This window comes from Flavobacterium araucananum (assembly GCF_002222055.1).
In the GTDB taxonomy this organism is placed as follows: Bacteria; Bacteroidota; Bacteroidia; order Flavobacteriales; family Flavobacteriaceae; genus Flavobacterium; species Flavobacterium araucananum.
Map to the genome: position 1 here is coordinate 1 of NZ_MUGS01000064.1, position 57,671 is coordinate 57,671.

General features: G+C 32.9%; 59 protein-coding genes and 1 tRNA gene (1 of these 60 running past the window's edge). 15 read left to right on the top strand and 45 right to left on the bottom strand.

Annotated elements, in window-relative coordinates; genetic code table 11:
• Nucleotides 1-246: NAD(P)-binding domain-containing protein (locus tag B0A64_RS22310; protein WP_165769863.1), on the top strand; the 246-nt coding region annotated here is incomplete at its 5' end.
• Between the two features lie 102 nt (nucleotides 247-348).
• Here the strand turns inward: B0A64_RS22310 and B0A64_RS22315 are convergent.
• Together B0A64_RS22315 and msrA are read right to left on the bottom strand one after the other, a co-directional pair.
• Entirely contained in the window at nucleotides 349-1,917 is a 1,569-nt protein-coding gene (locus tag B0A64_RS22315; protein WP_089481682.1) for a protein adenylyltransferase SelO, read from the bottom strand.
• Between the two features lie 124 nt (nucleotides 1,918-2,041).
• A complete protein-coding gene (gene msrA / locus B0A64_RS22320; protein WP_089481683.1) occupies nucleotides 2,042-2,575 on the bottom strand; it encodes a peptide-methionine (S)-S-oxide reductase MsrA in 534 nt (177 codons plus the stop codon).
• A 181-nt stretch (nucleotides 2,576-2,756) separates the two neighbouring features.
• Between msrA and B0A64_RS22325 the strand changes: the two genes are divergently transcribed.
• On the top strand, nucleotides 2,757-4,244 hold the full coding sequence (locus B0A64_RS22325) for an aminotransferase class V-fold PLP-dependent enzyme (RefSeq protein WP_089481684.1): 1,488 nt from the start codon (nucleotides 2,757-2,759) through the stop codon (nucleotides 4,242-4,244).
• A 151-nt stretch (nucleotides 4,245-4,395) separates the two neighbouring features.
• Here the strand turns inward: B0A64_RS22325 and B0A64_RS22330 are convergent, their stop codons facing one another.
• The 5 genes from B0A64_RS22330 to B0A64_RS22350 are packed head-to-tail and all read right to left on the bottom strand — an operon-like array spanning nucleotide 4,396 to nucleotide 7,291.
• Nucleotides 4,396-4,866 carry a nuclear transport factor 2 family protein gene (locus B0A64_RS22330; protein ID WP_089481685.1) on the bottom strand — a complete coding sequence of 157 codons (471 nt, stop codon included), beginning with the start codon at nucleotides 4,864-4,866 and terminating at the stop codon, nucleotides 4,396-4,398.
• A 52-nt stretch (nucleotides 4,867-4,918) separates the two neighbouring features.
• Nucleotides 4,919-5,443, bottom strand: coding sequence for a hypothetical protein (locus B0A64_RS22335; RefSeq protein WP_089481686.1), 525 nt, complete (start codon nucleotides 5,441-5,443; stop codon nucleotides 4,919-4,921).
• A gap of 9 nt (nucleotides 5,444-5,452) precedes the next feature.
• The gene (locus tag B0A64_RS22340; RefSeq protein ID WP_089481687.1) at nucleotides 5,453-5,929 is read right to left on the bottom strand and encodes a hypothetical protein; all 477 of its coding nucleotides are present in this window, start codon (nucleotides 5,927-5,929) and stop codon (nucleotides 5,453-5,455) included.
• Between the two features lie 6 nt (nucleotides 5,930-5,935).
• The gene (locus B0A64_RS22345) at nucleotides 5,936-6,613 is read right to left on the bottom strand and encodes a peptidoglycan DD-metalloendopeptidase family protein (RefSeq protein ID WP_089481688.1); all 678 of its coding nucleotides are present in this window, start codon (nucleotides 6,611-6,613) and stop codon (nucleotides 5,936-5,938) included.
• A 12-nt stretch (nucleotides 6,614-6,625) separates the two neighbouring features.
• The gene (locus B0A64_RS22350) at nucleotides 6,626-7,291 is read right to left on the bottom strand and encodes a spermidine synthase (RefSeq protein ID WP_089481689.1); all 666 of its coding nucleotides are present in this window, start codon (nucleotides 7,289-7,291) and stop codon (nucleotides 6,626-6,628) included.
• Between the two features lie 66 nt (nucleotides 7,292-7,357).
• Here B0A64_RS22350 and B0A64_RS22355 point away from each other — a divergent pair, with 66 nt between their 5' ends.
• Nucleotides 7,358-7,909 carry a 1-acyl-sn-glycerol-3-phosphate acyltransferase gene (locus B0A64_RS22355; protein WP_089481690.1) on the top strand — a complete coding sequence of 184 codons (552 nt, stop codon included), beginning with the start codon at nucleotides 7,358-7,360 and terminating at the stop codon, nucleotides 7,907-7,909.
• A gap of 83 nt (nucleotides 7,910-7,992) precedes the next feature.
• Here the strand turns inward: B0A64_RS22355 and B0A64_RS22360 are convergent, their stop codons facing one another.
• Entirely contained in the window at nucleotides 7,993-8,445 is a 453-nt protein-coding gene (locus B0A64_RS22360) for a helix-turn-helix domain-containing protein (protein ID WP_089481691.1), read from the bottom strand.
• Nucleotides 8,446-8,757: 312 nt separating this feature from the next.
• Here B0A64_RS22360 and B0A64_RS22365 point away from each other — a divergent pair, with 312 nt between their 5' ends.
• The 4 genes from B0A64_RS22365 (at nucleotide 8,758) to B0A64_RS22380 (ending at nucleotide 13,685) form a co-directional block, all read left to right on the top strand.
• Nucleotides 8,758-9,912: a M14 family metallopeptidase gene (locus tag B0A64_RS22365; protein WP_089481692.1), complete on the top strand. Its 1,155-nt coding sequence runs from the start codon at nucleotides 8,758-8,760 to the stop codon at nucleotides 9,910-9,912.
• A gap of 77 nt (nucleotides 9,913-9,989) precedes the next feature.
• Nucleotides 9,990-10,469 (top strand): Lrp/AsnC family transcriptional regulator, encoded by a 480-nt coding sequence (locus B0A64_RS22370; protein ID WP_007805990.1) that lies wholly within the window; start codon nucleotides 9,990-9,992, stop codon nucleotides 10,467-10,469.
• 89 nt (nucleotides 10,470-10,558) lie between these two features.
• On the top strand, nucleotides 10,559-13,144 hold the full coding sequence (locus B0A64_RS22375) for a phosphoenolpyruvate carboxylase (protein WP_089481693.1): 2,586 nt from the start codon (nucleotides 10,559-10,561) through the stop codon (nucleotides 13,142-13,144).
• Nucleotides 13,145-13,169: 25 nt separating this feature from the next.
• Nucleotides 13,170-13,685 carry a DinB family protein gene (locus B0A64_RS22380; RefSeq protein ID WP_089481694.1) on the top strand — a complete coding sequence of 172 codons (516 nt, stop codon included), beginning with the start codon at nucleotides 13,170-13,172 and terminating at the stop codon, nucleotides 13,683-13,685.
• A gap of 267 nt (nucleotides 13,686-13,952) precedes the next feature.
• Here B0A64_RS22380 and recQ read toward each other — a convergent pair whose 3' ends face one another.
• The 5 genes from recQ to aroB form a co-directional block, all read right to left on the bottom strand.
• Nucleotides 13,953-16,061 (bottom strand): DNA helicase RecQ, encoded by a 2,109-nt coding sequence (recQ, locus tag B0A64_RS22385; RefSeq protein WP_089481695.1) that lies wholly within the window; start codon nucleotides 16,059-16,061, stop codon nucleotides 13,953-13,955.
• Nucleotides 16,062-16,204: 143 nt separating this feature from the next.
• Nucleotides 16,205-16,570, bottom strand: coding sequence for a DNA primase (locus tag B0A64_RS22390; RefSeq protein ID WP_089481696.1), 366 nt, complete (start codon nucleotides 16,568-16,570; stop codon nucleotides 16,205-16,207).
• 7 nt (nucleotides 16,571-16,577) lie between these two features.
• The gene (locus B0A64_RS22395) at nucleotides 16,578-17,546 is read right to left on the bottom strand and encodes a deoxyhypusine synthase family protein (RefSeq protein ID WP_065450200.1); all 969 of its coding nucleotides are present in this window, start codon (nucleotides 17,544-17,546) and stop codon (nucleotides 16,578-16,580) included.
• A gap of 107 nt (nucleotides 17,547-17,653) precedes the next feature.
• Nucleotides 17,654-19,057, bottom strand: a complete 1,404-nt coding sequence (locus tag B0A64_RS22400) for a type III PLP-dependent enzyme domain-containing protein (protein ID WP_089481697.1) — start codon at nucleotides 19,055-19,057, stop codon at nucleotides 17,654-17,656.
• Nucleotides 19,058-19,354: 297 nt separating this feature from the next.
• Complete coding sequence (gene aroB, locus B0A64_RS22405; protein WP_089481735.1) at nucleotides 19,355-20,422, bottom strand: 3-dehydroquinate synthase; 1,068 nt, start codon at nucleotides 20,420-20,422, stop codon at nucleotides 19,355-19,357.
• Between the two features lie 270 nt (nucleotides 20,423-20,692).
• Between aroB and B0A64_RS22410 the strand changes: the two genes are divergently transcribed.
• Nucleotides 20,693-21,862: a proline dehydrogenase family protein gene (locus B0A64_RS22410; protein ID WP_089481698.1), complete on the top strand. Its 1,170-nt coding sequence runs from the start codon at nucleotides 20,693-20,695 to the stop codon at nucleotides 21,860-21,862.
• 97 nt (nucleotides 21,863-21,959) lie between these two features.
• Here B0A64_RS22410 and B0A64_RS22415 read toward each other — a convergent pair whose 3' ends face one another.
• Together B0A64_RS22415 and B0A64_RS22420 are read right to left on the bottom strand one after the other, a co-directional pair.
• The gene (locus B0A64_RS22415) at nucleotides 21,960-23,276 is read right to left on the bottom strand and encodes a porin family protein (protein ID WP_089481699.1); all 1,317 of its coding nucleotides are present in this window, start codon (nucleotides 23,274-23,276) and stop codon (nucleotides 21,960-21,962) included.
• A 37-nt stretch (nucleotides 23,277-23,313) separates the two neighbouring features.
• Nucleotides 23,314-25,101, bottom strand: a complete 1,788-nt coding sequence (locus B0A64_RS22420; RefSeq protein WP_089481700.1) for an ABC transporter ATP-binding protein — start codon at nucleotides 25,099-25,101, stop codon at nucleotides 23,314-23,316.
• A 263-nt stretch (nucleotides 25,102-25,364) separates the two neighbouring features.
• Here B0A64_RS22420 and B0A64_RS22425 point away from each other — a divergent pair.
• Nucleotides 25,365-25,439, top strand: a tRNA-Val gene (locus B0A64_RS22425).
• Here the strand turns inward: B0A64_RS22425 and B0A64_RS25795 are convergent.
• The 3 genes from B0A64_RS25795 to mobA form a co-directional block, all read right to left on the bottom strand.
• The gene (locus tag B0A64_RS25795) at nucleotides 25,399-26,952 is read right to left on the bottom strand and encodes a recombinase family protein (RefSeq protein ID WP_394338366.1); all 1,554 of its coding nucleotides are present in this window, start codon (nucleotides 26,950-26,952) and stop codon (nucleotides 25,399-25,401) included. The two genes, B0A64_RS22425 and B0A64_RS25795, sit on opposite strands and share 41 nt — an antisense overlap.
• The gene (locus B0A64_RS25305) at nucleotides 26,936-27,091 is read right to left on the bottom strand and encodes a hypothetical protein (protein ID WP_165769864.1); all 156 of its coding nucleotides are present in this window, start codon (nucleotides 27,089-27,091) and stop codon (nucleotides 26,936-26,938) included. Before B0A64_RS25305 ends, B0A64_RS25795 begins: the two co-directional genes overlap by 17 nt.
• 383 nt (nucleotides 27,092-27,474) lie before the next feature.
• Entirely contained in the window at nucleotides 27,475-27,912 is a 438-nt protein-coding gene (mobA, locus tag B0A64_RS22440) for a conjugal transfer protein MobA (protein WP_089481701.1), read from the bottom strand.
• 219 nt (nucleotides 27,913-28,131) lie between these two features.
• Between mobA and B0A64_RS22445 the strand changes: the two genes are divergently transcribed.
• Nucleotides 28,132-28,812 (top strand): nucleotidyl transferase AbiEii/AbiGii toxin family protein, encoded by a 681-nt coding sequence (locus B0A64_RS22445; protein WP_089481702.1) that lies wholly within the window; start codon nucleotides 28,132-28,134, stop codon nucleotides 28,810-28,812.
• Between the two features lie 39 nt (nucleotides 28,813-28,851).
• A complete protein-coding gene (locus B0A64_RS22450) occupies nucleotides 28,852-29,169 on the top strand; it encodes a DUF6922 domain-containing protein (protein ID WP_089481703.1) in 318 nt (105 codons plus the stop codon).
• A gap of 294 nt (nucleotides 29,170-29,463) precedes the next feature.
• Here the strand turns inward: B0A64_RS22450 and B0A64_RS22455 are convergent, their stop codons facing one another.
• The 6 genes from B0A64_RS22455 to B0A64_RS22480 all read right to left on the bottom strand — a co-directional run bounded on the left by B0A64_RS22455 (nucleotide 29,464) and on the right by B0A64_RS22480 (nucleotide 34,647).
• Nucleotides 29,464-30,621 (bottom strand): IS3 family transposase, encoded by a 1,158-nt coding sequence (locus B0A64_RS22455; RefSeq protein ID WP_089481704.1) that lies wholly within the window; start codon nucleotides 30,619-30,621, stop codon nucleotides 29,464-29,466.
• Between the two features lie 36 nt (nucleotides 30,622-30,657).
• Nucleotides 30,658-31,755 carry an IS3 family transposase gene (locus B0A64_RS22460; RefSeq protein ID WP_089481705.1) on the bottom strand — a complete coding sequence of 366 codons (1,098 nt, stop codon included), beginning with the start codon at nucleotides 31,753-31,755 and terminating at the stop codon, nucleotides 30,658-30,660.
• A 690-nt stretch (nucleotides 31,756-32,445) separates the two neighbouring features.
• Nucleotides 32,446-32,790, bottom strand: a complete 345-nt coding sequence (locus B0A64_RS22465) for a hypothetical protein (RefSeq protein ID WP_089481706.1) — start codon at nucleotides 32,788-32,790, stop codon at nucleotides 32,446-32,448.
• 50 nt (nucleotides 32,791-32,840) lie between these two features.
• Nucleotides 32,841-33,404, bottom strand: a complete 564-nt coding sequence (locus tag B0A64_RS22470) for a hypothetical protein (RefSeq protein ID WP_089481707.1) — start codon at nucleotides 33,402-33,404, stop codon at nucleotides 32,841-32,843.
• An 11-nt stretch (nucleotides 33,405-33,415) separates the two neighbouring features.
• Nucleotides 33,416-33,778, bottom strand: a complete 363-nt coding sequence (locus B0A64_RS22475; protein ID WP_089481708.1) for a hypothetical protein — start codon at nucleotides 33,776-33,778, stop codon at nucleotides 33,416-33,418.
• Between the two features lie 8 nt (nucleotides 33,779-33,786).
• Nucleotides 33,787-34,647, bottom strand: coding sequence for a hypothetical protein (locus tag B0A64_RS22480; RefSeq protein ID WP_089481709.1), 861 nt, complete (start codon nucleotides 34,645-34,647; stop codon nucleotides 33,787-33,789).
• Nucleotides 34,648-34,820: 173 nt separating this feature from the next.
• Between B0A64_RS22480 and B0A64_RS22485 the strand changes: the two genes are divergently transcribed.
• A complete protein-coding gene (locus B0A64_RS22485; RefSeq protein ID WP_089481710.1) occupies nucleotides 34,821-35,228 on the top strand; it encodes a helix-turn-helix domain-containing protein in 408 nt (135 codons plus the stop codon).
• Between the two features lie 372 nt (nucleotides 35,229-35,600).
• On the opposite strand, the gene B0A64_RS22490 is transcribed toward B0A64_RS22485, so the two are convergent.
• The 6 genes from B0A64_RS22490 to B0A64_RS22515 all read right to left on the bottom strand — a co-directional run bounded on the left by B0A64_RS22490 (nucleotide 35,601) and on the right by B0A64_RS22515 (nucleotide 39,304).
• On the bottom strand, nucleotides 35,601-36,029 hold the full coding sequence (locus B0A64_RS22490) for a hypothetical protein (protein ID WP_089481711.1): 429 nt from the start codon (nucleotides 36,027-36,029) through the stop codon (nucleotides 35,601-35,603).
• Between the two features lie 184 nt (nucleotides 36,030-36,213).
• Nucleotides 36,214-37,233, bottom strand: a complete 1,020-nt coding sequence (locus B0A64_RS22495; RefSeq protein ID WP_123875948.1) for a hypothetical protein — start codon at nucleotides 37,231-37,233, stop codon at nucleotides 36,214-36,216.
• Between the two features lie 117 nt (nucleotides 37,234-37,350).
• Nucleotides 37,351-37,773 (bottom strand): hypothetical protein, encoded by a 423-nt coding sequence (locus tag B0A64_RS22500; protein ID WP_089481713.1) that lies wholly within the window; start codon nucleotides 37,771-37,773, stop codon nucleotides 37,351-37,353.
• Between the two features lie 158 nt (nucleotides 37,774-37,931).
• Nucleotides 37,932-38,306 carry a BRCT domain-containing protein gene (locus tag B0A64_RS22505; RefSeq protein ID WP_089481714.1) on the bottom strand — a complete coding sequence of 125 codons (375 nt, stop codon included), beginning with the start codon at nucleotides 38,304-38,306 and terminating at the stop codon, nucleotides 37,932-37,934.
• 4 nt (nucleotides 38,307-38,310) lie between these two features.
• On the bottom strand, nucleotides 38,311-38,523 hold the full coding sequence (locus B0A64_RS22510) for a hypothetical protein (RefSeq protein WP_089481715.1): 213 nt from the start codon (nucleotides 38,521-38,523) through the stop codon (nucleotides 38,311-38,313).
• Nucleotides 38,524-38,698: 175 nt separating this feature from the next.
• Nucleotides 38,699-39,304, bottom strand: a complete 606-nt coding sequence (locus B0A64_RS22515; protein ID WP_089481716.1) for a uracil-DNA glycosylase family protein — start codon at nucleotides 39,302-39,304, stop codon at nucleotides 38,699-38,701.
• Nucleotides 39,305-40,121: 817 nt separating this feature from the next.
• Between B0A64_RS22515 and B0A64_RS22520 the strand changes: the two genes are divergently transcribed.
• Together B0A64_RS22520 and B0A64_RS22525 are read left to right on the top strand one after the other, a co-directional pair.
• Nucleotides 40,122-40,586, top strand: a complete 465-nt coding sequence (locus tag B0A64_RS22520; protein WP_089481717.1) for a hypothetical protein — start codon at nucleotides 40,122-40,124, stop codon at nucleotides 40,584-40,586.
• A gap of 210 nt (nucleotides 40,587-40,796) precedes the next feature.
• The gene (locus tag B0A64_RS22525) at nucleotides 40,797-41,444 is read left to right on the top strand and encodes a hypothetical protein (RefSeq protein WP_123875949.1); all 648 of its coding nucleotides are present in this window, start codon (nucleotides 40,797-40,799) and stop codon (nucleotides 41,442-41,444) included.
• A gap of 284 nt (nucleotides 41,445-41,728) precedes the next feature.
• Here the strand turns inward: B0A64_RS22525 and B0A64_RS22530 are convergent, their stop codons facing one another.
• From B0A64_RS22530 to B0A64_RS22540, 3 genes are all read right to left on the bottom strand, one after another.
• The gene (locus B0A64_RS22530) at nucleotides 41,729-42,331 is read right to left on the bottom strand and encodes an NAD(P)H-dependent oxidoreductase (RefSeq protein ID WP_089481719.1); all 603 of its coding nucleotides are present in this window, start codon (nucleotides 42,329-42,331) and stop codon (nucleotides 41,729-41,731) included.
• A 27-nt stretch (nucleotides 42,332-42,358) separates the two neighbouring features.
• On the bottom strand, nucleotides 42,359-43,489 hold the full coding sequence (locus B0A64_RS22535) for an aldo/keto reductase (RefSeq protein ID WP_244285471.1): 1,131 nt from the start codon (nucleotides 43,487-43,489) through the stop codon (nucleotides 42,359-42,361).
• A gap of 102 nt (nucleotides 43,490-43,591) precedes the next feature.
• Entirely contained in the window at nucleotides 43,592-44,473 is an 882-nt protein-coding gene (locus B0A64_RS22540; protein WP_089481720.1) for a helix-turn-helix domain-containing protein, read from the bottom strand.
• 294 nt (nucleotides 44,474-44,767) lie between these two features.
• On the opposite strand from B0A64_RS22540, the gene B0A64_RS22545 reads away from it, so the two are divergent.
• Entirely contained in the window at nucleotides 44,768-45,967 is a 1,200-nt protein-coding gene (locus B0A64_RS22545; RefSeq protein ID WP_089481721.1) for an outer membrane protein assembly factor BamB family protein, read from the top strand.
• Between the two features lie 179 nt (nucleotides 45,968-46,146).
• On the opposite strand, the gene B0A64_RS22550 is transcribed toward B0A64_RS22545, so the two are convergent.
• From B0A64_RS22550 to B0A64_RS22605, 12 genes are all read right to left on the bottom strand, one after another.
• A complete protein-coding gene (locus B0A64_RS22550; protein ID WP_089481722.1) occupies nucleotides 46,147-47,160 on the bottom strand; it encodes a T9SS type A sorting domain-containing protein in 1,014 nt (337 codons plus the stop codon).
• 352 nt (nucleotides 47,161-47,512) lie between these two features.
• Entirely contained in the window at nucleotides 47,513-49,276 is a 1,764-nt protein-coding gene (locus B0A64_RS22555; protein ID WP_089481723.1) for a flavin monoamine oxidase family protein, read from the bottom strand.
• 14 nt (nucleotides 49,277-49,290) lie between these two features.
• Nucleotides 49,291-50,478, bottom strand: coding sequence for an FAD-dependent oxidoreductase (locus tag B0A64_RS22560; RefSeq protein ID WP_089481724.1), 1,188 nt, complete (start codon nucleotides 50,476-50,478; stop codon nucleotides 49,291-49,293).
• A gap of 233 nt (nucleotides 50,479-50,711) precedes the next feature.
• Nucleotides 50,712-51,788, bottom strand: coding sequence for a calcium:proton antiporter (locus tag B0A64_RS22565; RefSeq protein ID WP_089481725.1), 1,077 nt, complete (start codon nucleotides 51,786-51,788; stop codon nucleotides 50,712-50,714).
• Between the two features lie 327 nt (nucleotides 51,789-52,115).
• Nucleotides 52,116-52,538 carry a VOC family protein gene (locus B0A64_RS22570; protein ID WP_089481726.1) on the bottom strand — a complete coding sequence of 141 codons (423 nt, stop codon included), beginning with the start codon at nucleotides 52,536-52,538 and terminating at the stop codon, nucleotides 52,116-52,118.
• A gap of 147 nt (nucleotides 52,539-52,685) precedes the next feature.
• Entirely contained in the window at nucleotides 52,686-53,252 is a 567-nt protein-coding gene (locus B0A64_RS22575; RefSeq protein WP_089481727.1) for a DUF4256 domain-containing protein, read from the bottom strand.
• A 184-nt stretch (nucleotides 53,253-53,436) separates the two neighbouring features.
• On the bottom strand, nucleotides 53,437-53,805 hold the full coding sequence (locus B0A64_RS22580; RefSeq protein ID WP_089481728.1) for a hypothetical protein: 369 nt from the start codon (nucleotides 53,803-53,805) through the stop codon (nucleotides 53,437-53,439).
• Between the two features lie 236 nt (nucleotides 53,806-54,041).
• Nucleotides 54,042-54,974 (bottom strand): transglutaminase, encoded by a 933-nt coding sequence (locus tag B0A64_RS22585; protein ID WP_089481729.1) that lies wholly within the window; start codon nucleotides 54,972-54,974, stop codon nucleotides 54,042-54,044.
• An 18-nt stretch (nucleotides 54,975-54,992) separates the two neighbouring features.
• On the bottom strand, nucleotides 54,993-55,844 hold the full coding sequence (locus B0A64_RS22590) for a substrate-binding domain-containing protein (RefSeq protein ID WP_089481730.1): 852 nt from the start codon (nucleotides 55,842-55,844) through the stop codon (nucleotides 54,993-54,995).
• A gap of 65 nt (nucleotides 55,845-55,909) precedes the next feature.
• Nucleotides 55,910-56,383, bottom strand: a complete 474-nt coding sequence (locus B0A64_RS22595; RefSeq protein ID WP_089481731.1) for a DUF4265 domain-containing protein — start codon at nucleotides 56,381-56,383, stop codon at nucleotides 55,910-55,912.
• Nucleotides 56,384-56,416: 33 nt separating this feature from the next.
• Nucleotides 56,417-57,286, bottom strand: a complete 870-nt coding sequence (locus B0A64_RS22600; RefSeq protein WP_089481732.1) for a nucleoside phosphorylase — start codon at nucleotides 57,284-57,286, stop codon at nucleotides 56,417-56,419.
• Nucleotides 57,287-57,411: 125 nt separating this feature from the next.
• Nucleotides 57,412-57,671: the 3' portion of a translation initiation factor gene (locus B0A64_RS22605; RefSeq protein ID WP_089481733.1), read on the bottom strand. The gene runs 73 nt beyond the window's last position; 260 of the gene's 333 nt are visible here — the last part of the coding sequence; its start codon lies beyond the right edge, outside the window; it ends in the stop codon at nucleotides 57,412-57,414.

Genomic DNA, 57,671 nt, shown 5'->3' on the forward strand with positions numbered 1-57,671 from the left:
TCTTTGTCCCATGTAGTAGCCCTAACGGGATATAAACCAGATTTGACTTTTTTAGAAAAAATGGGAATTGAATTGTCTGATGATGAACTAAAAACACCTACTTATAACCCGGAAACTATGGAAACCAATGTTGAAGGCTTATTTTTGGCAGGAGTCGTTTGTGGCGGGATGCACACGCATAAGTGGTTTATCGAGAATTCCCGTATTCATGCTACTATGATTGTAGATTATATTACTTCAAAGTAAAAAAGGTTGCCACTAATTTTACGAATTTACACAAATTAATTTTGAGCGTATTTAAAATTAAAAATTAGCGAAAATTCGTGAAATTAGTGGCAAAAAAAACTTTTATGAGCTACAGGAAAGCATCGAACACCCCACTTTAGATCGGGCCCAATCTGGTCGTTTTGCAAACCATTTTTGATATTCCGGTTGTTCATCATACGGTTTTTGCAACAGCGTATACAATTCGTCAATCAAGGAGTAATCTCCCTGATCTGCCGCATCAATTGCTAATTGTGACATATAATTGCGAAGCACATATTTAGGATTTATGGTATTCATCTTTTTAGAACGATCTTGATCTGAGAGTTTTTCAATACCTAATCTTTCTAAGTAAACAGTAAACCATTTTTTCCAGGAATCCAAAATAGCACCAGAAATTTCTTCAGGGATATAAAAAGAATCCTGAATTTTTGCTATTGCTTTTTCTGCCGAATCCGTTTTTTGAATTTTACTCAAATTTCTAAAAAACAGTGTCATATCAGTTTCAGACAATTGTAAAACGGTCTCTAAAGCTTCAATCAATTTATTGTCACTTTCAGTTAAAGTAAAGACCCCTAATTTACTTAAAAACATTACTTTATAGTCCGTATCAAAATCTGTAATAAACGATTCCAATATTTTTTCTAAAGGTTCAGCTTCATTAATTAAAGGATAGAGTGCATTTGCCAATTGGTACAAATTCCACTGTGCAATTTGGGGTTGATTCCCAAAACGGTATCTTCTGTTTTGGCTGTCTGTTGTATTAGGTGTCCAGTTTGGGTCATAGTTTTCTAACCACCCATAAGGACCATAGTCGATCGTGATTCCATGCACGGACATATTATCAGTGTTCATAACGCCGTGTACAAAACCAACGCGTTGCCAATGCAAAATCATTTCACGAGTTTTGTCTGCAACTGTTTGAAAGAATTGCAAGTACTGCTCCTTTGGTTCGCCTTTGATTTCCGGGAAGTAGTACTTGATAGTATACTCTACAAATTGTTTTAAGTTTTTGAGTTCATTTCGTGCCGTAAGCATTTCGAAACTTCCAAAACGAATAAACGATGGCGCTACACGACCAACAATAGCCCCTTTTTCGTAAGCAGGATTACCATTGTACAAAATATCACGTAAAACCTGGTCACCGGATAACATCAAAGAAAGCGATCGGGTAGTGGGAACGCCTAAGTGATACATCGCCTCGGCACATAAATATTCTCGTACCGAAGAACGTAAAACAGCCAAACCATCAGCAGTTCTGGAGTAAGGTGTTTTTCCGGCACCTTTTAGCTGAAGCATAAAAGATTGATTATTATGTTCCAGCTCTGTTAAATTAATGGCGCGACCATCGCCCAATTGTCCAGCCCAATTGCCAAATTGATGTCCTGCATAACACATGGCATAGGGACGGGTTTCAGGAAGAATCTCTTTTCCTGAAAAAACATTCAAAAATGATTCCGACTGAATTTCATTAACCGAAATTCCAATCAATTCAGCAACTTCTTTCGAAGCATGAATAAGTGCAGGTTTTGAGGGTACAGTAGGATTTACATAAGAGAAAACCGCATTAGAAACCTGACGGGTTTCATTTGCTTCATTCTCATCTGCGGGAAGTTCAGCCGTAAATCTGTTTTTTATTTTTATATTTTTCATTTGTGTGGTATTTATCTGCCACAGATTACACAGATCAAAATGATGATTAAAAATCTCTGTGAGATTTAAGAGTAAACCATAAAAAATCTTTTTTAATCCTTTTTGTGTGTGGCAAAACTTTTATTTAGTCAACTAGTTTATCTGCATACATTTTTTTCAATTTATGCACTTTAGGATCGATTACAATCTGGCAATAACGTGCATCCTGATTGTTGTTATAATAATTTTGATGGTCTTCTTCGGCGTTATAAAACACTTCAAAAGCAGTTAACTGCGTTACAATCGGATCATCATAAAAAGGTTTTACTTCTTCAAAAACCTGCTCTGCAATTTCTTTTTGTGCTGCATCATGATACAAAACAATAGAACGATATTGTGTTCCTGCATCTGCTCCCTGACGGTTTAAGGTCGTAGGATCATGACTTGTCATAAATATATAAATAAGGTCATGATATGAAATTATGTCAGGATCGAAGGTTACTTGTATCACTTCGGCATGACCGGTTCTGCCGGTGCAGACTTCGCGATACGGAGGATTTTTGATAAAACCTCCTGAAAATCCTGATTTTAAAGACTCTATTCCCTTTAAACGCTGAATTACAGCTTCAATACACCAAAAACATCCACCACCAAAAGTGGCTACTGATAAATTTTTCATTAAATAGTATTGTTTAAGTTTACTTGCCCTATTAATCTGATAGAATATGATGCTAAATTATTAAAAAAATGATAGTTTAACTAAAGATACACAACAGTTATGGAATGTTTGAAGTTTGCAATTGATAAATTCGCAATTATATAAAAAAGCAATATATTTGCAATCAAACTTAGGCACACCAATGAACAGCAAAAATAGTACCATCACATTAGAGACATATTTTCAGGATTTTAGGCAACATATTGTTGGTATCGAGCAGGAATTTACTTCTCCGTATGGCAAAAAAAAGATCATTTATACAGATTGGACTGCCAGCGGCAGATTATATCGCCCTATAGAGGAGAAACTTCTTAATGATTTTGGACCTTTTGTAGCCAATACTCATACAGAAACTACCGTGTCAGGTACTGCCATGACAAAAGCGTACCATCATGCCAGAAATATTATCAAACGTCATACAAATGCAAGTAATGATGATGTCCTGATCACTGATGGAACGGGAATGACTGGTGTTGTCAATAAATTTCAACGTATTTTAGGGCTTAAAATCCCTGAAAACCTAAAAGATTTTATTACTGTTCCTGCCGAAAAAAAACCAATTGTTTTTATTTCGCACATGGAGCATCATTCTAACCAAACCTCATGGTTAGAGACAATTGCCGATGTTGAAATTATTCCGTCTTGCGAAAAAGGACTTTTTTGCCTGGATAATTTAGCTTTATTATTAGAAAAATATGCAGACAGAACAATCAAAATTGCTTCTATAACATCATGTTCGAATGTTACAGGATTAAAAACTCCTTTTCATGAAGCTGCAAAATTAATGCACCAGCATCATGGAGTTTGTTTTGTAGATTTTGCCTGTTCAGGACCTTATGTAGAAATTGATATGCATCCTGAAGATCCGGAAGCTTATCTTGATGCTATTTTCTTCTCACCGCATAAATTCTTAGGCGGACCCGGAACTTCCGGAGTTTTGATCTTTAATAAAAAATTATACCATAATATGATTCCTGATTGTCCCGGCGGAGGAACCGTAAGCTGGACAAATCCTTGGGGAGAACATAAATATATAGACAATATCGAGGATCGTGAAGATGGCGGAACTCCAGGTTTTTTGCAGGTTATAAAAACGGCGTTGGCAATTGAGCTAAAAGAAGAAATGGGAATTGAAAACATTTTGCAACGCGAGCATGAAATTGTTGATTATGTTTTTGATGTATTGGGTACGGTTGAAAATATTAAAATTTTAGCAGGACAACATACAAATCGTTTGGGTGTAATATCCTTTTTTATCGAAGATCTTCATTTTAATCTTGGGGTTAAATTACTGAATGATAAATTTGGAATCCAGACTAGAGGAGGATGCAGTTGCGCGGGAACATACGGGCACTTTTTATTGCACGTAGATCAGGAAACTTCGAATAAACTGGTAAACGAAATCACGATTGGTGATTTGATAAAAAAACCGGGATGGATTAGAATGTCGATTCACCCAACTACAACAGATGCAGAAATTGCTTTTGTTTGTCAAAGTATTAAAGATATGGCTCAAAACCACCAAACCTGGGCTCTAGATTATTCTTATAATAAAAACACAAACGAATTTATCCATAAAAACGCAAATTCATTTGAAGATGAACTGGTTTCGGGCTGGTTTAAGTCTTAAGAATTGAATCAAGTTGATATTAGTAAACCCTACAAATTATAAAAATCTGTAGGGTTTGTTTTTTAGCTTGTACAGTTTCGATCGTTATTTCCTGAAAATTATAAATTTTTGATTTGCTCCCGACAGAGCTGGTATCTATTAATTTAAAAAATTATTTGGTTTCCTGAAATTTTCTAAGCGACAATAAGGCTTGCTCCTGGATTTTTTTATGAAAAAAACCAGTCCATCCTAATAAATATCCTGTAGGACCAAAAGCTTGTTTCGACCATTTCCAAACATCAAAACTATCCGTGTGTTTGATAATTAATCCGTCCTGAAAAGCAAATTCAGCCGAAATTCTATTGATTACCTTTCTATTGGTTTTACTAAAATTATAGGTAGCAACCCATTTTGCAGAACCAGAAAAGTCATCTGCTTTTATCTCCGAAAATTCAATTTTAAGATTGCCTTTGCTTTTTAAAATCAGCATTTGCCACATTTTAGAAACCTGATCTTCTTTTAGTAAGCCAAATGCAGGATCGATAAAATGAATTTTTGGATGGTAACATTCGCTCATTGTTTGAGCATCAGCATTTGCAAAAGCAGTATAGAATTTTGTAATTAAGGCTTCGTTAGCATTCATAGGAAAATAAAATTAGAGTATAAATATAAGATTTATTAGATAAATAATTTATTTATAAAGCACTAATTGCTGCTGCAGTATTAAATGTTTTTTTTGATTTATCGAAAGCTGTCGAAAAATATGAAGTTTTGCTTGAGGCGGTAAAATATCCTGTTTGATCGCCAAAAGCACTTGAGTTTCCTTTTACTATAAACCTAACGGCTTTAATATCAGTCTTTTTTAGCTTGTTCATTTCAGCTGGAGTAAAATAATAATAAGTAGATGTCTTGCCTGCAACACTCTCGTTACTGTTTTTATCTGTACAAGGAATAACATCTCCGTTTACCAGATCGACATAAAGACCACCCGAAATTCTGGTTTTGTCATTTGTTGTCTGGATTGTCAATTTTAAAACGCCTCCTTTTTCTGTCTTTGCAATTTGAACATTTGCTTCGCCGGTGTAAACATATTTTTCGCAAATAAAAGTATAGTTTTCTGTTGCGGGATAAGGCTTTGAATCCTTTATACTCATTGTTTCCTGAGCATTTGCAAATGTTGAAATTAACAGTACGATAAAAAGAGGCATTTTCAAATTCATAATTTTACTTTATTGATCAGTTAGTTTTGCGTCAAATTTTTCATCCCAATCCATTGATTTTATGGCTGAGATTAAATTATCCTCATTGACAAAAATGCGCAATTCTTTATTGGCTACTTTTTTTGTGTACAAGGCGTGATAGCGATACACAACTTCTTGTTTGGTTTTGTAAACGCCATCTAGTTTCAAGTCTATAAAACTTCCGTAATATTGTCTAAACCTCTGACACGTTTTGGTCAATCGTTCCTCGGTCGTATTTTCTCTCACTGATGGAGTGACTTCGGTTTCATTAAAAGGTTTAAATTTAGACGTATTGCAAGTTTCTAAAACTCGTTTTCCTAATTCGTAAGCTTTTTGTTGCTGATTAGCATTAATTTCTGCACTAGAAATTTTCTTGATCTTCAAATCTTCAGTATCTCTACTGATGTTTTTCGATTTACATCCAATTAACAACAACAAACATATAATCAATCCTGCTTTCTTCATAACTATTTAAGTAATTTTTAATAATAAGTTCGGGTCAGGACAATTTTCTATATAAAAGTTCAAATCATTTGTATTGCAAACTCCGGGATAATCACCAAAATACTCTTCAATATTTTTTATAATCTGAAAATGTACATGTGGTGCATAATCACCATTAACAGCTGAGTTTCCTAAAGTTCCAATTTTTTCACCTTTATTAAAAAACGTCCCAACGCTTAGGTTTTCTATACTTTCTAACGATAAATGTCCGTATAAAGTATAAAAAATTTCATTTTGAACAATATGCTCTAAAATAATTGTTGGTCCATAGTCTCCTAAACCCACATTATTTCTAAAACTGTGAACTTTTCCATCTAATGGCGCCAAAACTGCTGTATCGACTTTTGTCCATAAATCTAAACCTATATGTATGTTTCTTTCCGGAATTGATTCGTTTTTGAAAATAGTACTCCTTTGGTATAAGGTACGACCTTCTATATACCCGCCAAACGCAACCCTGGCATTATTGCGTTTTAAATAATCTGAAATGAAAGCTTCAAATTCTACCGCATTTTCAGGTTTACTATCGACCAATTCCTGATTGGTTACAGATAAATCTAAAGTAATATATTTTGAAAAATCGATATCAGAATCAATAATTTTAGTAGGTGGTAAGGCTTTTAGGATAGAGACAAGAGGTTTCATAAAATATAAAATTTAGGCGACTTTTTCAATAATTATCAATTCGTTATGTACTTCTACACGAGGCAGCATTTTTGAGGCAAACAATTCAGAATTTATTTCAGAAATATATTTTCGATTTCGAACATTATGCGCTTCATCCAAAATCATGGTATTGAACAAAACAAAACCATTACTTTTTAACAGAGAACAAATACGCCCGCTAAAAAAACTTTCGAATAAAAAATTAGGCATTTTTATATCTTCAAATATATCAATGATAATAAGATCATATTTATTCTTTGTTTTTAGAACAAATTCAAAAGCATCATCAATAACAATTTCCAGTTGTTTAATCTGATTGAGATTAAAATACTGATTTGCGATCTGAATCATATCAGGATCAATTTCGACACCGGTAATTTTTCCTTTATATTCGATTTCGTCTACCAGTGTTTTGATAACACTTCCGCCGGCAACTCCCAATACCAAAATATGATCCATATTACGGATTGTATCGTAACCTATATTTCGAAGTCCGTACCTTAATATACGTTGCAAACTTCCGTATGAATAATTGGTATTTTCAGAATCCAGCACTAATTCGCCATTTGCCCATGTTACTTCGATAATTTTACTTCTCTCTGATTTTTTCTTAAATATTTTTATTGGAATAATATAACTGAATAACTTTTGAATCATTTTTAAATGCTTTTACTCAAATTTACCACTTTAAATCTTTTATTTTGCAACAAAAAATAAATTTTAATGAAGAAACAGTTGTACAAATTCATCTTTTTTAAGCTAATGGGCTGGAAAATAGTAGGAATTGAAAATGCGGAGGTTAAAAAATGTGTGATGATGGTGATGCCTCATACAAGTAATCATGATTTTTATTTAGGAATTTTTACAAGAGGAATCTCCGGACTGGAAATGAACTGGGTTGGAAAGAAGGAATTATTTAAATTTCCGTTTGGTTATTACTTTAGAAGTGTAGGCGGTGAGCCTATTGATCGCACCGGTGGACTAAACAAAGTAGACTCTATAGCGGCTATATTCGAGCGAAAAGAAGTTTTTCGTCTGGCTGTTGCTCCGGAAGGAACCCGTACCGGGGTTACCGAAATCAAGAGTGGATTTTACTACATAGCCCTTAAAGCAAATGTGCCCATTGTTCCTGTTGCTTTTGACTGGGGCAAAAAAGAAGTAAATTTAGGTAAGCCATTTTTTCCTACAGGAGATTATGAAACTGACTTGTTGGTTTTGAAAAAGCATTATGAAGGTGTTTTAGGCAAAATTCCTCAAAATGGATTTCAGCTCTAAATTTTGGATCATTTTTAAGTTCCGCGAGAATCGCTTAAAAGAAAATAAAATTTAAAATTTTTCAAATATCCGATTTTTTCAAATTACGGGACATAAGCCTTAAAGGTTCCGTTTTTATAAAAAATAACTATTTTCTCAATTTCACTTTCTTCAGAATTTAAAATTTGACTTTTAATTTCTGGAGAAGTCTTGATTGTTGCTTTTGCTGTTTCTTTATAATAGGTTTCAGAAAATAAATCTTCTGCAACCAGATTCTCATTCACTAAAGTAGGAGTAGGAGTTTTTACTTTTTCTATAACTACGTCTTCATTTTTAGGAAAACTTCCTTTTCCGTTTAAGATCCAATATAGATCTACATCTGGAAAAACCTCCATAATTTTCATTACAAAATCTAAGCTGGGTTTGTTTCTGCCAGAAAGGAGGTGAGACATACTGGAACGCTGAACACCAATTCGATCCGCAAAAGAAGAGGCGTTTAAGGCATAATAATCCAATATAATTTCAAGACGTTTTACAAAATCATCGATGTTTACCATTGTAAATTATAGTTATTTAATCGGTTGTTTACAAATGTAATTAAAAGAAGCTAATAAACCTATTTTACACTTGTAAATTATGAATTATAAATAGTTTATAACAAACTCTTACTTTATATAATAAATCATAAATACTTAATAAGTAGCATATTAGTGTTTTCTATTTAAAGTAATAACATTTGTTAACTCAGATGGTTACTAATGTCTTAATAAACTTCAAAATACTGTTTACAATTATAAATTATAGCTTTTTTTAATTGTTTACAATTGTAAAAATAAAGATGTTTACTTTTGTAAACTAATCAAAACACAATGAATTTAGAAGAATTATTTACCCAATACAAAGAACAATCCATACAGGGACGTTACCTGACTTTAGATCATATCGAACCTTTATTAGAGAAACTAAATACGGATAATCAGGTACAAATAATTGGCAGATCTGTTTTAGATAAACCTATATATAGTTATCAAATTGGGACGGGAGCAACCCGTATTTATTTATGGTCCCAAATGCACGGAAACGAAAGCACTACTACTAAGGCACTATTTGATTATATTAATGTCTTAAACAGCGGATCTGAGTATGCTGAGAAAATGCTTAAAACATTTACTTTTTTGGCGATTCCGATTTTAAATCCCGATGGAGCTAAGTTATATACCCGAGAAAATGCCAATAAAGTAGACTTAAACAGAGACTCTCAAAATCTTACTCAGCCAGAAAGCAAGGTATTGAGATCTGTTTTTGAATCTTTTAAACCTCATTTTTGTTTTAATCTTCATGATCAGCGTACTATTTTTGGTGCAGGAACAACCGGTAAACCCGCAACTGTTTCATTTTTAGCACCTTCTTACAATGAAGAAAGAGAGGTAAATGAGAACCGATTAAAAGCTATAAATGTTATTGCGGGCATCAATGATGTCTTGCAAAAATACATTCCGGGACAAGTTGGTCGTTTTGATGATTCGTTTAATATCAATTGTATAGGAGATACATTTCAGTTTTTAGGAGTGCCTACAATTTTGTTCGAAGCAGGTCATTTTGCCAATGATTATGACCGCGAAATCACCCGAAAGCTCCTATTTTTCTCACTTTTTTCAAGTTTCGAACTGATTTGCGAAAACGATTTAGTTGATAATAGAATTAATGATTATTTGAATATTTCACAAAATAAAGTCGTTTTTTATGATTTTATGTATAAAAATATCAAAATAAATTATGATGGTATCGAAATTATTACGAATTTTGTCGCACAATACAAAGAAGAATTGATTGAAAATAAGATTCATTTTAACGCTTATATAGTTGAAGTGGGCGAATTGGAAAATTATTTTGGACATTTTGAATATGATGCAAAAGAAGCAATTTATTCTGATGACTTTAGTGGTTTTCCGAAATTGAATCAAAAAGCAGATTTTTATTTAAATAAAAATGTTAAATTTGTTAACGGATTGATAAAAAGTTAATTTTTATGTGAATTTGTTGTTTTTTATATATATTTTTATACTTTGTAATAGCAATTAGTAATATTAATTAAAGAATTATGAGTAAATTTCGTTTAGATGAAGTAGATCACCAGATTTTAGATATGTTAATAGACAATACGAGAGTTCCGTTTACTGACATTGCAAAAAAACTATTGATATCTGCTGGTACAGTGCATGTTAGGGTTAAGAAAATGGAAGACGCAGGGATAATAATGGGTTCTTCATTAGCTTTGGATTACGATAAATTAGGGTATTCATTTATTGCTTACGTAGGGGTGTTCCTTAATAATACGTCTCAAACCAAATTTGTATTAGAGCGAATCAATCAAATTCCGTTCGTAACAGTAGCTTCTGTAACGACAGGTAAATTCAATATTTTTTGCAAAATTAGAGCAAAAGATACTAAACACGCAAAAGAAGTTATCTTCATGATTGATGATATCGAAGGTGTTTACAGAACAGAAACTATGATTTCATTAGAAGAAAGTATAAACGATAAGAAGCGTTTGATGCATACTATTTTTAAAAATATGTAATACTTTCTTGAATGCTATATTAAAATATAACCTCAAGTTTATTCTTGGGGTTTTTTTATGACTAATTAACCAACCAACTACAACAGATTATGTACACGTTGCCTAAAATAGAACGTTTTAATCAAGATGTTCTCTCAAAATACCACATTTATAATAGTGTATTTATAACCCTGCCTTTTGATTCTATAGATAATACAGGTGTTTTACTACCTTTATTTACAGAGACTTGCGAAACAGGATTTAAAAAACAAGAAACACCAAAAGAAATTTTTGATTTTTTCTCGAACAGGTATTTAAACAATGCTTCTGAAACGGAGAAAATCGATTTAATGTTTCGATTTATTCAATATATCGAACGTCAGATTGTATTATTTGATGCAATAGAAGATGCGGCTTTTCCTGAAGTTAATAATATGGAAGGACGCGGATCTTTGCGAGATATTAAAGAGAAATCAGATGCTAAGGAAAAAGATGATGAATTGATCGAATTCTTAGAAAATTTTAATGTTAGAACAGTTTTAACTGCGCATCCAACTCAATTTTATCCAGGTCCTGTTTTAGGAATTATAAATGATTTGACGGATGCAATTCGTTCAAACGATTTATTACAAATAAAACAGCTTTTGGCACAATTAGGAAAAACACCTTTTATCCAGAACGAAAAACCCAATCCTTATGATGAAGCGGTTAGTTTGATCTGGTATCTGGAAAATGTGTTTTATGCTACATCCGGAGAAATTGTTCATTATTTACAAAAAAATATTCTTCAGGGAACTGCCATTCAAAATCAATTAATCAAACTTGGATTCTGGCCGGGAGGAGATCGTGATGGAAATCCTTTTGTAACTACAGAAATAACTTTGAAAGTTGCAGACCGTTTGCGTACTTCGATTTTAAAGTGTTATTATGTCGAAATGAGAAATCTAAAACGAAAGTTAACATTCTCAGGAGTAGATACTTTGGTTACAGAACTTGAACATAAACTTTATCGTTCCGTGTTTTATTCTAAAGGAGAAATTTACATTACTTTAGACGAATTACTGACACAGTTGAATTTGATTCGAGATATAATTATCGAAAAACATCAGTCTTTATATTTAGATGAATTAGAAGCTTTCCTGGTTAAAATAAACCTTTTTGGTTTTCATTTTGCTACATTAGATATTCGTCAAAACAGCAAAATTCATAATGTTGTATTCAAAGATGTTGTCAATTACTATTTGAATTCAGGTTCGAATATATTCCCAAAAAATTATTTTGAATTATCGGAGGGAGAAAAATTAGTGGTTTTATCTAAAGTCAAAGGAGATTTAAATCCGGCTCACTTTGAGGATGAAATAACAAAATCTACTTTAGAATCAGTTCAGGCTATAAAAACCATTCAGGAAGCTAATGGCGAATTTGGAGCAAATCGTTATATTATTAGTAATAACGAAAGCGCACTAAATGTAATGGAGACTTTTGCGATGATAAGATTAAACAATTGGGAGAATCCAACTGTTGATATAATTCCGCTTTTTGAGTCTGTAGATGATTTGCAAAATGCACATCAAATTATGGAGCAATTGTATACGAATCCGGAATATTCGAAACACCTGCAAGCAAGAGGAAATAAGCAAACGATCATGTTAGGTTTCTCTGACGGGACTAAAGATGGTGGTTATTTGATGGCGAACTGGAGTATTTATCAGGCAAAAATTGCTTTGACAGAAATCTCGAGAAAATACGGCATTAAAGCTATTTTCTTTGATGGTCGCGGTGGACCTCCGGCTCGTGGTGGTGGAAAAACACATAAATTTTATGCTTCTTTAGGTCCTAAAATTGAAAATAACGAAATTCAGATTACGGTTCAGGGACAAACGATTAGTTCTAATTTTGGAACTTTAGATTCTTGCCGTTATAATATCGAAAACTTATTAAGTGCCGGTGTTACGAATCAGGTATTTAGCAAAGGAAAAAATGAATTGAGTGACGAAGAAACTCAGATTTTAACGCAATTAGCCGGTTTAGGATATGATAAGTACTTAAGTTTTAAAAATCATCCGAAGTTTATTCCTTATTTAGAAAAAATGAGTACGTTAAAATACTATTCTAAAACTAATATTGGAAGTCGTCCGTCTAAACGCAGTAAATCTGAATCCTTAGATTTTGCAGATTTAAGAGCAATTCCTTTCGTGGGTTCATGGAGTCAACTGAAACAGAATGTTCCCGGATTTTTTGGTGTAGGATCTGCTTTAAAATATTTTGAAGAAAGTGGGCAATGGGACAAAGTTCAGGATTTATATCACAACTCTTTATTCTTTAAAACGCTTTTGGAAAATAGTATGATGTCATTGGCGAAATCATTTTTACCGTTGACGGCTTATATGAGAAATGATGCAGAGTTTGGCGAATTCTGGCAAATTATTTACGATGAGTTTTCAGAAACAAAACGTCTTTTGTTGAAAATAGCAGGTCATAAAACCCTGATGGAAAATTATCCTGATGGTATAGCATCAATTCAGGTAAGAGAACGTATTGTATTGCCATTGTTAACAATACAACAATATGCATTACTAAAAATAAACGAATTGAATAAAGAAAATAATGGTAATGAAGAGTTGATAAAAGTATACGAAAAAATCGTAACGAGATCACTTTTCGGAAACACGAATGCAAGTAGAAACTCAGCTTAATTAAGATTTTAACAACTACTGAAATATGAATTCAAGTCAATTATTAGAAACAGAATATTCCGGGCCTTTTGCCAATTATGTTCGCGAAGCCGGAGAAGGGAATCTGATCGAAGAATTAGAAATTTCGCTTCATGATTTTATAAGGTTTGTACAAAACATTCCGTTAGATAAATTTGATTATCGTTATGCCGAAGGGAAATGGACAATCAAAGATATCATTCAGCATTTGATAGATTGTGAGCGTATTTTTGCCTATAGGGCTTTGCGTTTCTCGAGAAATGATAAAACTCCATTGCCAGGATTTGAAGAAAATGATTATGTAGACAATACAAATGCAAATGGCAGAAGTATTCAGGATTTACTAACAGAATATTCAGCCTTAAGACATTCGACTTTATTATTTTATAAAAGCTTATCCCAGGAACAACTTAAGAGAACAGGAGTAGCTTCGACATTTGAAATTTCTGCCGGAGCTTTAGGTTTTGTAATCATTGGACATCAAAAGCATCATCAAAAAGTTTTTGAAGAAAGATATTTATAAGTTTTCCTTTTTAAAATAAAAAAATCCTAAATTCTACCAAACCTTTGGAATTAGAATTTAGGATTTTTTGTTTAGTAAACTTGACTCGTTTTTAAAACCTGTCAAGTTTGTCAGTTTTACAAGGATTCTCTTAAAGTCTGTCATTTCGAGAGACGAGACTCGAGCGGTAGCGAACAGAAGAAGTAAATCTTCGTAAAAAGCTCGACAAAGATTAGCACTTTTCTTTACGGAGTTACTTGCGAAGATTTCTCGTCTCTCGCAATGACATTACTTATTCCTTTCAACAATAGCAAGACCAAACCTTATCTTATCATAAGACATTTTTTCTTCAAAATAATCATAATAAGGTTTTAGAGCTGTTGGATATTCTAATTCTATTTGTGCCTTGTGAAGGGATTTAACATCATCATCAGAAACGAATTGGCTTAAATTAATATCATGACCATCAATATACAATTTCGCTAAATGCGAAACAATAGTGGTTTGTCCGAGCTTTCGTTTTCCGGAAATTTCTTCGACAGTATTGCCATTTTGAAACATTTCTAATGTTGTCTTATAAGTACTGCCTTCTTTTTTGGACTTCGCTTTCGTTTTTTTTGCATTTTCAAAATAAACAATTGCATCTATAAATTCCTGACCGTATTTTTCGAGTTTTGCTTTACCAACACCGTCGATAGCAAGAAATTCTTCGTCGCTCATTGGGCGCAAAGTTTCCATTTGTCTTAGTGCTGCATCACTAAAAATTACATAAGCCGGAACTTCTTCGTCCTGAGTAATTTCGTAACGCAATTTGCGCAGGATTTCAAAAAGAGTAATTTTGGTAGTTTTAGTTTTTGCTTCCTGGATTTCGTTTTTATCTGTTACTTTTTTAACAACGGTTGTCAATTGAACTTTTTCGCCATCAAACAAAACTTTTTTTGCAAAAGGAGTCAGTAATATTTTGTTGTGCTGATGAAAGGCAATTTCGCAATATCCTAAATTTATTAGCTGGATTAAGTACTGGTTCCAATCATACCATGAAATGTCAGTGCTAATTCCGTACGTTTTTAAGCTTTGATAATTTTTTTCGTAGATATACGCGTTTCTCGAGCCTCTTAAAAAATCTACAATTACTGCCAATGGCTCAGATTCCTGCAAACGACTAATAGCAGACAATGCTTTTTGCGCGAGAATCGTACCATCGAAAAATGTTGGAGGATTTTTGCAAATATCGCAATTACCGCAATTCTCTTTTACGAGTTCTCCAAAGTAGGAAAGCAGAATTTTTCGCCTGCAACTCAATGCATCGGCATATTGTTTCATTCTTTCTAATTTTGCCAGCTGGACATCTGAATTCAATCCTTCTGATGCAAATTTTTGCAGCTGTATCACATCGGCATAACTCTCAAACAAAACCGTTTCGGCAGGTAATCCGTCACGACCGGCACGGCCAATTTCCTGATAATAGCCCTCGATATTTTTAGGCAAATTATAATGAATTACCCAGCGCACGTTTGATTTGTCAATTCCCATTCCAAAAGCAATGGTTGCACAAACCACCTGACAATCATCGTTTATAAATTCGTCCTGTGTTTTTGCACGAAGTTTATTTTCTAAACCTGCGTGATATGCTTTGGCTTTTACACCATTTTTTTGCAATTTGAGTGCCAATTCTTCTGTTGTTTTTCTGCTCAGACAATAAATAATTCCTGATTCATTGGGTTTATTGTCTACAAAATCTATAATTTGCTTGACACGGTCTAATGCCGGACGAACTTCCAGACTAAGATTTTTTCGATCAAATGAAGCTACAAAAGTTTTAGGATTTCTTAACTTCAATTGTTTTGTGATGTCGGTTCGGGTTGCTTTATCGGCAGTTGCGGTCAAAGCAAGAACCGGAGTAGAAGGGAAGCGGCTTTTTAAATATCCCAAATTGGTATATGCCGGACGAAAATCATGTCCCCATGACGAAATACAATGTGCTTCGTCTATCGCAATCAAACTGATTGTCAGTTCATTAAAAACGACATCTAAATAGGATAAACTCTCGGGAGCTATATAAACAAGCTTGAATTTATTTGATTTTAAATTGTCGATATAAAATTGTTGTTCTTCGCTGGATTGACTGCTATTGATATAACAAGCATTAATTCCGTTGGTTTTCAGGCTATCGACCTGATCTTTCATCAAAGCAATTAATGGCGAAATAACAATTGTTATTCCGGGTAAAACCAAAGCAGGCAATTGAAAACATATTGATTTTCCGCCACCTGTAGGCATAATGGCTAAGGTATCCTGACCTGACAAAATCGTATTGATAATGGTTTCCTGATTGGGTCTGAATTTTTCGAATCCGAAATTTTCTTTTAGTTTGGCATGTAAAATTTCTGAAGTCATGGCATGATATTTTTAGAACCTTAAATATAGATCAAAAAGAATTAAAATATAGTATTTTTCTTATATTTAAAAATAATGTTTGTGTAGTTCATAAAAAAAGGAACCCGAATAGAGTTCCTTTAGTTTATTTTGAAAGAGATGAATTAATCTTCATCATCTTCATCGTCATCGTCACCACCATCAACATCCGGTTTGTCCAGATTATCATCGTCATCGTCATCATCAATATCATCATCAAGATCAAGACCTTTTACCGGTTCGATTGTATCAACATCTACGTCGATATCATCGTCTTCATCGTAATTTTCGATTCTGTCAGCAAGTTTAGTACTAATTTTTACTAAATAAATAGTGTCTTCAGTACGAACTTCAACAGCTTCGATCAATTCGTTTTTAGCATTTCTAAAACGGATTACATCCGAATCATCATAACCATCAGGAAATTTCTCTACCAAAAGGTTCAAAATTTCATTGGTAAGTTTAGCGTAGTCTACTATAACTCTTTTCATAAATATCCTATAAATCTAATAAGTAAGCAAAAATTAACGGAGCAACAATTGTCGCATCCGACTCAATAATAAATTTAGGGGTTTTAATATCTAATTTACCCCAAGTGATTTTCTCGTTTGGAACAGCTCCGGAATAAGATCCGTAACTAGTTGTTGAATCTGAAATCTGGCAAAAATAACTCCAAAACGGAATATCATGCATTTCCATATCCTGGTACAACATTGGCACCACACAAATAGGGAAATCTCCTGCAATACCACCACCAATTTGAAAAAATCCAATTCCGTTAGTGCTATTTTTAGGATACCAGTCTGAAAGGAAAACCATATATTCGATTCCTGACTTCATGGTAGAAGCTTTTAAATCTCCTTTGATTACGTACGAAGCAAAGATATTTCCCATTGTACTATCTTCCCATCCCGGTACAATAATAGGCAAGTTTTTCTCAGCAGCGGCATACATCCAGCTATCTTTTAAATCTATTTCATAATATTCTTCTAAAACGCCGGATAGCAACATTTTATACATAAATTCATGCGGAAAATAACGCTCACCTTTGTCATCAGCATCTTTCCAGATTTTGTAAATATGTTTTTGCAAACGACGGAATGCTTCATGCTCAGGAATACAAGTGTCTGTAACACGGTTTAATCCTCTTTCAAGCAAAGCCCATTCGTCTTCTGGTGTCAAATCACGGTAGTTAGGGACTCTTTCGTAATGAGAGTGTGCTACCAGGTTCATGATATCTTCTTCTAGATTGGCTCCAGTACATGAAATAATTTGTACTTTATCTTGTCTGATTATTTCGGCAAAAATTTTACCAATTTCTGCTGTACTCATAGCGCCAGCCATACTAACCATCATTTTAGCACCATTTGCCAATTGTTGTTCGTATGCTTTTGCAGCATCAACCAAAGAAGCAGAGTTAAAGTGTAAATAATGTTTTTCAATAAACTGACTGATTGGTCCTTTCATTTTGTTTTTGTTTTTTTGTTTTTTTTTGAATTAAAAGTTTAACCTTTTGGATGATACTGCAAATTAATAATTTTATATTTATTAACTTTTATTTTGCAGGTTTTTTTTTATACTTTTTTAGTATATCCTAAAATCTTTAATACATCGTCAGAAGTTTGTTGTTCTGAGAAAACTTCGGTCGCTAGAATCCCGTTTTCGTCACGATCTATTAAAATATGTTTAGGCTGCGGAATCAAACAGTGGTGCAAACCACCGTAACCTCCAATAGTTTCCTGATACGCACCAGTATTAAAGAAACCAATATAGAGTGGCTTTTCTTTGCTGTATTTAGGCAAATAAATAGCGTTCATATTTTGCTCTGAATTGTAATAATCGTCACTATCACAAGTCAAACCTCCTAATAAAACCCGCTCGTAAGTATCATTCCAGCGGTTTACTGCCAGCATAATAAAACGTTTATTTATAGCCCAGGTATCCGGCAAAGTGGTAATGAAAGAAGAATCAATCATATTCCATTTTTCTCTGTCATTTTGTTGTTTTTGGTACAAAATCTGATAGATTGCGCCACCGCTTTCACCTACTGTAAATGATCCAAATTCTGTAAAGATATTAGGAACATCAACTTCGGCTTCATCGCATGCTATTTTGATCTGATTGATAATTTCATCAATCATATATTGGTAATCATATTCGAATGCAAGAGAGTTTTTGATCGGGAAACCTCCTCCAATGTTTAATCCGTCAAGGGTAGGGCATTCCTTTTTTAGTGCAATATATACTTTTATACATTTTACTAACTCATTCCAGTAATAAGAAGTATCGTTTATTCCGGTATTGATAAAAAAGTGAAGCATTTTAAGCTCTAATCTATCATTTTCCTGAATTTGTTTTTTATAAAACGAAACAATGTTTTTATATCCAATACCTAATCTTGAAGTATAAAACTCAAATTTAGGTTCTTCTTCGGCGGCAATACGAATCCCGATTTTAAATTTCCCTTTAATTTCAGCCTGAAGCAAATCAAGTTCTTCATAATTATCAATAATCGGAATGGTGTTTTTATGTCCGCTATTGATTAATCGTGCGATATTAGTAATGTATTCGTCTCTTTTAAAACCGTTGCAAATAACATAAGTACTTTTGTTGATTTTACCATTTTCAAGTAAATTCTCTACGATATTAACGTCAAAAGCTGATGATGTTTCTATGTGAATGTTATTCTTGAAAGCTTCATTCATAATATATTCAAAATGAGAGCTTTTTGTACAATAGCAATAATAGTATTTTGCATCATACTTATTCTTTTCCATCGACTTTCTAAACCAGGCTTTAGCCTTATTAATGTTTTCGGAAATCTGAGGTAAATAAGTAAATTTTAGTGGCGTACCGTATTGTTCAACCAATTTCATCAAATCGATATTATGAAATTGTAAGTTGTCTTTGTTTAATTTAAATTCCGTTTGAGGAAAGTAGTATGTTTGATTTATTAAGTCAGAATATTTTGTATTCATTTAGTTTTCGATATTTAAGATTGTAATTTTTAATTTAGGAAACGGTACTAAACCTAAAATTCAAACCCTAATATTCGCAAATACAATTTGCAGTTTTTCGTGTTCTGCTTTTGAGTATAAAAAAACATCACAATTAAACGGACTTTTACTAGCATAAAAACGATTCAACATCCTTAGTAAGGAACTATTGAGCCGATTTCTGTAAGAACTAAATTGTCTTTGTTTATTGTTTGTTTTCATCGTGGCAAATGTAAAAAATAATATATACCTAAAGCAAAGCTTTTTATTAAAAAAAGTTTAAGATTTATAATCTTGAAACGCGTCTAGAATCAATTTATTTTCAACGGATTGATTAATTTTTATTTTCCCTATTCCTTCAATTAAGGCAAATTGAATTAAACCGTATTCATTTTTTTTGTCGTGAATTAACAATTCTAAGATCGGATCGATGTCATTTTCATCGATTTTAACATCATCATAAATTCCTTTTATTGCGGTCTTAATTTGAGCATATTCTGCCTCGTTAATTAAGTTTTTATGCAAAGAGATATAACTTTCTAAAATCATTCCAATTGCAATTGCTTCTCCGTGCAATAATGTTGTTTTAGTTTCACTTTCCAGAAAGTAGCTTTCGATGGCGTGTCCCAGAGTATGTCCAAAATTTAATGCTTTACGAATATTTTTTTCTGTTGGATCCTGAATTACAATATCATTTTTAATTTCTACAGAACGATAAATTAAGGCATCAAAATCAGCAAAATCAATGGCTTTCAGGTCTAAAAACTGTTTCCAGTATGCAGCATCATAGATCAGGCCATGTTTTAGCATTTCGGCAAGACCGGAACGCATCTCGCTTTGTGGCAAAGTTTCAAGATAATCAGTGTCAATTAATACCATTTGAGGTACGTTAATAACGCCTATCTGGTTTTTAAGATTTCCTAAATCTACCCCTGTTTTTCCTCCAACAGAAGCATCTACCATAGATAATAAGGTTGTTGGAATGTTTATAAAATCAACGCCGCGTTTGAAAGTCGAAGCTACAAATCCGCCTAAATCAGTCACAACACCACCACCCAGATTAATAACAAGCGATTTTCTATCAGCACCAAGTTCGGTAAGTACTTTCCAGATTTCGATACAGGTTTCTATATTTTTATTGATTTCTCCGGCTTCAAATTCAATTATTTCAATGGTTAAATCCGTTTCAAGTAAGGGCAAAAACTTAGGCAAGCAATGTTCATTTGTCTCATTATCAACTATAATAAACAAATTAGAGTATTTATTTTCTTTTAAATGATTATTTAGGGCTTCGTATGCATTTTGGTTGAAATGAACGAGATAATTATTAGCTTGAATTGATTGCATATTTCTGTAGTTAATTGAAACCGCAAAATAAGGCATTTTTAAGGAAATAATATTCAAACTTTTGCTCTAATTTGTTTTAAAACGAATGATTCTAATTAACGTTTTGGGTATTTATTTTATTTTTTTGATCCTAAATTTTCATATCGAAGTAAAGTCTTACTTATTCATTTAGTGGTTTTGATAATCTTATTACTGATATTAAAAATTATGATACCTTTTGGTGAATAATATTCAAAACTCTATCTATATTTGCATAAAAAACTGACCTTAATGGAAAAAATATTCGATAACACTCAGGTTGCATTTTCGCTAAAAAGCGATACAGAACTTGATAGAGCTTATTTTCTTTTTAAAATGATCGACAGCCAACCCTTAGTAAGGATAGGAACTGCTGTTACCAATTTTGCTCTTAAAGCAAATCTTCCGGTAGAAGGATTAATTCGTGCAACTGTTTTTGACCATTTTTGTGGTGGTGTAAACGAAGACGATTGTATTACAGTAGTAGACAAAATGTTTACCAAAGGGGTTTCGTCTGTATTAGATTATTCAGTTGAAGGAAAAGAAGAAGAAGAGCAGTTTGATGCTGCTTTAGAAATGACTTTAAAAACAATCGAATTTGCCAAAGAACGTTTAGCGATTCCGTTTGCTGTTTTTAAACCTACAGGTTTTGGTCGTTTTGAATTGTATGAAAAATTAGGAGAAAAACAAGCACTGACCCTGGCTGAACAAGCAGAGTGGGATAGAGTAGTAGCCCGTTTTGATCATGTTTGTGGTGAAGCGCACAAAAAAGATGTGGCTTTGTTAATTGATGGTGAAGAAAGCTGGATGCAGGATGCTGCTGATGATTTGGTTACCAATATGATGCGCAAATACAACAAAGAAAAAGCAATCGTTTTTAATACTTTACAAATGTACCGCTGGGACCGTTTGGATTATTTAAAAAAATTGCATGAAGTTGCCAAAAATGAAGGCTTTTTTATTGGAATGAAGCTGGTTCGTGGTGCTTATATGGAAAAAGAAAACAAAAGAGCGGAAGAAAAAAATTATGTTTCGCCAATTTGTGTTTCTAAAGAAGCTACAGATATTAATTATGATGCTGCTGTACATTATATGTTGGAGCATTTGGATATTATGTCAATTTTTGCAGGGACTCACAATGAATTGAGTTCTTATAAATTGATGGAAATGATGCAGGAAAAAGGAATTGCCAAAAACGATAACAAAATCTGGTTTGGACAATTGTACGGAATGAGTGATAATATTAGTTACAATCTTGCCGAAAACGGTTATAATGTTGCTAAGTATTTACCATTTGGACCTGTAAAAGATGTTATGCCGTACCTGATTCGTCGTGCCGAAGAGAATACTTCTGTAGCGGGACAAACAAGTCGCGAATTATCGATGATCAAAGCCGAACGCAAACGTAGAAAAGGGAAATAGTCCTCAGTCACAGTTACGGTTTACAGTATAAAAAAATCCAAATTCCAATCATAACAATTGGAATTTGGATTTTTTTTATTGAAACTTTTAAGTCTTTTTAGAAAGAAACCTGACACTGTAAAACGACCATTCCTAAACGATCTGATTGGGTGTATTTAGGATTTAAAAGTGTTTTGTCGTAAACGGCTCTGTTTTGGTAGTTTAAACTAAATTTTGGACCAAAAGTTCCCGTTGTGTAATAGTTGGCTCCAATTTCATACATCGACATCGGGGTATTTAAAGCTTCAAGATCTGCAATTTGCGCAGCTAAATAAGGCTGAAAACGTCCTTTCTTTGTTGTGTTATCTGAGTTTTTAAATAAATATCCTACTTGTGCATAGTAGATATTTCCTGTACCAACACCAATAAATCCGCTTCCTGAACCATTTATCAAAGCAGGATCAGCAATTGCGGGATTTGGGATCGAGATAAACTGGGTATAATTTTTTCCGTACTGTGCATTATTATAGGCCGCATAAGCGGTAATTGCAGCACCTTTGTCACCAATTGGACTATCATAGAAAACATCTAATCCAAGAACTTTCATATCATCATGATGTACCAAACCTGAACCATCAGTATCCAGACGCCACATGGCATTGGCTTGTGTCATATAACCCAATCCAAGATTAAAAACTTTTTTAGTTCCTAAATAAGTCCCTCTGTTGTATGCTTCCAGATTTTGTTCTTTTTCTAAAAAATGATACGTTAAAATCCCTGCAAATTGTGCTTTTGGAGTTTCAGGGCTTACAGTAGCATTAAAACCGATGTTATTGGTCGTGTTTCTGTATGGGTTTGTAACGGCAACTCTATAACTTAAATTTTCTAAATAACCTTTGGCATAAATACTTAAATTACGATTGCCAAATGTAGAGGAGATATTAGCAATTTGTTGGTACATTGGTGTGTCCAGAGTCAATTGTGTTGCAGAACTGTTGGAAGAATAACGAGTTGTTCCGGATCCCCAACTGGTCAAACCACCACCAATGTGCAGTTTCTCACTAAAATGATATTCTCCCAAAGCATCCATCACAGAAAGTGGCGCATTTGACGGCCCGTTGTTTTGTGTAAAATTAATGTTGTTCTGCCCCAATTGAAGATGAAAAAAGATATTATCTGTTAGCATACCCATTGCCTGCAAGCGCAAACGCCTGATGACAACATCAAAAGTTTCATAAACTTCATTTATCCCTACTTTACTATTCGGATTTAATTCGGAGTATCGTCCCCAAACCTGAAGATTCATTCCAAATCTGATGTATTTTGTACCATCTGGAGAAATATTGACTACATTAAAAGGTTTATCCTGAGCAAAAGTACTTATCGTGTTTAGAAGTATAAATAATAAAATTAAAATGATTCTGATGTGTGGCATTTCTATTTATTTAAAATTAGCTAATGGTAGTTTTGTTTTAGTAGTTGCTAAACTGAAGGTTGCTTAGGTTTTTATAAGTCCCGTTTTCAAGATTTATCAATTCCTGATGTGTACCTTCTTCAGTTATTTTTCCGTTGTCTAAAACTAAAATTTTATCAGCACTTCTAATAGTCGATAATCGGTGTGCAATAATAATACTTGTTCTTCCTTCCATCAATACTTCCAGAGCTTCCTGCACTAATTTTTCGCTTTCACTGTCTAATGATGATGTTGCTTCATCTAATATTAAGATACTTGGGTTTTTAAGCAATGCTCTTGCTATAGCAATACGCTGGCGTTGTCCTCCGGAGAGTTTTACACCGCGTTCTCCAACAACTGTCTCAAATTTTTCAGGAAATCCTTCGACAAAATTAAAAGCATTGGCTTGTTTTGCAGCCAGGACAATTTCGTCGTCAGTAGCATTTGGTTTTCCGTAAGCGATATTTTCTTTGATGGTTCCTCCAAATAAAATTACGTCTTGCGGAACAATGCTCATGTTACCACGAAGATTTTCGAGATCATAATCGTAAATATTTTTTCCGTCAACGGTGATTTCTCCCGAAGTAATATCGTAAAAACGCAATAATAAAGAGGATATCGTTGATTTTCCGGCTCCACTTGGTCCTACGATAGCAATTTTTTGTCCAAATTCGGCCGTAAAATTTACTTCTTTTAATACCTGAACTTCTTTTCTTGAAGGATAACTAAAAGCTACATTTTTGAAAGAAACGTTTCCTTTAATTTTTTCTAATGGCGCTGTGTGCTCTAAAGCATTAATTTGCTCCGGAGTTTCTTCTAATAGTTCAAAAACTCTTTCGGTAGCACCAATTGCTTTCTGGATTTGAGCATATAACTCGGCAATTCCACCAAAAGAAGCTCCAACAAATGTAGAGTACAATACAAATGAAATTAATTGACCCACGCTCATTTCTCCGGCAATACTTAAACGTACACCATACCAAACTACGGCAACGATTGCACCAAATAAGCAAAAGATAATAAAGGATGCAAAGTAACCACGGTATTTACCGCCTTTTATCGCTAGTTTGACTACTTCGCTTATTTTGCCTTTATAACGGGCAACTTCGTACCATTCGTTTGCAAAAGCTTTTACAATACTAATTCCCTGCATGGTTTCTTCGACAATAACCTGACTTTCGGCAACCTGATCTTGTACTTGTTTAGAATATTTTCTAATAAAACGACCAAATATTACAGCAGCAACAGCTACAAGAGGAACTACTGCCAACATTAACAGCGTTAATTTAAAGCTTTCTGTAGCCAATAAAATAACTCCACCTATAATAAGTATGAATTGACGCAAAAACTCGGCAATTGTAGAGGTTAAGGTATCCTGGATTTGTGTAATATCTGCGCTGATGCGGCTGTTTAACTCTCCAACTCTTTTTTGTGAAAAGAAGGTCATAGGTAGCTTTACCAAATTAGTATATAAAGCCAAACGCAGGTTTGCTAATGTGTTTTCTGTAAAATTCACAAAAAGTGATAATCTAAAAAAAGAACAAAAGGACTGAAGGAACAAAATCACAATTAATCCCAGTGCAATTTGATTAGCCTGATCATTATTTTTGTTTTTGACACAATCGATCAGCATTCCCATCAATTTAGGAAAGGCCAGGGCAGTGGCTCCGGTTAATAGCAGGAAAACCAAACCAACATAAAATTTCCATTGGTGTTTTCCGGCGTATTTGAATATTATAGTTGCTTTGTTAAGTGAAGTAGCGGTAATTTTTGATTTTGGTAAATCATTTTCTTTAAATCTTGCCATTTGAGTATACAATTAAGGTATACAAATGTATGATTATAGCATCTCAATACAAAGTAATATTCTAAATTAGGCTTTGGTATTTGATTTTTTAACTAAATGCGCAGAAATGGTAATTTTTATTTATTTTTAAGAGTCTGAAAAATAGATTAGTAAATAAAAATACTGAAATTTATTTCATTTTTTTTCTAAAAAGGCTTGCAAATACAAAATCTAGCTGTATATTTGCACTCGCAATCACGAAATGATAGCGACCTAGTAAAATAGGGCGATTAGCTCAGCTGGTTCAGAGCACCTCGTTTACACCGAGGGGGTCGGGGGTTCGAACCCCTCATCGCCCACTTTGAGGGATAACGGAATGTTATCCCTCTTTTTTTTGTATAAAAGATATCCTTTTTCCTCCATTTTACTGGCATTATGAGAAAATATCTCCATCATTGTAGGTGTTCGATATATACCCTCTTGATAGTATAAGTTGCCATCGAACACCATGTTCACAAACTCTCGTTTCTGCAAAGTACCTGATTTGGTGTAGATATGTCTTATGTCTCCCAATAGATCCAGATTACTTTCTAAAATCTCAAAAGCTTTACCTTGATTTATGTTGAGTCTTTCTATCGATGCAGTAAGAGTCAAAATATGATCACTATATGTAGAATACCATCTTTCGTAAGTATCTTTATTTATTTCGTCTCTGAACCATTTTTCTTCTACAGCATTTAATCTCTGCTGTATTTCTTCAAGTTCATGCTTTTTGTCTAATGCTTTTTTCTTGTTTGTTTTTGCTTCCTGCTCAATTGAAGCATAACTGCCATCTCTTATATCCTTAATCTGTTTCTCTGAAACACTCATTAAGTCGCAGGCATTTAAAAACTGCTCATGTGCTTTGACAGCACTTATATTGTTATGTTTGGAATGCTTACATTTATAATAGTAGAAGTATTTTCCAGATTTGCCACGGGAAGGAGCACCTGTAAGAGGTGTACCGCAATGACATTTTACAACGCCTCTTAATGGTATCTCATCATCAACGGTTACCTTTACCTTATCTTCCTTTTTCATTTTGGACTGCACCATTGTCCATGTTATCTTATCCACTATTGGCTCATGAATGGCTGGAAAAAGACCACCGGGCAGATCCTTGAACGGCTCAACCTTTACGAGTCCTGCATAAACAGGATTTGCCAGCACACGGTCAATAGCCATATTGCCTTTTCTATCAAAACCTGACTGGTAAGCTATTTCCTTAATTTTATATAATGGCACATTACGAAGGAACATATCATAAATTAAACGTACAGTTTTAGCTTCCATCTCATTTACTTCGAGATGTCGCTGTTTTCCTTCCCCAACTTTAGTATAGCCGAAAGGTTTTTCTCTGGTAAGAAAACGACCTTCTTTAGCACGGGCTGTGTAGAGTCCACCACGTACTTTAATACTCCTGTTGATATTATCTTCTTCGGCAAGCAATAATTGTAAACCTGCCCTAAAAAAGCTTCCGGGCGTATCATAATCAAAGACTATCCCTTCGGTCACACTTATAATCTGAATACTATATTTTTTTTGGAACTGCTTGACCATGTTCATCGCTTCGCCAGCATCTCTGCTAAAGCGGTCAAGCTGGTCTACAAGAAGATAATCAACCGATTTATAATGTTTGACTATAAATGCCTGCAGTTTTATAAAATCTGGACGGTCAAAACTTTTTGCACTTTTCCCTCTGTCAATGAAAGAATCAACTAGCTGTATATTATTATACTGCAGGTACTGGTCAGTGTACAATTCCTGTCTTTCAATCGAGCCATTGCTCTGACCCAATTGACTAAATCTTAAATATCTAATCGCTCTCTTCATATAATTCTTTCAATGTTAATGAAACAATAATTTCAATCATCAGATTTACTAATTTCTGTTCTTTTTCCTTTTCTAAATCTTCATAATTTTTTGATACAATATCATCATTTTCAAACTGTTCATCTTTTAAATTTTCCATATCAATATCATTAAATTTAATTAAGACGCCGTGTATCTCACGGAACCAAAACTAATTTAAAATACAATTTTGCAGTTTTAATTATTTTGCTTTTAATGGAACAATGTGACTGCATTTGGCTTAAAACACTGTAAAAGATACTGTTCTTCAAATTCCCCCATAAGCTTTACAATCTTTTGATAAAATGCTAATTATAAGATCTCCTTTTCCAATTTTATACAGGTATACCTAGGATGTAATTTGTACTAACCAGCAATTAAAAAAAACAAAATAATGTATCCTATCAATTCTTTATATACGGTACACTCAAAATCATGTTACATACATTTAACGTGAGTCAATACTATTGCAGACCAGCTGTTCTTGGAATTTTTGCTGTCATATCAAGACTCCTTTTTCAGATGCTTTTCCTCAAATTCCTCTGTGAGCTGTATGATTTTTTTGGACAGAACAGCAAATTCCGCAGTTTGTTTTTCCAATTTGTATAGATACGCTGCAGCTTTCTTTTCGGAAAATTTTTGATATAAAATCTTTACAACCTGATTGTAATTTACCCCAACAACCCGAAACTGGCTGTAAAAGGAGGTCAGGCGCATATAATAATCCATTGTAGCTTTATCGATCTTAACTGTTTTTATTCCTTTTTGAAAAACACAGGCCGTAATAAAGTGCGCCATTACATGCATCCCTGAGGTTTCAAAAAGAGTCAGGAAGTGGGCATTTTCTTCTGCAGTAAGACTGATGGAATAGCGGTGGACGGCGGGATCTATTTTGGAAGGTCTTCCTCCTTTATTCCGATTCTTTTTTTCTTCATTTTCCATGATTTCAATTAATAGTATTACTTAAAGCCAATATATTTTATAGTCAGCATTAGTGATCTAATGTGTGAGTACTTGGAAGTGTCTGGTAGCATTTGGCTTATTTGTTACTAACACCCTTAAACCTTTAATATTTGACATCCGATGCCAAGTAAAGCCATCATAAGTCAATTTAAAAGAGCAGGCCTTTTTCAGAATTAATTTTCTGAAAACTTGAAAAATATGCTCTACAAAGAAACCGTTACTCCGCAGATGTGGGAACTTCTGCAAAGGCTTATGAAAGATGAAAAACTGAAGGATTTTAATCTCGTCGGAGGAACTGCCTTAAGCCTGATGATAGGGCATCGATTAAGTGTGGATTTAGACTTGTTCTCTACACAAGATTTTAATGTTCAGACTATGCTTGCTCATTTAAGCAGTGAACATCCTGTTACAATTAGGGATCTATTTGACAATACAATGCTTTTAAATATTGGTAAGGTTAAAGTAGATATTCTTGCCCATAAGTACCCATGGCAAGAACCTATTCAAACACAACAAGGAGTCAGGCTTGTATCTTTACGTGACATAGGTGCTATGAAGATACATGCTATATTTCAAAACGGTACAAGAATAAAAGATTTTGTAGATATGTATTTTCTTTTGGAACATAATCCACTTAAGACTTATCTGGATGCTTATCAAAACAAATACAACGGAAGTCCCGGACTGGCTCTCCTTTCATTACTGCACCATAAAAATATAGACAGAGAAGAAAAAGTTAAACTGCTGAAAGGAAAAGAAACCAGCTGGGCAAAAATGACTCAGCGTCTAAAAAAAGCAGTTTTAAACCCTTCTTTTGATTTTTCTGAACCAAAAAATCAAATCTCACCGCCTAATAAAAAGCGCGGATTAGGGAGATGAAAATTTGAATAATAAGCTTAAAAACCGTATTTTTACTACATGGCAGTAGTTAAAAAAAATAACAGAGTTCCTAATTTGGATCGGGTCTTTTTTTGGGATTTCGATATAGATGCTATGGACTTTGAGAAAGCCTACAAAACTATTATCGCACGTATCATAGAGCGTGGAGGGCAGGGTGAAATGGATGAAATCGTACGCTTTTATGGACATGAAAAAGTTATAAAAGCTATTCGTGACGAAATCTATTTCCTTCCCAATTATGCCATTGACCGTGCTTTAAAATTCTTTCCCGAACTCAACAAAGAAGAAATGTACTGCTATATCAACCGAAAGGATAAACCATACCACTGGATTTAGTCCTTCCTCTCAAATTTATTAAACACGAGATTCTATTTACTAGATATTTTTTATAATAGAAATAAAAAAAAGAAAACGAAGGTATGACGGGAAAGCTAAGCCTGTCCAAAAGACTACGGCATAATGTTTTGCTCGTTCCTCACAAAACACCCTTCGGGACTTATTCCGTTTCCTTTTGGCCTGTCTACATCCCGTCCTATGAAATAGCTTTCTTTTTCTTTTTTCCGTTTTTTCTGTTTCTTTGAAAAAATATTTTTCTTCTCAATATCTTCCAAATTGTAATCTGGCATATAATTATCTTAAATTTATTTTATCAAATTCTTCTATTGTCTTATAGCCTAAATACGAATGCCTTCTCTTTTTATTATACCAATTTTCAATGTATTCATATACTTCGATTCTCATCTGTTTCCTTGGTAAGAGTTTATTCCCATGAATTAATTCACCTTTAAAAGAATGGAAAAAACTTTCGGAAACGGCATTGTCATTATGATTCTGCTTACGACTCATACTACGCCTAACACACTTATAAGAGTCTAATGTTTTACTAAAAAGTTTATTAGCATATTGAACACCTCTATCAGAATGAAAGATCAAATCTTTACTGATTTTCCTGTTATTTATTGCCATTTCCCAAGCGGGCAACGTAGTTGCTTTTGTACTCATTGTGTCGCTTAAACTCCATCCAATAATTTTCCTGTCAAATAAGTCCATAATAATTGTAAGATACAAAAAGCCTCTCATGGTTTGTATATATGTAATGTCTGAAACCCAAGCTGTGGCAGGCTCACTAACTGTAAATTTTCTATTTAAAACATTTGGACATACATAATGATTATGAATTGAATCAGTTGTCGCCTTAAATTTTCTTTTAACTTTGATACGCAGACCTAGTATCCTCATATAGGCAGATACATGTCCACATGATATTTTAAATCCTCTCCTTTGAAGCTCTTTACTAATTTCGATGTATCCATATCTTCCCTCAAATTCATAAAATATAGATGTAATTTCCTCTTTTAATAAAATTATTCGAATTTCTGTATCTGAAAGCTCCTGTTTTTTTCTTGTATAATATGTAGTTCTCGATACTTCTAATACTTGGCACATTTTCAAAATTGAAAATTCAGATTTATTGTTTTCAATAAATTGCTTAATCATTACTTTTCCTTGAGAAACATATTTGGTTCCTTTTTTTAAAATTTTCAGCGTAATATGTGAATTTCTAATTTTCTTTTCAAGGTTTGCTATTACAGCCTGTTCAGGAGTTAATTTTAAGTAACCAGTTCCACAAAAACTTCCTTTTCCAAATTTTTCAAAGTCTTGTCGCCATTTGTTCAAACAACTTGGAGTTATTCCCAGCTCTCGTTCTATATTTATAATTTGCCCTTTACCTCGTTCATAACTTAATTTAACTGCATACTCTTTGAAAGTTCGTTCATATTTTTTCATATTCTGAAGTTTATTAATTTATAGCGGAATGTCGTTTTAATGGGGATTTTCAAGATATTCAAATATTTTTTCTTCCACTTGTTTTTTAGTTAGAAGCATATTTAAATTAACTATTTCAGATTTAATAGAAGTAAAAAAGCTTTCACAGATAGAATTGTCAGCATGATTTCCTTTTCGATTCATACTTCTTATAATATACTTATAAGAGTCTAATTTACGGTTAAACATCTTATTTGCATATTGAATTCCTCTATCAGAATGAAATATTAAACCCGTTTTTATTTTACGATTTTGAACAGCCATTTCCCAAGCAGGCATTGTAGTCTCTTTAACGGTTAATCCATTGCTAAGGCTCCACCCGACAATTTTTCTATCAAATAAATCCATAATAATGGTTAAAAATAAAAGTCTTTTAGCTGTTTGGATTCGAGTTATCCCTGACACCCAAGTTTTAGAAGGTTCTTCAACCGTGAATTGTTGATTTAAAATATTAGGAAAAAGACAAGGATTGTAACGCGAAACATTTTTGACCTTATAATTTTCTCTTAGTTTGCTAACTAGACCTAGTTCTCTCATATGACTACAAACTTGCCGTTGTGATATCGTAAAGCCTCGACTTTGTAATTCTGCAGCAATTCTCCTGCTACCATATATTTTTTTGTATTCAAAAAAGATTGAAGTTATTTCTTGCTTTAATAAATTTGTTTGACTTTGTGTCGGAGAAATTATCTGATTTTTCCATTTAATATATGCGTCTCTACTTACTCCAAAAACTTTGCATATTTTTTTAAGTGTATACTTTTCTACATTATTTTCAATAAAATGATAAGTCATCAGCCTCCCTTGAGAAACATATTTATGCCCATTTTTAAAAATCTCAATTTTAAGTAATGATTCTTTAAGCTCTCTTTTTAATTTTCTTTGTTGTTTGGAAAATATTTGTTCTTCGGGTGTAAGTCTAGACTTTCCAGTTCCGCAAAAACTTGCCTCTCCATATTTAAGAAACTCTTTTCGCCATCTACTTATATTTGATGACCATATACCAAGTTCTCTTGAAGCTTTTCTCACGCCCATTTCAGAACCCAATTGAATTGCTTTCTCTTTGAAATTTCTATCGTAAATTTTACATTTCATTTCTTAAATTTCAGGTACTATTCTCATGTGAATTTAAGAAATATAATTTACGCATACATAAACAATAAAAGATAATGAAACAGCTTAGTACATAATCCTCTTTATATTAAATTAACTTCCTCTGTTATATTTAAAAAATTAAATAGGTAACCTGGGCATATTGTTAACACTTTTTCTGATTAGTAATGGATTGGCTGAACCCTTACAGATCTGGGTTCATACTTACAGACTTGATTTCATGCTTGCTTGCAGGCGTGCAGGCAGGAATGCACAACTGCCTACATGGTTATATGAAAACATGAATGAATGAATGAATGAATGAATGAATGAATGCCGGAATGCTTGAATACTCGAAGACATTTCTGCCTGCATACATAAGCAATAATATATAAGTTAAGTGTACGCCAATGCCTTTGCCAACTTTATTGAAAACCTGCCATGTGCTAAGGCTGTACTGTATAGTCCGTCATTCTATGCATACCTAAAATAAATTAATGATAACCATTCCAATAAAAAAAGGGCATCAAGCCCTTTCAATTAAATTCATTCCTAAAAAAGTTGTCGCGGGACAACGGCAAGTTGTGTTTTGAGATGCTTGAAATGAATTCAGCATCTCAAAACAACTTGCCCTGCGGGGCTGGAAAACGCCTCCGAAGTCGGCGTTTTATTAGAATTATGAATGGACATAGATTAGTTCGTAGTACTCTTTTTATTTTCTTTTAAATATTTTCTGTAAAGCATGTCCAGTAAATCTGCCTCTTCCAATGGGATCAGCATTTCTATTATCCTCAGCAGACTGTAAACGTATCTTTCAACATGCCTCGGACTATTATTTGTACTGACTTCCATTCCGTCTAATGCAAGCATTCCTGCCTTAAGTAAATCCATAATCATACAAAACAAGTCTGAATATCCCTGAACATTTATTTCGAGATTGTGTATATCGTTCCGCATTTTTGATGCAGGTTTAAGCATTATAAAGTAATGCTCCGGATTTTCAACCAGATCATTTAATTTGATTTTATTTTTTTTCATATCAATATATTTTTTAGTTAATCAAGCATCTCTGAAATTATACAGTAACTTCAGCATTCTGCATTCTCTTTAGATTCATTAACTTTTTTTATTTTTTCAAGCCCTCTTTCACGCATAAGCTCTCCTGCATCAAGCATCTTTATTAAATGAATATACGGAGTAGTAAGATCAATATCACCATCTCCTTTGTATGGCGACAATGAAAGACTCACTATTTCAGAAAGGAAAAATTCAAACTCCTTAAGGCTTTTCTCTGCAAATGCCTTTCGAAATACTGTGAAAGGATTGTCATATTCCTGCTTTGTCAGTGAAGTGAGATGAAATACATCTTCGGTGCGGACTGACTCTTTCACTCTCCATTTACTGCTTTTTTTATGCAGGCAATAGTATGTTTTCAAAAATGAGCATATTGCTTTATAGAATATAAAAATCTCGCTTGGTTTATCATTACTGCAGATTTCTTCCTTAAAGCTGTACAGTAATGCCTGTGTTAAATTTCGCTTGTAGTAGTCAAGATGCGCAAAATCAAAAAGGGCATCAGATGCTTCAAATGGATTTTCCGCCTCAAATCCAGCCCAGAACTTGGTTTCAAAGTTTTTTTTCTTCTTTTTCATGATTTAAAAAATTAGTTATCCATTTGTTCATTTTTATTTTCACTATTAATCTCTAAATAAAGCTTATGCAGTTTATCAAGCCCTTCCGCTTCACTGCACGGCAGTAGCTGGATTGCAATTTCCAAAATACTCGTAAGATGAAAAGCAGGATCTTCGATCTGGCTGGAATTTTCAAGATCGGAATTCTCCAGCGTGTGAAGTGCTATTTTGAGCAGATCCTGTAATGTAAAAATCAGCTTTATGTAGCTCGTAAATTTTATATCTACATGATAAATGCCTTCTTTATTTGTCTGTGGGGTCAAGGTTCTGAAAAAGAAACTGTCTTTGAGTTCCTTAATAAAATCATCAGCCCTTTTATTTTCATTAGTTTCCATAATTTCTACTATTTTGTTTGCTCTGGTTCCTTTTCAGTTTCATTTAGCCTGTCGATTTCATTCTCGATTAGAATTTTTGCATGTTTGATAAATTTTCCGCATCTTTCTTCTACAATCTCATAAAAAAGATAATCAACATCGTTAGCCTTACTGAAACGAAGTGTGCTTGGCTGTTGCTTAAGCAGTTTAAAAATAAATTTATCTTCATTTGTGTGGCGGGGAAAGAAATCTGCAGTAATGCTGGTAAAGTATTCGCAGAGCGTAAATAAATACTGTAATCCGAAATAATTCGGTGTGTAGCCTGTAAAAACGCGGATTAAAGACAAGCAGGTCTGCTCAACTATTTGATGAAGAGCGGACATTTTTACCTCATCTGAACTTGATCCATCGTCATTATATACCCAGTTCCATATTGTATATATGTTATTTTTCCTCTGTTCTGTATAATTTAATGCGGATTTTAAATTTCTTTTAGGGGTTTCATCAATATTTAAATATGGAGGATTGTTAATGTCCTGAAATAAAAGCTCTGCGTTATGCATGATCTGCCAGAAGAAAAATTTCTGGTCTTGTCCAAGGTTTTTCAAGCTATGTACATGGTGCAAAAGAATAGTAGTAGTCAAAGTACCTTGGTTCTTTGTCTTTATCTTATCACTTATGTCATTACTTGCATTCTCTATAGTTTCAGATACAAAAACTAAAAGGTACAAATGAATATGTTCTTTAGATGTCCCATGTTCAGGATAAACTTTTCTGCTTAAGCTCTTCACTGTAACATTACTGCCGAAACAATACACAGCCGATGTCTTGATGTGGTTTGTAATTACTTCAAGAATTTCATTTTGTTGTGAAATTTCAATTGCTTTCATAATTTTAAATTTTTAGTTAATACTTGTGTGAAAAATTGTATTTTTGTCTAACACACAAGCAAGTAAGTGATTAGTCGTACTGTACCGTATCAATTTGTATTGTACCATACAAGACTATTTTCTATATCATACAGGAGACTTACTTTTTTATTCTTAATTATTATCTTTGAGCTATGAGTACAGTAACAAAACCAAATCACATAGGACGAAAAATCAGTCGTATTCGTGAATTAAAAGACATGAAGCAGGAAGCATTGGCACAGGCTATGGGAACAAATCAGCAGGCTATTTCAATTATGGAAAACAGCGAAACGATAGAAGAAGAAAAACTTATAGAAGTAGCAAAAGCTTTGGGAGTAAGCGTAGAAGCAATTAAGAATTTTTCAGAAGAAGGCGTGTTTAACTATTTCAACAATTTTTACGATAATAGTCAGGGAACTGTAGGGAATTATCATTGCACGTTTAATCCATTAGACAAACTAATGGAATCTGTAGAAGAGAATAGAAAACTTTACGAAAGATTATTGAAAGCCGAGCAAGATAAAGTTGAATATTTGGAAAAATTGCTAAAAGCAAAATAACACTTTTGTAAAAGATATATTAATTACAAAAAGAGACTTTCGAGTCTCTTTTTTGTTGTCAAATATTTGAATACTTTAATATAAAACGAACGAACCACTACATTGAATCCTCAAGATGATTTTTCGTGGATGTTCAAAACAGGCTTATCAATCATTCGTAGATTTAAAAACATATAAGCCTTTGTTAATCATTATCTAAATTTCTTTATTTTAGCATAAATGAACTCTCACAAAGATTTATTATTGAAATAGATGAGAACAGTTCTATAGCAAATTAAGCCCTTAAATATAGAAATGGATAATTCTACACTAGATATACTGTCGACAAGGCTTAAAAAAGTTGCGAGTCCTCTTTGTCAGTCATTGTGTGAATTAAGGAGTTTTAGTTCCCTTTTTTAAAACTCCATACCAAAAAATTAATAAAGCTAAAATGATTAGAAGAAATACATTTCCCCAATTTGCGCCTTGAAGTGTAACATATTCTCCAACGTCTTCCATTCCGTCTCTTGTTTGAATTTGTTGTGTGTTTCCTATATGTGTAGTTGAAATTCCTTCAAAATATGCAAAAACAAATAAGGCAATGCAGATTATTCCTGAGAGAATTCGTTCTAATATAATTTCCGATTTGATATTCGGTTGCCAACGATTCCATATCCAATTTAGTACTAACCATATGATAAGTGGTATAAGAATAAGATATCCCGCTCTTATTGCAAACCAAAATTGTTTAGAATGTTCAATTGGCCCCCAAATTAATAATATCCAAAAAATCGTTCCAGCTAAATAACTCTTAAAATTCATAGTTTGTTTATTATTTCGGTGTTTTAACAGTTTACCTATAATATATTATTTACCGTAACTAATAGCGAATTTGGAATTGAATTAATTCCTATACTCGTATTTGACAAATCATTAAAATACAAAATCAAATTTTCATTAATCCTCAATATCCAAATCGATAGGAGTAGCTGTTGTGTGGAGTATTTTATTTAAGTAACTCAATGATTTTTGGTAACTCATTTTTACTTTCAGTATACCTTTCTTTTAATGTGTTAAAGTTTTCTGTTAAGTAATAATGCTCCATTTTAATAGCTTTAATGTCGTTAACACAATTTTTTGCATATTCCATCATTTTTTGTGTTTTTAAATCTAATCTTAATTCACTTAATATTTTTATTAATGGAATATAGAAACTGTTTTCGAGTTTAAATATATCATACTTTCCATCTTGCAAATAGGGTAAAATCTCTGATTTAAATAAATCATATATAGGCTTATATCTATGATTATTAATTGGATCACTATTTAATTCTTTTTCCAATTCGATACCATATGTTACAAACTCCCTTTGTAAAATAATTAAATTTTTCGATAGATTATCTGTAATTGCGTTAACATTATTTTTAAATAAATCAAATTGAATTCTGTAGTTTTCATTATGGTTTTTTAAAACAGTAATAAATCCATTTATCATATTTGAATGTTTAATAGCAATTTCATCTTTATTTTTTTTAAAGTATTCCAAATATTCAATTAATTCAGTTTTATCTAGCGAATTAAATACGTCACAATCTAAAGTTGTAAATAGACTAGGACTGTGAATTGCAAAAAAGCCGTTGTTTTGGTTTGCCAAAAAACTATCAATGTTAATGATTTGTTTTTCTATTGGATCATTAAGTATTCTTAATTCAGCCAACCATCTTTTTCCTGTTTTTTTAGTTTTTTTCCTTTTGTTCAAATAGTCGATAGATTTATTTAAGGCGATACCTAATAGCAAAGTTATGATTGGAAAAATATATTTAAAATTATCTGAATTTTGAGAGTTTACTAACTTTATTACTATGGGTTCTTTCCTGTTTAGAATTAATGAATCCTTTAGAGTTAAAGTGTATTTTTTAGGATTTATTTTTTCAGTGACTTTTAGATTATTACTATTTATGTTTTTTTGTGAAAAACATAAATTAGTATTAATAATGAACAAAAAAATTAGAATTCGTATTTTCATTTTCTCCGTTTTTTTAATATTGCACATAAAGTTCTGGTATGTTCGGATTTGCCAAATCATCCCAAATACAAATCCATTTTCCTATTAAACCTTTGCCCAAATCCGCTGTAAAAGCTATTATAGCCTGTTACCTTTTTTTAAAAAGGAATTCAATAATTCCGCGATTGCTTCAGAAGAAAAATTTGATTCGTTTAAATTAACTGCATATTCTATTTTTTTAGCAGTACTAATTTCCGAAAAAACAATACATTTCCAAGCTTCTGGATTTGATGCTTGCAGTTTTTCATACAATTTATCACCTCCACCTTGTTCACTGTATTGCTTAATATTTCTGGGAATTTTTGGTTTTCGCCTTTCCATATCAGGAATGAAGCTAATAGTCAAATTGTCTTTTTCTAAGTCAGCTTGAGAACATTTTAAATAAAATGAATTTATATTACCAAATTCATTTTTGGAATATTTTAATTGATTGCTTTTTAGAATATTTTTTAACTCGATGTTAGCAATTTCAGAAGCAGATTCTAATGTAATAATGTTCATGTTTTATGGTTCTGTTTTTTTCGTAATAGTCAATAACATTCTGGCGTTTGGCGTAGATTGGGGATTAAAGACGCGGGGTTTTTCGGTTAAACACAAATTTACCAAATCCAAAACCATGTTTAAATTCAGCCTAAAAACCCAATCTCGCCAAACAGCTGTTAGCGGTAGGTATTTTGAGGTATTTCTCCAGTCGTAATTAAATTGCGAAATTCTTCTGCACTTAATGATATAACATTTTGTTCTTCTGCTTTTTTCATTTTAGATGGTCCAGCATTTTCTCCACAACATAAAAAATTTAAATTAACTGTTATGCTTTTTGCAATATGAAAATTATTTTCTTCTGCTAATTTAGTTAATAGAATTTTTTCGGTCGGCGAAAATCCTGTAAAACAGATTTCGATTTTAAGTTCAGCTTTAGGCTTTAATCTATAAACGATATCCCAACCTTGCCTTTCTGATAAATCATTTAATTCTAATTCTGATAAAATAGTATTAGAGCGTAATATTCGTATTAGTTTTTCTGATAATGCCATTTATTTAATGATTTTGAAAGAAGACTTCAACTGTTTCATTTTGTGTAATATTTTTGATTTCGCAATGTCCTAAAGGTTCATATTCTTCCCAGGAAAGAACATCTTCAATTTCAAAATTGTCGTCAGATAACATTTCAAACATAGAAGTGTTGTTATCTTCAGTCGAAACATATACAAACCCTTTTTGGTAATCAATCTTTTTTACAATTGCTCTCATTTTTTATGTTATTTTTTTTGGTTACACTTACCGCTAAACGTCTTGGCACTACAGTGGGTTTAGGTCTAAATTAAGCCCTATTTTCGGATTTGCCAAATCATCTCAAATACAAAACCATCTTTCCATTCAACCCAATGCCCAAATCCGTTGTAGTGACTGTTATAACTCGTGGAGATTATGGTCTTATTGAGTATTCTTGCTCACTCCAACGATTGGAGATAAATTCGCAAAAATTTCCAACAATTCCTCTTCTTGCACCTCTAGATGGTGATCGCAAATATTTCAAAGTTATTTGAGGATTTAAATTAAGGTACTCGAATAAATCTGAAAAACACTCTTTCCAAAAATCTGGTAAGTGTTGCCTTGTAATGCAAATTTGTTTTATTGATTTATGTTTTTCAAGAATTTTGGGAATGTTGTTAATTATAACATCAAAGTTTACAAGTTTATCGTCTTTAAATTTACAAATAACTTCACGATGGTCATTATCATTTTGATTTGCGTCCAAAAGATTTTCCAATATATCAGTAATTGCAATGTCATTTCTACGACAGAAATCAATCCATATTTCTCTGTTTCCTGCAATAAGGGAAGCTTCATTATGTATTCTTGGTAAAATGCACCAAAAATCGTTTCGTTGAGTTCTTCCGTAAAACCAATCGGCATTATTATTTGGGCATTCTAACCAACTTGGATTAAATGTTCCAATAAATAATGTTTTAGGTTTCCAATTGACATAATCAAGTTGTAAATCTTCGATAAATTTATGTTCGCACGGCATATTTTATTTTTTAGCGGATTACATATTTGATTATTAGCAGGAGTTTCTGCGTGAAAGTCCATGAGCTAGAACTCATTTATATGTGTTATAAAAACCACTCAAAGCCATCCAAATTTGGATAGATATGTGTGATAAATTTCATACATTATTTATTTTCAAATATATATATATTTTTCACTACAAATTATCCAAAGGCCTTATAATTTGATTGATGCTTTTTTGGCATTATATAAGTGGCGATGAAAACAAGTTTAAAAATTAAGATGCGAATCTAAAATATTATAATAATCCAAGATAATCTGGTTAGATACTTGAATGCTTCACGCTAATAATTAAATACTTCACAAAGTGTTGTGTTGTTCTAAAAAAGATACTTTACAATAACATATAATATCGTAGTAGCCTTTGAATTTTGTATAGTGAGGACAGGACTCCAGTCAAATTTAGTATAATCCAAAAAGTCAGTGCTAGACAAACAAAGCTAATCATGAAAATTGTTTTACTATGATTAGAATTCGAATGATCAATGGTATGTTTTAAGGTATCAAAAAATGTCAAAACAACTATTAAGTGTTCGACTAAAGTCGCTGAAACTCCACAGGAAGACAGATAACGCTAAGGATTGAATGGCGTTTTTTTTGTTAACATATTCACATTTACTTACTTAATTTTTGATTGTCTTTAAAATAATTTTTAATTTATCAAAAAACATCAATCGTAGTATTCTGTTTTTCTGTATTATTGTAATACCTGTGCTTGATTTAGCGCATATAAACTAATTAATAAGATAGTTATCTGCAATGTTATTACAGAAAGTATGGAAAATAAATTTAAAATTAGACATGCAATATTAAAGTCCCTTCAGGAGAAAAGGTCAGAAGGAACTAGTCCAGATACTATACACGTTTCAGAAATTGCTCGAACTTGGTCAGACTTGGTAGAAACCGTTGATTCTTCAGAAAATAAAATCGTTGAGCAAATTCAGTATCTAGAAAATCAAAAAGAGATATATAAACAGGAAGAAGAGTATTATATATTTTATTACGCAATTACGGATATTGGCATTGCTTCTTTTTATGATCAAAAATATCTTGATGAAGGAAAAAAAAAATCCAGAGAAAAATACCATGATATAATTAGAAATTGGTCAGTCACAATACTTTTGATATTAGCTATCCTGACCTTCACAATTAACGCATATGTAACTATCAAAAGAAATTCAGAAATTGAAAATTTAGAAAGTAAATTGAAAATCATTTCAAATCAAATTAATCGTAAGTAAAAAGCACTGCAGGTAACAACTGTTTGGCAAGATTGGGGTTTTAGGCTTAATGGAAAGTTGGTTTTGTATTGGAAAATTTGTGTTTAACCGAAAAATATCGCATGTTTAATACCCAACCTCGCCAAGCGCAAGAATGATATGTGCTATAAAATAGCTTTTATATAATTTACTCAACTGTTCGAGAATTGAACTGCAAATATGACAACAACTATGGACGAAAGTACAGACAAAGAACAATTAATTCAATTTACTTATCATTATCACTTTGATTACATTTCCCTTGAGTTAAAAGACATTGAAGCTTTTATTAAATCCACAGACAAATTTTTAGCAGATAATTTAGAAAACAATAAAAAACTCCCTGACGAACCTGAGTATAATAACTCAAGACTTCATCCTGAGATTCAATTTGGAAGCATTTTTCCTGACATACTTTGGCGAACAACTTTTCTTCATTCCTATTTTCGTTTGGAATCTGCTTTAGATCAAGTTTGCAAAAACCTACAGCAGACCGAAGAATATAATGTTGGGCTAGCTGATATTGGAGGTAATGGCATTTTCAGAGCTTCTATTTATCTCAAAAAAGTTTGCGGCATAAGCGAACCTTTTTTAGACAATACTTGGAGTAAATTAAATGACTACAATAAACTTAGAAATATATTTGTACATGGAGAACCATTGGTTGACAGGAAAAAAGGTGTTGAATTAGCGAAACGAAATGAAGGGTTGTTAGTTTCTCCAATAGACTTTGACAGGATAGCGCTCCGTTTCTCAAAAGAATTTAACTTAAAAGCTCTTCAGACAATTGACAGTTTCTTTCAAATCTTAAAAAAAGAAATACAGAAAAAAATTAGTTAGCGGGCAAATGAAAAGCGAAACATAAGTATCGTGCTCGCAGTTGGTTTTAGCAGGTGTTTGGAGAGATTGCCAATTTTCTATAAAATTTAAATTCACACTTCACAATAAATTTTATCAATCATCGTCATCTGCTGGAAAGTTACGAAATACATCATTTTATATTTTCAAAAAATGTTAAAATGGGGATTAAGTGTTCGATTGCTGTCCCTGACAGCCCACCAAGAAACTCCTTAAGAAATTAAGGAGTTTTTTTATGTTTATACTTAAATCCCTCAAAGTTGATTTTATCGTTCTTCACCCACAATTTTTTCTAAATGTTTGGGGTAATCTTCTATATCTTTAGCGATGTCGCCGTCTTTAAAAATATCAAAACAGTTATAACCTTGTAAAATTTCTACGCCACAAAAACGATAATTGCTTGTAATGTTTAAAAATAAATCTTCGGTTCCTTTTCCTTGCATCAAGGACTGTAAAGGATTGTTAAAACTTTCAGCAGGTGCATTAAAAGTGGCGCAAATCATAAACTTTTTTCCTTGCATTTTTCCGCCTGTACCATATTGTTTGGTTAAATTTTCTCTTGTTCTTCCGTCGCCCGAAAGAAATTTTTGACTATTAAGTCCACTGTTAAAAACTTCATCTATGTATTTTTTATAGATCCAGGGTGCACCAAACCAATTGACAGGTGTTTGTAGAATAATAATATCAGCCTGCAGATGTTTTTCTACTTCTTCATCTGCGTTATAGCCATTTTCTATTTGGGTTTCTAATACTTCTAATCCTTTGGTTGTAAAAAAATCTTTGGCTTTTTGAACAAAAGAATTGTTTAATGTTCCCTCTGACCAACCTTGATAAGTTAAATGTGTATTGATTAATAATACCTTTTTCATTTTTATAATAATTTCTTTATTTTGTTATTAAATTGTGTAATCAATTGAGCTCATATGTGCTTTGCCCATACGGTCACCGTAAACAGGGAATTTTGTAAAACAAATTTCTATACTTTGAATATCTTCCTTTGTTAAATGAATTTTTGATGCGCCAAGGTTTTCCAATAAATGTTCCTCACTACGGGTACCGGGAATTGGAACAATATTGGGACTTTTGGCAAGTAACCATGCCAGGGCAATTTGAGCTGGAGTTGCATTCTTTGTTGCAGCATAATCCTTTAGCCATTCTATCATTGGCATATTCAATGGTAAAAATTCTTTAGAAAAACGAGGAAAACCCGAGCGGAAATCTGATTCTTTGTCGAATTTAGTAGTTGTATCGTATTTTCCAGTCAAAAAACCGGCACCTACAGGAGACCAAGGTACGAATCCAATGCCCAGGTCTTCACAGGTTTTAAGTACTCCATTTAATTCGACATTACGTGTCCACAATGAATATTCTGACTGAACAGCAGTTACTGTTTGAACAGCATGTGCGCGCTGAATTGTTTTTGCACTTGCTTCTGAAAGTCCAAAATGCAAAATTTTACCTTGTTGAATAAGATCTTTAATAGTGCCTGCAACTTCTTCGATTGGTACGTTAGGATCAACTCGATGTTGATAATATAAATCAATGTGATCGGTTCGGAGACGTGTAAGTGATTCTTCAACAACTTTTCTGATTCGCTCTGGTCTGCTATCTAATCCAACAGTACCATCGATTGCGAACCCAAATTTTGTGGCAATCCTGACTTGATTACGAAATGGTTCAAGCGCTTCACCAACCAATTTTTCATCTGTATAAGGACCATATACTTCTGCTGTGTCAAAAAATCTCACTCCATTTTCAAATGCGGTGCGTATGGTTTTAATAGATTGTTGATGATTTGCGGGCGGGTTATAGTTTCCAACCATATTCATGCATCCAAGACCGATTTCTGAAACTTCAAGAGTTCCCAGTTTTCTTGTTTTCATATTATTTTTTTTATTATCGTTAATTTGTTTTGGATATGATGAAGTATTCGTTGCTGACAATAAACTTGGAGCAAATAGCAAACCAGTACCAATAAGTGCTGTTTGTTGAATAAATTTTCTTCTTGAATTTTCTTCGTCTTTCATCTCTTAATTTTTATGATACAAATTTAGATTTAGCACAGAGAATCAATGGAAACGGATCACTAATAAAAAGGAAACAAATTACGGATAACAAAAAACGCCATCTTATGAAGGCGTTTTATTATTGATATGAACAAGTTGCAATCGGTATTCTTTAGGGGTGAGATTGACTTGCTTTTTGAAGAATTTTGAAAAATAATTGGGATATTCAAAACCTAACTCATAAGCAACTTCTGCAGTTTTCATTTGCGGATTTTGTTCTAAAAGATCTTTTGCTTTCCTGATAACAAATTCATGAATAGTTTCAAGTGTAGATTTTTGAGTAAAATGTTTTACAATATCGCCCAAATAATTAGCGGTCAATCCCAATTTATCAGCAAAATACTGAACATTGGGAATTTGAGAAACAGGTTGATTGTAATAATCAATCAAACTTTGTTGAAAATTGGATATGATGTGATTATATTGTTTCGGATCGGTTGAAAACTGTCTTTTGTAAAATGCTTCAACCAATGAAACCAAAACATTCACGTAAGAAAGTAAAATGGTAAAATGCTTTTTATCGTTTTCATAATATTTTATCATTAATTTAAAAACTGCACTAATTTCTTCTATTTCTTCTTCTGCCAAATATAATGCTTCGTGTTGTCCATAGTCTAAATAAGTCTTAAATAAAAAACGGTTTTCCTCAATTATTTTTTTGGAAAGCTGTAAGTACATTCCAGTATAAGTTGGTTCAACGTCCCAGCCTGTTGTCAAAACTAACTCGGGACTATTAAAAAATACAGCATTAATTGGTTGCTCTGTGGGTGTGATTTTACTTTTAAAATTTATTTTGATCGAAATTCTGTAAAAATCAACCATTACAGCTTCCGATTTCAAAAGCATCTTTGGCGGATCGTAATATCCAACGTCAATGTCGTTGTCCAATGGTTTGTTTAATCCAATGTAATCATTGTAAGATTTGAAGTCTCTAAAAAGTTTCATTTGTAATTTATTTTTTGATACTGAGAAAAACTTCAGATCAATTGTTTACAGACATTAAATGGCAATAATTAAACAAAATTATGATGTCTTTGTGCCAGAATTTAGTTTCTTATGAGGCTAATATAAGAAATATCTTTGCGATAACTGCGTATGATACTTTTATGGTAGTTAACCAACTCCCGGTTCCTCATAATTATCACTCCTGGGACTTAATACCCCCCAAAAGGCTATAATAATTTTTTACTATATTTGACCTGGATATTGCTTTCAGATTATCAATCCCAAATTTTAAAAATGAAAAAAAATCTAATATCTCTTCTGTTTATATGTACTGCTATAAATATGTTTGGACAAACGCCAAGTGTATCAAAACCTGGCAAAACCAATTATTCTAATAATAAAGTTTTAAGCCCCACTGATATGGTGACTAATAAGGCCATTAGTCCGCTTACAAAAGTTTCACTAGACGAAGATTCAATCCTAATTTACGATTACGACGGTTCTCTCATATCCTTTAGTCTGGAAACCGAAGATATTAACTGGACTGTAAAGGCCTCTGATGCCAATACCGAAATGTGTGCTAATCAAGTAACACTAAAGGATGGAGTAGTGTATGTGCCGTTTATTAATGGTGAAATTTTTGCAATTGACAATCAAAGTGGTGATGTTTTTTGGAAAGCAAGGGTAGGTAACATTACAGATCAGATTATACTAAAAAACCAAATTTTAACCATAAATAACGGAAAACTGTTTGTAACTACTCAAAACAGTAATATTTATGCTCTTGACATAAAAGATGGAAGTTTAGCATGGAATTACAAGCTGGATTCTTCAAATAATGATATTCCTGTTCTCTTTTTTGATAGCAAAATTTTTACGCAAAGTGGTTCTCAGTTTTATAGTTTTGATGCAAATACAGGAAAACTTCTTAGCCAAAAAAGCTTTGATGATGCTATATACGGAAAACCTGTAACAGATGGTGAAAATGTATTTATACCAAACGAAAAAAATGTACTTTTTGCCTTAAGCCCTAATAAACTGGACATTTTATGGCAATTTAAACTAGATGAAAATCAAAATAATGTCAAGGAGCGCATATTTTGTAAAGACAAAAAAATATTTTTTGCAGCTCAGGGAGAAACAGTTACTTCCGTCTATGCTGTTGATTCAAAAACAGGAACTCAGCTATGGAAAACTGATTTTAAAGGAGACAATGTCCAATATATTACGGAGCATAATGATAATCTTTGGGGATATACCCGTAAAGCAAAACTTTTTGAGTTAAACTTAAAAACCGGTGAAATCATATTCGACGTAAAATTAACCACTCTACCTATTTCTAATATTGAATTTCCGGACGATGAGTCCTTGTTTTATTATTGTGATGCAGGTTTAATTCAGCTTGAAATAAAAACAAAAGACGAAAACGTAACGTATATGCGAACTACTATCAAGGACGACATCTATAGCGCCTTTATAAAAATAATTCAATAAAAAGAAATAAATCAAAGCTTATAATCTAATTGAGAAGTTTAACCTACATCTTTATTTTTGTTTAAATCCTCACTATTTTTTGTATTTATCAAATAGTTTAGATTCAATATTATTTTTTATTCAAAAAAGCAAAAGCAGTTTATGATATTGTCATAAACTGCTTTTCTAAATTAAAAAAATTACTCTTTTATTATTTTCCCTTTTTGTTTATATCCGCTTTCGTCTGTAATGACATAGATATAAATACCTTTTTTCTCTTTCTCAAGGCTTATTGCATTATCAATTTTAGAATTTATCTTAATCTCTTTACCTTTTTCGTCAAAGATTGAAATTTGGTATTTATTTAAATCTGTACCTTCAAATTTTATTATTGATTTTGTTGGATTTGGGCTTACAGTAATTCTGTCTTTTTGAACCAGATTCACTTCAAATTTATCCATAGGTACTTCTTCTGCTTGCTTAAAAGTTACATTCGCAGCACAACCACCACAATTTGATGAGGAGTTTATTGATACTACATTGCTAATAGTTTTTGCAAAGCAATTTTTTAGAATATCTCCACTTCCAAAATTTAAATTAAAAGATGTTGTAGTGTTATCAGTAAATTTAATTTTTACACAATAACATAAAGGACAGCTAGTATTTACTCTTGTAAATGTAATGCAATTTAAACCATCAGAAACGGATAATGCTGCAGTAATACAATCTATGCTATTTCCTTGATTGCAAACGGTAATCGATCTTGGACTTGGAAATGTAAACCTGCAAGTTTGTTGGTAATTACAAGCTATTTCCCAGATATAAAATGTTTTGCAAGTACCTTCAGGAACTAAATTACCTGGAACTCTGAATTTTAATTTAGACGGTCTAATTGGGTTTGTTACACCAGGAGTACCTACCCATTCTGTAACATATCCATTTGATATACCATCCCATGTTGTATCATTATAATTTGATTGAATACCATAAAAACTTCCTGCTGGCGAAGCATTGCCATAAGGGTTACTAGTTCCTTTATCGGTTGTAATAAGTCCGGTCCAACAAGTTGGGTCATCATTGCTTATACAGCTGTTGTACAATGTTGCAGAACTCATACTTACTTCGTACCAAGTGTCTACATTATAATTTTGACCGAACATACTGGTGCTATTAAAGGCAATAAGGCATACTAATAAAAAAATAGTTTTTTTCATTTTATTCTGATTTTACGTTGTGCCTACTATCTTTATGTACCTGTTCGGCTTATTTCCCATTTTTTAATTTTTTCGATGCAGAAATAAGCTTTAATATTGATAAGCGTAATAATTTCAGGCAGCTTTTGGATGATAAATAGTATTTTTCTCTCAACGAATATAAGAAATATTTTTACTACAAAAATTGAACTAATACAACCTTTTGCATTAATTTGCGTATCATCATTATTTCGTAAACAAAATTATAATCTGGATGACAATGATTCACAGATAATCCCATAAGTGTCATATAAAAAGCTCCATTATTTCTAATGGAGCTTTTTTAACTGATTCTTAAAAAAATAATTTTGATTTACCAGCCTAAATAATAGGCAGGACTTAACCAGATTGGACGATCTAAACCAAAATATTCCTGCAGCATTTTTTCGGCTTCACAAAAAGCACCTTCAACCCAGCCTTGTTGGTCAGAATAGGCTTCTCCGCAGATATGAATAGATTCGTTAGCATCTGGTTTTCTCATATATGGCATTACGTTTTTTACAGAATAACCGGCTTTCCAGGCGTGATATCCTGCCCCAAAAGGATCATCTGTCCAGTCTTTAAAATAGGTTACATACGGTTCCGGTATTATTACTTCATGGCCGTGCAGTTCACGAAGCTGATTCATTAATTCGCCTACCATTAATTTTGTAGCCTGAACATCATTTAGTTCATGTAACTCTTTAAGAGACGCTGATTTGGCAGGTTTTACCTCAAAAAGTACTTTATCATCAGATAAGGCTTTCCAGAATGTCTCAGTTTCCATATCTCCATAGCTACCTAACAACATCGAATTTTTAGTTTCGGGATCTGTACCAAAATAATAGCATTGCCTCATAGGCAAATCAGTAATAGAATGCCCGGAATCGATTCCTAACTCTTTCCACCATGGATATTCAAAACCCATTAATATTTTGAAAGCAGGTTCCATAATTACAGAGCGGATATTGGTATTTATAACTGAATTTTCATTTGTGTTGAAAAAGAAATTGTTCTGATCTAAAAGTTCCAATGATTTCCTTGGCATAGCCAGCACTAAAGTATTAGCATAGACATTCCATTCTGTGTTCGTTTTAAGATTTAGAAACGTCAGTTGGTATTTATGCGTTTTTTTGGATGCATGTTCTTTGGTAAAAGTAAGTAGCTTATTCTCAGACCAGATACAAGCTCCTTCATGATCGATGTAAGAGTTGGCTACGGCATAAGCGATACTGTCATATCCTTCTTCGATGGTTTTGTAAATAGTTCCTGCAGAGAAATCTCCTACCATATACGGAAAAGCTTCGGCTGAATTCCAATTGATGGTATTGGAATAATATCCGCCGGCATTCGCCAGAAATTCATAGCCTTCCTGTGAAACCTGATCTTTAATTAAGTTCCAGAATCCCAAATCATTTACTTTGCGTTTGTCATAAGGAGATTTAGGAAAATTGTATACTAATTTTGGCTTAATATCATCCCAATCTCTACTGTCTAACTCAAACGTATAATCGTATATTGACGATCCTTTAATGATTTTTTTGCCATAGTTTTGAGCCACCCAGGAATCTGCCATCAAAACATCGTAAATGATTTTATTAAAGAGCTGATCTGAGCTAAAACCATAATCATCATCATTAAGATAATATCGGGTTGGTAGTTTTTTATCTATTTTCTGGGCAACTTCCCAGGCATCTTGTTTAAAGCGTTCTTTTCTAAGATACATTAATAATTTTGTTGGATCTCCCATAGGAAAAGGGACAGGCGTCATTTTATCTTTAAGTACAGGAATACGTTTGTCGAGATTTTCTTCTGTAAGGGGATATCCTTCGATTAATGTAGTTACAATTTGTTGAGAAGTCAGATAACGCATACCTCCTAATTCGCCCCAAAAATTCATTCCGGGCATAATTACAGATTCCAGTCTTCCACCCAGTTTGCTGTTCATGTCAAATATTTGTACTTCGCTGGCCTTATACTTTTTATCAGTTACAAGACGATAAGCCGTATACAATCCGGAAGTTCCGGCACCAATAATAGCTACTTCAATTTTTAAATCAGGGTGTTTTCCTGTATTCAAAGGTGTATTTTTATTCATAATGGTATGTTTTTTTAGATTGCTTTAAAGAATTTGTGTCCGAGTTGAAATGGTTTAATATCAAAATCTGTGTGTCCGTCTAATGCCAGATCTGACATAATTTTCCCTAGAAAAGGTGTGAATTTTGCAGCCCATCCGGTGGCGTACAACACTATATTTTTATGATTTGGCACATAGTTTGGCGCAAAATCAATCAACAACTCTTTATTGGCTATGGTGCTCAAAGCAATGAGACATGTCGATGTATATTCAGGCTCTGTATTTAATCCTGTCATGTGATCTCTTACCCAATCAGAGGTGTAGCCCAGTTCTTCGGGATTAGGAATTAACGTCCTGTCACTTGGTTCTTCAAGAGGTGCTATAACAAAGTCCGGCGCTACACGAATGTATTCCGGATGATCCCAATCGACTGATGGAAAGCCATAAAATTGATTGCCATTTTCGCCTTTCGGATTCTGGAACACAAACCAGGTTGGATATTGAATGTCCGGATTGGTTTTCTTAAAATAAGCCGAAGACATATTCCAATACGTAGCTTCTATTTTAAAATCTAATAAGTTAATAACACTATTGATGTACGGACCTGGAATAATAGCCAGCTTTTCGGTGATATAAATTCCGTTTGGTGTTACGACTTCAAAAAGTTTCCCAATCTGGTTGATTTTAAGTACAGGCGAATTCTCTTCTAACTGAACCGTTTCTTCTTTTTTGCACAGGCTTAAAAGCGTTTCTATTGTTGCTTTAAAATTAATGCTGGCACCATCCGGCTGAAATAATCCGGTGTAATGCTCCGGTAAATCTTTAAAATGATATTTTTCTTCGATTTCTTTTGCTTTCAGGGTAGTGTAAGGAACATTTAAAGCCTTTAGCGCTTCTTCGGCTTCGGCAATATTCCCTTCGGTAGAGTGTACATCGGGATCTCCAAACCATAGTGTACCAACTTTGTCCAGTAATTTTGTGTCAGTTTCTTTTTCAAGTTCATCCCAATACGGTTGTGCATCAAGAGCCATTTGCACCATATATTGATCCGGATACGGAATTCTAAATTGACGCGACACTCCTGCAGAACTGCCTAATTGATTTATAAAAGTAAATTGTTCGAGTACTAAAGTTTTAGCCTTTCGTTTGCCAAGATGGTAGGCAGTTGCTAAACCTATTGCGCCGCCACCAATGACAATTACATCGTAGTTTTCTGTATTCATAAAGTTATGTGTATTTGAGGTTTTGTAATTATTTTCTACCTAAAATTAATAGAGATATAAAATCAATTCCAAAAAAATGACACAAAACGGAAAATATCAGTCACAAGACAAACTATATGTGCGATGATTTGATAAAATAAGTAGTGTATAAGTTTTTCCTGTTTAAAATGATAGATGACTTATTTTATTCCATCAAAAAAAAACTCCATTAGAAATAATGGAGTTTTAGATATTTAAGGATATATCATAAGAAATACAAAGGCAAATAAATTGACCAGAAGTACAACCCCGTAAACAATATTAGACTTGCCTTTGCTTAACGAAAGCATTACGGTAAAGACTGATAATGCCAACAGCACAATAGACTTAATGTCGAGCCCCAGAATAATGGGCATATCCATCATAATACAAACTGCGGCAACACTGGGAATCGTTAACCCAATACTTGCCAAAGCAGAACCTAAGGCTAAATTTATACTGGTTTGAAGTCTGTTTTTTCTTGCCGCAATAATAGCTGCAATAGCTTCCGGGAGCAAAATTATTGCTGCAATAACAACCCCTACCAAAGTTTTTGGCAAATGATAGCTTACAATAATACTTTCGATAGTAGGAGAGAGTGTTTTTGCCAATAAAACGACAATACCCAAGCTTACAATCAGGAAAACAAGACTTGTATAAAAGGTTTTATTATCGATTGCGATAGGCTCTACAGCATCTTCATTTTCATCATCTCCAACGGTAAGGAAATATTGTCTGTATCTGCTGGTTTGTGCAAATAGAAAAGAAGCATAAATAACGATACAGGCAATAGAGGCAAAAACCAATTGTGGTGTAGAATAATAAGATCCCTTAACACTTTCGGTAAAAGTAGGGAAGACCAGCGTAAATACAATAATCGAAACGAGCGAAACCAAACCTATGGTTACAGACGATACAGAAAAATTTTGTTCATAATGTTTTAAACCTCCTATAAGCAGGCAAAGTCCAATAATACCATTAAGGATAAGCATTGTTGCTGCATAAACAGTATCTCTGGCGAGAGATGCAGCTTCTGTACCTTCTGACATCATTAGTGATACAATAATAGAAACTTCAATAACGGTTATTGATATTGCCAGAATAATGGTTCCGTAGGGTTCTCCAACTCTTTCAGCTATTACTTCGGAATGATGCACTGCAGACATAACACTTAGAATAAGCAATATGCTTGCAACAACTTGAAAAATGCTGCTATTGTCAATAAGTCCGCTAAAAAAGAGAATCCACGATAAGACCGGAATGATAATCGTCCACTGAAGTAATTGTTTCATTATAAAATTTATTTATTAATATTTCGCCAACAGCTGCTGTCCTGGTTGACATTTTATTTTTTCTAATATAGCGCTTTTTTTACTAAAAACCCTGTAAAAGCCGCATTATATTTGATTTTACACTAGTATTTCGGCTAAAATTGTGTTTAAAATACGCTGTAAAAAAGCCCATAAACCATAAAAAAAACTCCATTAGAAATAATGGAGTTTTGTGTCTGATACTATTAAATCTCTTTTTTTTTGCAGGAGCAGAGAACCACTCTTATACGTTATAAATTGTATTTAAACCAAATTAGATTATTTACGATTTTAAAAAAACAAGAGTCATTACGGCTCCCATAATTCAATTTTATTACCATCGGCATCCATTATGTGTACAAATTTACCATAGTCATACGTTTCGATAGCATCAACTACAGTAACACCGTTTGCTTTGAGTTTTTCTACAAGACCTTCAATATTTTGAACTTGATAATTGATCATAAACTCCTTTTTTGAAGGCGAGAAATAAGGATCATCTTTCTTGAAAGGGCTCCACTGTAGCGATTTTATTTCATCAGGATTGTTTATGTTTCTGGATTCAAAAGTAGCACCCCATTCATTGACATCAAACCCTAAATTTTTGGCATACCATTCTCTCGTTTCCTGAGGTTTGTCTGAAAAAAAGAAAATTCCGCCAATTCCCGTTACTTTTGGCTCAGTTTTATCAGGAGAAGAAGAGCTGTCTGTTTGATTTTTTAAATCTTCCATGTTGTTTATTTTTTATATTCTGCTGAGTGTTATAAAACTAGTTTCATCAAATTTAAGCTATAATAGACGAAACTGTTCGAATCACTCAATGACTCCGTAAATATTTTTTTTAAGATAGATTTTTGACGTACGTTTATTTATAATTGATTAAACACGTAAAACTCCACGAAAACCTCTTGCGGCATAATAAGATTCGGCACCATTATGATAAACAAATACAGTATCATAACGAAAATCTGAAAACAAAGCACCACCCAATTTTCTAATATCGGGCGGTGTTATAATCCAGCTTGATGTTTTAGAATCAAAATTACCCAATTTTTGAAGTTCTTTATATTGCTCTTCGTTCAAAAGTTCTATTCCCATTTCGGCAGCCCTGTTAATTGCGCTGTCGGCAGGTTTATTTTCTTTCCTTTTTTCTAATGCTTCGTGATCGTAGCACAAACTTCTACGGCCTTTGGGACTTTCGAGAGAACAATCAAAGAAAATATATTCGTCTTTGTTTTTATCATAACCTACAACATCCGGTTCTCCCTCAGTTCTTTCCATTTCATCCAGTGACCATAATTTTGCAGGATTTGCCAGTAATTTTGCCTGAACATTTTTCCACTCAATAGCTTTGTGTCGTTTTATATTTTTCTCAAAACGAACTTCCAGAACACTAAGTATTGCTTCCTGCTGATCAGGGGATAACTTATTTTTATCAGTACCCATATTATTTATATTTTATTGTTTAAAAAATGTCTCTGGAATATCTTTGGCAAAATTTGATTCTTAAACCAAAAGTGATTCCAATTTTAGCGTTACTAAATTAGAAGATTTAAAATGATTATGAAATAAAAAAACCACACTGAAATTACGACAGCGTGGTTTGTTTTATAAAATTCAAAATGGAGTACTATATTTTTTTGAGGGTAATTTTCATTTCTTTACTGTCTAATATCAGTTGATCTTCTGTTATTGTACTTTCACAAGGATATGGGGTTCCTGTTTCATCTTTTATTACCAAACTTTTTCCACCTTTTGTTAATGCAAAAGTACCATCGGTTATTTCTCTTTGCAAATATCCAGTTACATGTCCATCTTTTGTAAAAGTAAGTTGTCCCTGAGTTAGAATAACATTTTTTAAAGAATCAGAAATAGGTATTTTTGGTTCGACAGTGGTAATTTTCCACGAGTTTACCAATGTATTTCGACCTTTATGACATGAAACCATTAATACTGCCAATAATGCAATCCCGAAGATAAATAATTTAGATTTTTTCATGATTATGTGATTAAAGTTAGATCACAGAAAATTACAAAATTATTTTTAATTAAAAATCTAAAAATCAAATATTTATTAGCAAAAGAAGTAATTAACCTTACAATTTTTAATTGAAACGACAATTACCGTAATAAAACAAAATACAGAGCATCTATAAAAAAAGACGCGCTCGTGTACATATTTACAAAATCAAAAACTAAACCTTGTTAATCAATGTTTTACTTGTTCAAGAAGCACTAATTTAAAGTAAGAGCTCCCAAAATCTCTTCGTACATAAAGGGGCCGCCCGGGTATTTTGCTGTATAATCAAGATTCATCCAGACCTGACCACGTTCGTCGATATGGTAATGTATTTTTTTGCCGTAGCTTTCTTTTACAAAAAGTACATTTTTGATCAAATAATTGACTTTTTCCAGATCAATTAAGGAACCAATCAGTATTTCAGGATAAATATGACCTTTGGTATGAATTAACCTCGGGGTTCCGCCAATTGACCGTATTGCAGCGGCCATTAAAATAGAATGATCGTCGCAATCTCCGGAAAAATATTCTAATGATTCGCTAGCCGTCGCAATATAATCACCTTCTTTAGGATCGTTTACATAATTCCAGCGACTGTTTATTTCTTTAAAGACAGCAAAACATTGTATAATGGTTCTGTAATCAGCGTACCCTTTTAAACCTTTAAAATGCTTGGTCGTCGCCATTATGGCAAAGTTTCGAACCTTTGGATTCTGATATTCTATGGCATTAATAATTTTTGATTTGTTAGGAAACGGAAGCAACTTTGCCACAATAATATCTTGCGGAAAAGGATTATCAGACATCGTATAAATCATAGAATTATAATCTTCTGAAATCTCACTAAAACCATAGTTTCCAATAACACTACCATAAAACAAAACCAGTAAATAAACTGCAATACACAAAATTATTATCGTACGCAGGTACATTAAAAGAAAGAAAACAACAGTAAAAACAATGATAAAAATAAATACACGGTCTAAATTAAAAGGCCATTCTAAATCGATCAGGTTTTGGTGCAGTATGATAAAAATAGGAACCGTGATTAAAAGACTCAAAAGCATAATAATAATCCTGTCCCAGGGTGATTTCACCTGTAATTTGGATTTTAATTGCGGAAAGTCAATTTTAGGAAATTTTATCATAAGAATCAAAAGCAGTATTTACAGCGCTTTTACAGTTTCAACAAAAGTACTTTTTTTATCAATAATTCCCAGATCAAATAACTGATTTTGAATCTTAATAAACGCTTTTTCGCTCAAATTCTTTTGAGACCATTGGGTAAGTTTTAACCATTCCTGAATATCTTCGATTTTTTGATTAAAAAGTTCTGACAATGTTTTGTCTATATTAGGAATCCGGGTAAAATCCTGAGTTGTTTTGTTTATAATTTCAAGGATTTTCTCTACTGTTTTAGGATTTTTTTTCAAAAATTCATCCCGCACCGTAATAACAAATGAGGGCCATGGAGTAGGGCAGTCGCCAACACGTCTGAAAATTCCCTGATCTACAAGGGGTTTCGTCATAAAACGTTCCCACATAAAGTAATCTGCCGTCTGGTTTGTCAAAGCTTCAACAGCTCCGTCGATCGTATTGATAATTTCGAATTGCAAATTATCTGTTTCCCAGCCATTTTCATGTGCATTGACATAAGCCATTAGCTGTGATCCGGAGCCTATTCTCGAAATAGCTACTTTTTTATCTTTAAGATCTTTTACAGTATGATAATTAGATTGGGCAGCAACGTGAATTCCCCAAATCAAAGGAGACTGCACATAAATCTGAACAATTTTACTTGGATTCCCGGCTACAATATCCTTTACAATTCCTTCGGTTAAAATTACCGCTATATCCGCTTCACCATCACGAAGCATCTGGCACATTTTTCCTGTACCTTCAGGAATATTTTTCCATTGCAAATCAATGCTTTCTGCTTCAAATTCGCCATTTTCAATACATAAATGCCATGGCAAATTGAAGTGTTCCGGGACACCTACAATTTTTACAGTTTTCATTTCAGTTAAGTTTAAGTTTGGTAAGCGTATTCTAAGTTTGTTTGTTTGTTTGTTTGTTTGTTGAATTAATTTTTTAATAAATCAGTTTGGTGTTTATCAGATAGGCATGGTTCTGCAAATTCTATTACAGCTTGCGATTCATATTCGTTTAATACACTTTTCACTAAAGCGTAATCTGTATTTTTTACGATCTCAACGGCAAAAAAAGTATCATTTAGGCCTTCTGATATACAGTTTATTGTTTTAAGTTTTTCTCTTATAAGCTCTTTATCAAAACCTTCCTGCAAAATTAAGACCTGAACAATCGAGTTCCCTGAACTTTCGATGGTTTCTCTGTGAATAAAATATTTTTCATCCTCATCATATTCAGCACGAAAAATATCATCAGTAGCAATCAAAGGCCCAAAAAACGGGATATTATCCAATTTAAAATATCCTTTTTCAAGATCGATAATTTCTGCCCACATCGTTTCTGAAACTACTTCTTCAAGGTAAGTACTGTAATATTTGAATAGTATTTTTTTATGCGTTTCTGCCATTATTTAGTTATCAATTTTGAATAATTATGAAATTTACTTCTGAGCCAATTTATCCAATGTATACGCAATCAATTCATCAACTGCTTTATAAGGGTCTTCACTAAAAGTTCCGCTTGCACGATTGGCAATAATAGCATTCAGTGATAAGGCATTATGACCTAAAAGTGCCGAAAGTCCGTAAATTGCAGCCGTTTCCATCTCTAAATTAGTGATTCTTTCTCCATTAAAACTAAAATTATCCATTTTATTGTTTAATTCTTCATCCTGAATGTTTAAACGCAAAACACGTCCTTGTGGTCCATAAAATCCCCCGGCTGTAGCAGTAATTCCTTTAATGATTTTATCAGATTCGATCAGTTTTTCCAATTCTTCAGAGCAGGCAATAGCATACGGTTTTCCTTTTCTTAAATCCCAATTGGTATGCTTTACAAAAGCATCTTCGATTGCTGCATTCGATACTTCATCAATCAAATAAGAGCGCAGCATATTATCTAATCCTAAACCAAATTTAGACATAACAAAACTATCCACAGGAATATCCGTGTGTAAAGATCCCGAAGTTCCAATTCTGATTATATTCAAAGACGTTAATTTTTCTTTTGGCTGGCGAGTTTCTAAATCGATGTTTACCAAAGCATCCAGTTCATTTACAACAATATCAATATTGTCAGGACCAATTCCGGTTGACATTACAGATATTCTCTTTCCTTTATAAATTCCTGTTTGGGTTTTAAACTCTCTTTTTTGAGTAGAATATTCGATTGAATCAAAAAACTGAGTAATTTTTTCGACTCTGTTTTGGTCTCCAACAAAAATTATATCGTTGGCAATATGTTCTGGACGAAGATTTAAGTGGTATACACTTCCGTCCGGATTAAGTATTAATTCTGAATTTTTTATCATTTTTTTTCTTTAAGGTTCTTTTCAAAGGTTCTAAGGGACAAAGTTACAATGTCACAAAGGTTTTATATTTATAAGCATTGGAGCGATCTAAAATCTAAAATCTAAAATTACAAATCTAAAATTTTCTATCCTCCAACACGTTTTGTTTTAAATCCTTTTGCTTTCAGGATTTCCATAATTTTATCGCGGTAATCGCCCTGAATAATAATCGAAGCATCTTTAAAAGTTCCGCCAACGCTTAATTTGGTTTTAATTTCTTTGGCCAAAATTTTAAAATCTTCGTCAGATCCTTCATAACCTTCAATAATGGTTGTGGCTTTTCCTTTTCGCTTTTCGAATTTACAAATCATAGGTTCCTTTTGGATAAAAAGAACATGATCCTGCT

Bases quoted from the DNA above. Each gene is read 5' to 3' on its own strand.
- B0A64_RS22415 (WP_089481699.1), bottom strand. From the start codon at position 23,276: ATGCCACACATCAGAATCATTTTAATTTTATTATTTATACTTCTAAAC.
- B0A64_RS22480 (WP_089481709.1), bottom strand. From the start codon at position 34,647: ATGAAAGCAATTGAAATTTCACAACAAAATGAAATTCTTGAAGTAATT.
- B0A64_RS22475 (WP_089481708.1), bottom strand. From the start codon at position 33,778: ATGGAAACTAATGAAAATAAAAGGGCTGATGATTTTATTAAGGAACTC.
- B0A64_RS22370 (WP_007805990.1), top strand. From the start codon at position 9,990: ATGAGTAAATTTCGTTTAGATGAAGTAGATCACCAGATTTTAGATATG.
- B0A64_RS22420 (WP_089481700.1), bottom strand. From the start codon at position 25,101: ATGGCAAGATTTAAAGAAAATGATTTACCAAAATCAAAAATTACCGCT.
- B0A64_RS22555 (WP_089481723.1), bottom strand. From the start codon at position 49,276: ATGAATAAAAATACACCTTTGAATACAGGAAAACACCCTGATTTAAAA.
- B0A64_RS22500 (WP_089481713.1), bottom strand. From the start codon at position 37,773: ATGAACATTATTACATTAGAATCTGCTTCTGAAATTGCTAACATCGAG.
- B0A64_RS22525 (WP_123875949.1), top strand. From the start codon at position 40,797: ATGGACGAAAGTACAGACAAAGAACAATTAATTCAATTTACTTATCAT.
- B0A64_RS22360 (WP_089481691.1), bottom strand. From the start codon at position 8,445: ATGGTAAACATCGATGATTTTGTAAAACGTCTTGAAATTATATTGGAT.
- B0A64_RS22580 (WP_089481728.1), bottom strand. From the start codon at position 53,805: ATGAAAAAATCTAAATTATTTATCTTCGGGATTGCATTATTGGCAGTA.
- B0A64_RS22520 (WP_089481717.1), top strand. From the start codon at position 40,122: ATGGAAAATAAATTTAAAATTAGACATGCAATATTAAAGTCCCTTCAG.
- B0A64_RS22510 (WP_089481715.1), bottom strand. From the start codon at position 38,523: ATGAGAGCAATTGTAAAAAAGATTGATTACCAAAAAGGGTTTGTATAT.
- B0A64_RS22380 (WP_089481694.1), top strand. From the start codon at position 13,170: ATGAATTCAAGTCAATTATTAGAAACAGAATATTCCGGGCCTTTTGCC.
- B0A64_RS22535 (WP_244285471.1), bottom strand. From the start codon at position 43,489: ATGAAAGACGAAGAAAATTCAAGAAGAAAATTTATTCAACAAACAGCA.
- B0A64_RS22530 (WP_089481719.1), bottom strand. From the start codon at position 42,331: ATGAAAAAGGTATTATTAATCAATACACATTTAACTTATCAAGGTTGG.
- recQ (WP_089481695.1), bottom strand. From the start codon at position 16,061: ATGACTTCAGAAATTTTACATGCCAAACTAAAAGAAAATTTCGGATTC.
- B0A64_RS22565 (WP_089481725.1), bottom strand. From the start codon at position 51,788: ATGAAACAATTACTTCAGTGGACGATTATCATTCCGGTCTTATCGTGG.
- B0A64_RS22470 (WP_089481707.1), bottom strand. From the start codon at position 33,404: ATGAAAAAGAAGAAAAAAAACTTTGAAACCAAGTTCTGGGCTGGATTT.
- B0A64_RS22460 (WP_089481705.1), bottom strand. From the start codon at position 31,755: ATGAAATGTAAAATTTACGATAGAAATTTCAAAGAGAAAGCAATTCAA.
- B0A64_RS22570 (WP_089481726.1), bottom strand. From the start codon at position 52,538: ATGGAAGATTTAAAAAATCAAACAGACAGCTCTTCTTCTCCTGATAAA.
- B0A64_RS22390 (WP_089481696.1), bottom strand. From the start codon at position 16,570: ATGAAAAGAGTTATAGTAGACTACGCTAAACTTACCAATGAAATTTTG.
- B0A64_RS22485 (WP_089481710.1), top strand. From the start codon at position 34,821: ATGAGTACAGTAACAAAACCAAATCACATAGGACGAAAAATCAGTCGT.
- B0A64_RS22600 (WP_089481732.1), bottom strand. From the start codon at position 57,286: ATGATAAAAAATTCAGAATTAATACTTAATCCGGACGGAAGTGTATAC.
- B0A64_RS22465 (WP_089481706.1), bottom strand. From the start codon at position 32,790: ATGAAAAAAAATAAAATCAAATTAAATGATCTGGTTGAAAATCCGGAG.
- B0A64_RS22315 (WP_089481682.1), bottom strand. From the start codon at position 1,917: ATGAAAAATATAAAAATAAAAAACAGATTTACGGCTGAACTTCCCGCA.
- B0A64_RS22540 (WP_089481720.1), bottom strand. From the start codon at position 44,473: ATGAAACTTTTTAGAGACTTCAAATCTTACAATGATTACATTGGATTA.
- aroB (WP_089481735.1), bottom strand. From the start codon at position 20,422: ATGCAATCAATTCAAGCTAATAATTATCTCGTTCATTTCAACCAAAAT.
- B0A64_RS22355 (WP_089481690.1), top strand. From the start codon at position 7,358: ATGAAGAAACAGTTGTACAAATTCATCTTTTTTAAGCTAATGGGCTGG.
- mobA (WP_089481701.1), bottom strand. From the start codon at position 27,912: ATGGAAAATGAAGAAAAAAAGAATCGGAATAAAGGAGGAAGACCTTCC.
- B0A64_RS22450 (WP_089481703.1), top strand. From the start codon at position 28,852: ATGGCAGTAGTTAAAAAAAATAACAGAGTTCCTAATTTGGATCGGGTC.
- B0A64_RS22590 (WP_089481730.1), bottom strand. From the start codon at position 55,844: ATGAAAACTGTAAAAATTGTAGGTGTCCCGGAACACTTCAATTTGCCA.
- B0A64_RS22545 (WP_089481721.1), top strand. From the start codon at position 44,768: ATGAAAAAAAATCTAATATCTCTTCTGTTTATATGTACTGCTATAAAT.
- B0A64_RS22410 (WP_089481698.1), top strand. From the start codon at position 20,693: ATGGAAAAAATATTCGATAACACTCAGGTTGCATTTTCGCTAAAAAGC.
- B0A64_RS22325 (WP_089481684.1), top strand. From the start codon at position 2,757: ATGAACAGCAAAAATAGTACCATCACATTAGAGACATATTTTCAGGAT.
- B0A64_RS25305 (WP_165769864.1), bottom strand. From the start codon at position 27,091: ATGGAAAATTTAAAAGATGAACAGTTTGAAAATGATGATATTGTATCA.
- B0A64_RS22495 (WP_123875948.1), bottom strand. From the start codon at position 37,233: ATGAAAATACGAATTCTAATTTTTTTGTTCATTATTAATACTAATTTA.
- B0A64_RS22490 (WP_089481711.1), bottom strand. From the start codon at position 36,029: ATGAATTTTAAGAGTTATTTAGCTGGAACGATTTTTTGGATATTATTA.
- B0A64_RS22560 (WP_089481724.1), bottom strand. From the start codon at position 50,478: ATGAATACAGAAAACTACGATGTAATTGTCATTGGTGGCGGCGCAATA.
- B0A64_RS22335 (WP_089481686.1), bottom strand. From the start codon at position 5,443: ATGAATTTGAAAATGCCTCTTTTTATCGTACTGTTAATTTCAACATTT.
- B0A64_RS22595 (WP_089481731.1), bottom strand. From the start codon at position 56,383: ATGGCAGAAACGCATAAAAAAATACTATTCAAATATTACAGTACTTAC.
- B0A64_RS22585 (WP_089481729.1), bottom strand. From the start codon at position 54,974: ATGATAAAATTTCCTAAAATTGACTTTCCGCAATTAAAATCCAAATTA.
- B0A64_RS22395 (WP_065450200.1), bottom strand. From the start codon at position 17,546: ATGAAAGGACCAATCAGTCAGTTTATTGAAAAACATTATTTACACTTT.
- B0A64_RS22330 (WP_089481685.1), bottom strand. From the start codon at position 4,866: ATGAATGCTAACGAAGCCTTAATTACAAAATTCTATACTGCTTTTGCA.
- B0A64_RS22400 (WP_089481697.1), bottom strand. From the start codon at position 19,057: ATGAATACAAAATATTCTGACTTAATAAATCAAACATACTACTTTCCT.
- B0A64_RS22455 (WP_089481704.1), bottom strand. From the start codon at position 30,621: ATGAAAAAATATGAACGAACTTTCAAAGAGTATGCAGTTAAATTAAGT.
- B0A64_RS22550 (WP_089481722.1), bottom strand. From the start codon at position 47,160: ATGAAAAAAACTATTTTTTTATTAGTATGCCTTATTGCCTTTAATAGC.
- B0A64_RS25795 (WP_394338366.1), bottom strand. From the start codon at position 26,952: ATGAAGAGAGCGATTAGATATTTAAGATTTAGTCAATTGGGTCAGAGC.
- B0A64_RS22515 (WP_089481716.1), bottom strand. From the start codon at position 39,304: ATGCCGTGCGAACATAAATTTATCGAAGATTTACAACTTGATTATGTC.
- B0A64_RS22375 (WP_089481693.1), top strand. From the start codon at position 10,559: ATGTACACGTTGCCTAAAATAGAACGTTTTAATCAAGATGTTCTCTCA.
- B0A64_RS22345 (WP_089481688.1), bottom strand. From the start codon at position 6,613: ATGAAACCTCTTGTCTCTATCCTAAAAGCCTTACCACCTACTAAAATT.
- B0A64_RS22340 (WP_089481687.1), bottom strand. From the start codon at position 5,929: ATGAAGAAAGCAGGATTGATTATATGTTTGTTGTTGTTAATTGGATGT.
- msrA (WP_089481683.1), bottom strand. From the start codon at position 2,575: ATGAAAAATTTATCAGTAGCCACTTTTGGTGGTGGATGTTTTTGGTGT.
- B0A64_RS22350 (WP_089481689.1), bottom strand. From the start codon at position 7,291: ATGATTCAAAAGTTATTCAGTTATATTATTCCAATAAAAATATTTAAG.
- B0A64_RS22445 (WP_089481702.1), top strand. From the start codon at position 28,132: ATGCTCTACAAAGAAACCGTTACTCCGCAGATGTGGGAACTTCTGCAA.
- B0A64_RS22505 (WP_089481714.1), bottom strand. From the start codon at position 38,306: ATGGCATTATCAGAAAAACTAATACGAATATTACGCTCTAATACTATT.
- B0A64_RS22365 (WP_089481692.1), top strand. From the start codon at position 8,758: ATGAATTTAGAAGAATTATTTACCCAATACAAAGAACAATCCATACAG.
- B0A64_RS22575 (WP_089481727.1), bottom strand. From the start codon at position 53,252: ATGGGTACTGATAAAAATAAGTTATCCCCTGATCAGCAGGAAGCAATA.